The following is a 57,671-nucleotide window of genomic DNA, read 5'->3' as shown; positions in this document are numbered from 1 at the left end:
ATCACTACCAGACCCTCCGCTTCAGCCTTTTTGGCAAAACGGTAGGTGTAATGGTTCACATTTGTGGTCTCCCGTATGAACAAAGCATCAAACTGTACCAGCTTACCGAAATCGTTTTTGGTAATCGCTTCGGTATTGAAACCAAGTTTATCGGCTGCTGCTATAAACTTCTGCAAAGCTTTGGCGTTTGATGGAGGGGTGGGATCATCGGGGCTAACCATTAATGCCAGATCATATTTCTTTCTGCTATATTTTTTCCTGACCACTTTTTTTCCTGAAATATAATAGTAAAGCGCCTCCTGTAGCTTTTTAATGTTTGCTTCATCAAGGTCTTTGAGGTGTAAAGGCTTTAACCCCTGAAGTTGCCATTTATCTTTTCTCATGAAGGTGGCCTGAATGATGGGTATCTGAAAAAGGTTGAACAACAAAACTCCCAACCTGGAAAATTGAGAGTTTTCAACCTGACCAAACATGATGTTGATGATAACTTTACTATCCTGCTGTGTTTTTAAGCTGTTTTGTATCAAAGTGTCGAACTCCTCGGCATCGTCCTTTATCAGCGAGGGAAACCGGAAGTCCTGTAATGTAGATATCTCAGGTAAAACCTTATGCCCCCTGGCCTCTGCCAGCAAAGAAACATAATACCCCAGACTCTGATATTGGTGTGAACGGCAAAGGTTAACGATCTTAAAGGCTTTTGACTCCTGGTATTCAGGTTTACTAAAATACTCTGAAGGAGATACTACCTCTACCCCTTCAAATTTAAGGTTCCATTTTTCCGGAGTTTCTGTTATAATAATTTTCGGCATTACTTTTTAGGGTATATAATTAATAAATTGGCATCATAGGTCATGACGCCCAACATTATTGAGTTTATAAGCTTCTGAAAGCTCACTTTGTAGTATTGCTTTTCACTAATAGGATTTGGATCTAAAGGGTCAGCTATATAAGCCATCCGTTGCTTCTGGTTAAACCCATTGATAATTACAAAATGACCTGTAGCCAATCCGTTGATATCATCGTATCGCACTACAAATTCACCTGTTCCGGTAATGAACTCTCCGGTTTCGCGAGGGCTTTCATACAAGTAAGTTGCGCTAAGTCCTGTTAAGATCGGGATCTTCTTTGTCAGAAAATATTTGATCAGCGCCGGGGTCAATTCTTCAAACTTCAGTTGCCCTCCATTGGCCAAAAACTGCAGATAACCGCTGGTTGCCACTTGTAGTCTGTGGTCGCCCTGCTTCACAGCCAACTGTTGCTTCAACTTAGCCTCAAAGTCGACCTTCTGCTTGAACCAGGAGGGGTCGAAAGTGCTGAGGTTATAGGTATAAATAGTGGTGTTATAGCCTCTTTTTAAAGCATGATTAGCGAGCAACACCGCGATGGTCCCTCCTGAGGAAAGCTGCTTTACCTCGCTGATCACCTGCTTTAGCGGTATATCATCTTTATAGTATTGGTATACGCCATGTAAGCAGGTGGGTCCGCAGGTAACATCGTCAGGTTGCGCCTTAATGTTTAAATCCAGCACCTTTTCTTTGGTTTTTAACAGCATCTTTGCCTAATTTTCAAATCCACTGTTTTGACGCGGTTAGGTTAAAAAGTCACCTTTATTTTTTTGATGATCGATAAAAATATACCGGACGAAGAGCTTGTACTTCTATTGCAGGAAGATTCAAACCTGCGATATTTTTCAGTGCTGACACAGCGACATGAAAAATACATACTAAAGAAGTGCAAGAGTTATGTAAAAGACGAAGATGTTGCCGAAGACCTATGCCAGGAGATACTGATAAAGCTTTTTTTAAAAATAAAAACATTCAAGGGAGAGGCCCGTTTTTCCACGTGGCTCTTTGCTATTATACATAATACATGTATGGACCATTTACGAAGAAATAAGAAAAATGTGCGACAGGTGATCACCGAAAAAATGGCCGATGAAGTATCAGAGATGATCGATGGTGTGGATGACATCCCGGAAGAGCTATCGGTAAAGATCCTGGAGGAGCTTTTGGAAGAAATATCTCCCGATGAAAAAATGATCCTCTTGCTAAAGTACAAGGAGAAACACCCCATAAAGGATATTCAGCTAACGTTGGGTCTTTCGGAAAGTGCCGTAAAAATGCGGTTAAAAAGAGCCAAGGATAAGGTAAATAAGCTGTATCAGAAATACAAATCAGCCAAAAAATAACCTGGGGTCAAATCTGGCTGTAAACCCACATTTAGCAGTGATATTAAGCTAATGCCAGTGTGTAGAATGCAAAGGCTTGCCACGGGGAGGAGTAGAAGCGATCCCCTCTTAATGCACGCCAAGAAAGAGGGGATTGTCGCAATTGGTTACCAATGACAAGATGACATCTTATTGCTCAGTTTGTACTTTTGCGTCTATTTTGACTTTTCATAGCATATGTCTTATTTTTTTGTCTTGGACACAAAAAAGTAACAAAATATCATCGGTCTCAAACAGTGAGGTTTACACAGTGTACGTTTTTACAATGTGCAGATAAAAACAGGGTTTGATCTGGATAAAGCATGCTTGACACAACACTAGAGCACCTTTGTAAGAAAAGTGTCGATTACCTCTACAAAGATGAGGATGATAATGATCCATTCCAGCTTACTACTCTCCTTTTGATGATATAGCTCCATATACGTGTCCAGGTTAGCCTCTACAATGTTAAATGTATTTTCGATGGACCTATACCTGGGGCCAAGGTCGAAATGCCTGGAAAGTGTGGTATGCACTTTGTCAAGGTATTCATTATTCCATGTTACCGGAGGCGCATCAAATATATATAGGTTCTCGGCAATCTTGTTTTTGGTGTTCAGCGCCTTACCTATAAATCTTAAAATGTTCTTTCTGCTAATCTTCAGTTTTCCCTGTTCCTCCATTTGGCTGGTAAATTGTCTTACATGGGCAAGCAGGTCCTGAGACACTTCGTCATAATATATCAGTGCTACGCTTTGCGCCAGGTTGAGCATGATGATCTTAATAGTTTCCTCATTGATCAGTTTTAGTGACAGGCTGTTGAACTGAATATTAATTTCATCAGAATCACTTCTTATCAGCCCGAAGGTATCATGGAACAACGATGCTTTTCTGGTACCGGGAAAAAGCTGCTTGAGTACCGAATCAATTTCTTGTACAGAGAGGTGGTAAAAAACGATAACCCCATAGTTGAAGATAAAGACATACTTCCCCGGAAACGGCTCAAAAAAGATATCGCTCTTACTTTCAGATATTATTTTATAGCAATTTTTTTCCCTACATTGTCGAATGTCAATATTATCTTTTAAATGCCATGCCTGTATCACCAACTCTTTGCGGTCCATTGTTGTTTTAATGGTATCTATCATAAACTTTTGACGAAAGATGAGCCATAAGGTCACTTGATCTTAACTACTACTGACCGTGACTTTTGTTAATTTTTTCGTCTAATTAAAAAATAATGCTATGAAAAAGGTAAGATTAATGTCCGCCCCCTCAGCTCCTGCCGATGCTGAAAGCTATGAGCCGCTGGAGACTGCTGTGATCAGCGAAATAAAAAAGACCAGTGTTACAAAGACCAGGAAAAAAAGGAAAGGCGATCGCAAAGCAAAATGAAAACGTCATTGATTGCAGTATTTTGCTTTTGCTCCACTATCATTTTCGCTCAGCCAAATGTGCCACAGCGGGTTGTGAGCAACTTCAACGCCAAATTTCCTGCGGCTCAGAGCTTACGGTGGTCAGCAGAGAGCGAATCAAAGAACTATATTGCCAGCTTTTATATGCAGGATCTGGAAAAGCGGGCATGTTTTGATGATAAGGGCATTTGGCTATATACTTCCACCATGCTGGATGATAGGGAATTGCCCGAAAATGTTGCTGATGAGATCAGTAACAACTATATAAATGCTATTGTTCTTTTCAGCGAATATCGGATTACACACAAAGGCGATAAAGTTTACATTATAAAAATACAGACAGAAAATGACGATTTCCTTCTGGATGAAGAAGAACAAGATGATGCTGTAGAGAATGAAAGAGGCCCTGCCTACCTGCTTACTTTTGATCCGGAAGGAAAGCTGATAACAGTAAAAGAAGTAATTAATATACCCTAAGTATAAAGTATATATTGAAGATTTTAACTTCCTACCTCACTTTGTAATTCTTCTATAGCACGCTTGTGCAGTATTTCTGACCGGTTGATCAGATCAAGGAATTTTTGTTCGTCAATATTTTGATGATGGCAGTCTATCTCCAAGGTTTCCATATTTTTATGCAGTGCAGAGGCCCCCACCACAGAGCATGACGATTTCATTTTATGGCAGACGCTCTGCAGGCTTTTCCAGTCTTTTTGTTCAAAGTATGTCTTGATCTCATCAATCACTTTCGGAGTTTCTTTGATGAAAATATTGATGATGTTATTGACCATTGCAGAGTTCTTTCCGGAAAGAGCATGAAGATGCCCCAGGTTTATCACCGGCCCTTCATCCACAGGCTCCTCTTGTTGGTCTTGTTTCTCCTGAGGAGTCGTCTTCTGCTCCACGGTTTCCCCTTCCAGGTGCTCCTCATTATTCCTCACCAGTGTCGCTACCTTTCGCGCCAGCTCCTCTACCTGAAATGGCTTGGAAATATAGTCGTCCATGCCCGCATCCAGGCATTTTTGCACCTCTGATTTTAATGCATGGGCAGTAATAGCCATGATAGGAATTTGAGACAGCGGTGGATCAAAATCATTTCGGATCTTAAGTGTCGCCTGATATCCATCCATTTCAGGCATCTGAATATCCATTAACACAATGTCGTACTTATTTTCCCTTAGCTTTTCAAGTGCTACTATCCCATTTTCTGCGATATCGAGAGCCCAACCGAGATCTTCAAAAATAAACTTGGCCAGTTCCTGATTGATCTCATTATCCTCGGCCATAAGCACTTTAACGCCTTTCAGATTACCGATCTCTTCGAAGCCACTCGTATCTTCCTGCTCAATGACCTTTTCAGGACATTGGCTTATTTCAAATGGCAGATCAATAGTAAAGGTAGCTCCCTCTCCCAGTTGACTCTGAACGGATATCTCTCCTTGCTGTAGTTCTACAATTGTTTTTACAATGGTCAACCCAAGCCCTGTACCACCATACTTTCTGGTGGTATCACTGCTGGCCTGAGTAAAGCTATCAAAGATGGATTCAAGCTTGTCTGATGGAATACCAATACCTGTATCCTGCACTGAGAATCGGATAAGCGCTTTGTCGCTGTCTTTTTTAAGTTTCTCCACCTTTAGCTTCACATGTCCTTTTTCAGTAAATTTTATAGCATTATTAATGAGGTTTACCAATACCTGGTTTAAACGAACCGGATCCCCAACCAAATGATGTGGAACATCTTTACCTATCTCATGAAGTAGTTTGATATCCTTCTCCACAACTTTGTGTTTGAAAAGATGCAGCACATTACTGACAACTTGTGGCAGAATAAAATCAACATTCTCAAGTTCAAATTTCCCGGATTCAATCTTGGAAAAATCCAGGATATCGTTGATGATCACCAGCAGATTTTCCCCGGAGTTATGAATTGCATTAATGTATTTGCGCTGTTCAGGAGTAAATGCGTCTTTTTCTTTTAGCAGCAAATTGGCAAAACCAATAATAGCGTTCATAGGGGTTCTGATCTCATGGCTCATGTTTGCCAGAAACTGCTCCTTTACGCGTCCAGACTCCTCGGCCATTTTTTTAGCTTCTATCAACTCCTGCTCTACCTGCTTGCGCTTATTAATGTCTTGCGTAGTACCTACAAATTTATCATAGCTACCATCTACATCATATTGCATGTAAGAGTGGACGTTGACGTATTTAATGGAATTGTCAGGCATCACGGCCCGAAGATCGAGATTGAAGATATGACCACCATCCATACACATCTTGATTTCAGCTTCTATTTTTGGCCTGTCATCCGGATGGAATAAGTCGGTAAAGTGTTTTACACTCGGAAGGAACGAATCCGTATCTACCTCGAAAATGCGATACATCTCCTCTGACCAATAAGTTTCATCGGTTTTAAAGCTATACTCCCAGTTTCCGATCTTTGCTATCCTCTGAGCCTCCGAAAGCCGAACCTCACTTACCTTTCTTGCTCGTTCTGCTATTTCCTTTTCGCGCTCAATTTCCCTTACTACCGTGGCTGTCTGGATGAGTTTTTTGACATTCATAGGGTTGATCTGATCCTTCACCACATAGTCAGAAGCTCCGGATTTCATCATTTCCACCGCTACTTTCTCATCTCCCTGCGAGGTGATAATAATAATAGGTACTTTAACTCCACTTCTCCGTAAGCGCTTCAACAATGTCAGGCCATCGGTACCGGGTAGAAGATAATCGAGGAAGACACAATCGAATTCTTCCTCCCTGAGCCGGGTCAATGCTTCTTCTGCCTCCGAACATTCTGTAAGAGAAAATTCAAGGTCAGCCTTTTTCAAAGCCCGCTTTAAGGTGATTCTATCCACCTCATCGTCATCTATTACCAGTACCTTTATTTCGCTATCCATTTTTTTTTAAAGCTGTTCACACAGTGTCCAATAATGATTTAATATAGATACAGCCTGCACGAATCGTTCGAAAGAAAGTGGCTTAAGGATATAGCCTGCTACGTTTAAATTATATGCTGCGAATTTGTCACTTTCCTCATCAGATGTGGTCATCACAAAAACGCTAAGGGTCCTCAATTCAGGATCTTCCCGCACTTCCTGTAAAAATTCCAACCCACCCATTTTCGGCATATTAAGGTCAAGTAAAATAACCTTAGGTAAAGGATTAAGCCTCTCTTTTCCACCTGTACCTCTAAGCATTTCCAGAGCCTCCAGACCATTTCTGGCTATGTGTAGTGGGTTGGAGATATGGTTTTTCTTAAAGGCTCTCTGCACATTTTTAATATCCACCTCATCGTCCTCTACCAAAAGAATATGTAAGTACTTTTCACTCATGGTTTTATTTTATTTCATTATTAACTACTGCTTTTGGCAACCTGAAGATAAACCTGGTGCCTTTTCCCTCAGCCGAATCTACTTTAATTGATCCTCCTCTGTCTTCAATGATCTTCTTCACGATGGTCAGGCCAATTCCGGTGCTTTCCACATTATCCCTGGCCTGTAAAGTCTGAAATATTACAAATATTTTTTCGTGATATTCAGGAGCTATACCCGGACCATCATCAGCCACAAAAAATTCGTGCCATTCAGGTAACTCTTTATACCCTATGTCGATCCGGCCCTCGGGTTTATCGTGATATTTTACAGCATTGCTTACCAGATTGGAGAACAACTGCTCCAGGTTTACGCGGGGAAACATGATAACAGGTAATTTGTCGGAGATCTTCACATTAAATTTTTCAGGCACCATCAGCGAGTCTACCAGATCCTTTACCAGTTTATGGGTATCAATTTCTTCATATACAATGTCGCCACGGCTCACCCTGGAGTAGGCCAAAATGCCGTTGATAAGGCTCTCCATCCGATGTACCCTTATGCGTAAAAGCTTTAGATTATCCTTCACATCATCATTTTCCACCTCCTCAAGATCTTCTTCTATCCATTCTGAAAGATTAGTGATGGCACGGAGAGGCGCCTTGAGATCATGAGAAATTATGTAGGCAAACTGGTTAAGCTCCCTGTTGATCTTCTCAAGCTCTTTGGCATTTTTCTTGAGTTTTTGCTTCGATATCTTGTTGTCCGTTACATCCAGTGCCAGGCCGATATATTCCTTCTTTTCCGGTTGCCCTTCAAATACATAATTTTCAAAATACCGGTTTTGTGTAGCACTGGCAAAATGTAGGTATTCGTTTTTATCTTTTTGTGCAGATATTTTCTCTACCAGGCTGGAAAGTCCTTCGGCAATGCTCAGTTTTATGATTTTACTTTTCTTGAAATCCGTTTTTAGCTTTGGGGCGCCTAGTAAGATATCCAGTTTTTTATTTCCATAGTATTTATAGATTACCACCGGCATTTTGGAGGTAATGGCATTCAGGATACTGGTTTTTTCCTTTATTTCTATTTCACTGGTTTTCTTTTCGGTGATATCCGTGGAAATCCCGAAAGTACCAATTAGTTCATTGGCCTGATTGTAAAGTGGCATTTTGGTGGACGCCACCCAGGTAATATGCCCATCCGGCCAGGTTTCTTTCTCTTCCTGGTTGAGCATCGGCCGGCCGGTTTGCATGATCCGCCTTTCATCATCAAAAGCTTGCTCGGCATGCTCATCTGTAAAAAGATCAAAGTCTGATTTTCCAATGATATCTTCTCTCGAGAGCCCGAATTTCTTTTCAAAAGCTTTATTAATTTTTAAGAATCGGCTTAACCTGTCTTTAAAATAAATACTGCCGGGAAAATGCTCCATTAATGCATTCAACAAAACAATGTCATCAGCGCTATGCGGTAACTCTACCAGTTGCCCATGTTGACAGGCGGGCTCTCCGTCTGCTGCGGGTATGAGGCTGGCATGGTAGTTAACCAAAACATATGCATCCCTTATTCTGAAACGCACCTTCATCTCCAGCTTCGCCTCCTCCCCATTTACTAAACTTTGTTCCCTTTCCTGGTACAATATCAGATCATCTGGGTGTATAAAGTCATGAAGGTTCTTATATAGCAGTTCCCCTTCTTCAAACTTCAATAAACGGCAGAACAGGATATTAGCCTGCAGAATCTCGCCTGCAGATGAGAGCAAAACCATCCCGGTAGGCGCATGATCAAATATCGATTTAAAATTCAGCGAATGTGTCTGTTTGCCTCTTGTCGTTTCCTTCATTTAAAAAAATAGACCAGGACGTCAGGTTCCTGAGTGAGTTTAAAATTTTCAATAAACCGGCTACGAATTCTATTGATCAGCTCACACTTCTGGTGCACATTACTACATGAACAACAAAAATAAAGCCCAGGTTAAGATTAGTTAGTTATGCGAAATAATATACGAGTTATTTTTTCAATCACAAAAAGATCTACAACTACGTTAGTTTAAAAAATTAAGGGCTGGTCCCCTTTGCCATTATCGGTTAACAGCCTAAGCTACTGAAAAATTCCTGGCATGCATAATACTTCTGAGTTAAAATATCGAAAAAGGTACAGGCAAGCACTAGTACCTCAAAGATACCAAGGCCACCCGTTGTTCGTAGTCTACCGCAGGGACTACGAACTCCTCAATAGCCACCGGTGTCTGTGACACGGCATTAGGTAGCAAATCTCTATTATTTCAAATATTCATTGCTTATCTTCATCAAATGTCTAGTGGCTATAAAATAAGAAACCAGTCGGGTATTCATTTTCTTTCTTTTGCAGTAGTTGAATGGGTTGACGTCTTTACCCGAAGAGCCTATTGTGAGATTATTGTTGATCGCTTAAATCATTGTATACAGAAAAAAGGTCTGGTTGTATATGCATGGGTGATTATGAGCAATCATTTGCATTTAATTGTATCAGCCAAAGATGATAACCTTTCCGATGTACTCCGTGATTTTAAGAAGTTTACTGCCCGAGAGATCATAAAGTCAATCAATAACGATAATATCGGAAGTCGAAAGAATTGGATGTTATGGCTTTTCCGTTCGGCAGGCGCAAAGAACAAAAGAAATAAAGATTATCAATTTACCGATAGTAATCGGTACAGGCTGGCGCCAGGATAACCATCCAGAGGAATTAGAAACTAATAATTTTAAGGATCAAAAGTTAGATTATATTCATACGAACTCAGTTCAGACTGGTATAGTAGATGACCCGGAGCATTACAGGTGGTCAAGCGCGAGGGACTATGCCGGTATGAAAGGGCTGGTTGAGATTGAGATGTTGTAAATAAAAGTAGCTTTAATTTCACCGTGTCACAGACCACTCATGGCCATTTAAAATCCTTAGTCGCCCTGCGGTAAGACTAAGGATAACGGAGCCTGCTTTACTAAGCCTGTGAGGATTAGTAAAGCTTTTCGGCTATGAAAGGCAAGCTTTACCAAACTCTTAAAGTTTAGTAAAGCACGAAAATTAGAATAACAAAAATGACTACGTAGTGGTCTAACACGTGAAGTCTTTGCCGCAAAGACACCAATGCGCAAGAAAGCACAACACTTTGTGCCTTGGTGCCTTCGTGGCAAATCCATCACACCTTACTCAAACCGAACTTCTTGAGCACAAAATTGATGGACCCAACACCCAGATAGCCGCCAATAAGGCTGATAATAAACACACTGAAGACATTGAGCAGAATATCAGGGGCAAAATCGACTATGCCGAAAACGATAATGGCCCAATACAGCACCATCCCAGTGAAAAATCCGGTGAATATTTTCCATTTTTTCGCTTTATCGCCTTCATGGAAATAGGAGATGAACCCTCCCACCAGGCCACCTACTATGCTGGCTATGATAATAAGTACCGGCCAGGTAACGGTTATCGTATTGTTATTCGCATACAAGTTACTGGACACCGCCCTTACCTTGGCCGTACCGATAAAACTTTTGGGTGCAAACTCTGCCTTATCTTCAAATTTATTAGGCTGAATGGTGATCAACTGCGGACTGATCTCTCCTCCACCCTGACTGATCTCCAGGCTCACCTCCCACGGCGTTTTCACTGTTAGAGCCGCACTATCTTCATCAAGAAGCCTGACCAATATCTTTGATTTCTCCAGAAAATTGATCGAAGGCGGGCTGCTGACGCACTGGATATATGTGACCGGTGGCACAAATTTTACCTTTACATCGTTGACTACTTCTATATCAGGGTTGGCGACAACCTGAAGTGTTACATCCTCCTGGTCTTTGCTTACGAGTTTCACAATACCAGGCTCGTCCCCTTTCACTACCAGTTGGGGAGGGTAGACCCTGCCATAGCTGGGGATAATATTGAGCCTTACACCCTCGGGATACCAACCCTCGCGGTCGAAAAGAAAGAAGCTGACCTCAGCACTGTCTTTACCATTGGCCTTAAAGCTGCGGCTCTGGCTGTAAGCTTCGATATAAACATTATTGTCAGGCTGATAATTAGCCAGCCACACTCTGAAGCTCCGCGGTTTGGGTACAAACATGCCATAGCGTGGCATCACCTTAATGAACAAGGAGCCGGAATACAGCTCTGGATGCACAGCCAAAAGTTCAAGTACGCCTTCTTCCTGTAAGACAATTGTGGTTTCTCTTAGAGACTGCCCCCTATCAAAATGAACGGTCTCCAATGGATCTCCCTTCTTTCTACTGTTAAACAACTGAATTTCCAATGCTTTGGGCGCTCCCGCGTACTCGTTGTTATCATTATAAAGGCCAATACTTACCGGCACAGTGTCGCCCTGCTGGTAAACTCTCTTCTTCATGTTCAATTGCAGCACTATTTTGGTGGGTATTCGCTTCCTTATCTTCATTAGAGAATCCTGCCTTACCTGAACTTTCACCGGCAGCTCAATATTTCTTGGCCTCATCTTTTGGCTCACCTGCTGCTGAACCAGCTCCTGGTTGTCAACATCGGCTATAATATGAAAAGCAAGGTTGGACGTGCCGCTGGCTCGGTCGGCAGACTTACTTGTCATGATCAGTTGGTTATGGTTATAATTCATCACCACCGGCATACGCACTTCCTTTTCAGAAACTGAGGTATCATCATATTCAAACCGGCCTACCAGAGTGTGTGTAGTACCCTCCTTTTCATCAGCAGCTTCTTCAACACGCTCTATCTTGAATTTTGATGGTATCGTTTTCCGGGCAACCGATTGGTTATTCTGATACTGAAGTGTATCAATCTTTTGAGGATTGAGGTTGATGTAACCGCTTGAAAGCCTTCCATTAATGAAATTAAACTCCCCTTCTTCAACTCCAATAATTCCGTAGCTTAAAGAATCTTCGCCATACCAGATGCCTTCACTGGCCTGTTTGTCTATCACGACCTGTAGATTCTCCTCAGCAGCCTTTTCCTGAGCACACCCTGTTTGCAAGAGCAGGAGTATAGCTACACCCCCACTAAAAAAGTTGGTTTTCATGGCTGATTAGTTGGTTTTAAACTCAATTTAATCAATTATAGCCATTTCTTAAAGTCAAAAGAAGACACAAAATTACATCCGCTATTCGATAAATAAATTGCCGCAGGTATGCACTTCATTAATTCATAATATATCTTGATTTTCTCAATTTTTTATTAGAACTTTACTTCCATTAACCTTAAATCACCAATGAAGCTCACCTTTTCTATTCTCCTATTCATAGTAGCAATTGCTACCGTTCACGCACAGGATAAGATCTATAAAAAAGACAAGACCATTATCGATTGTAAGATCACAGAAATTGGTATTAATGAAATCAAATATAAAATACCCGATAAAGAACTCGATGACTCTCCCGTGATCGCTATTGCTGTTACTGATGTGGTGAGAGTTCTACTCAGCAGTGGTCGGGAAATAGAGTTTAAAGATCCACTGACAGACCCCATCTCCTATGTGGATGACAGGAAACAGGCATTAAAGTTTCATTTTTTATCACCACTTGCAGAGCACCTGGGCTTTTCCTATGAAAAAAGTATCAGGCCGGGCAGAAGTTTTGAAACTGGCCTGGGCATAATAGGTGCCGGATTTAACTCCGACAGTTATGTAAAGAGTAGTGGCGCTTATATATCTTCCGGTTATAAATTTATGAAAACACCGGATTTCTACGCACAAAGGATGAAATACGCTCATATCCTGAAAGGCAGCTATGTGAAGCCACAGGTTTTGCTTTCCATCTATCACAATGAGATGAAGGATGTGGGATACCCACAGCAAAACATAGAACAGGACATCGTGGCTGGAGCTTTGATCATCAACCTTGGCAAGCAGATTATCTATGACAATTTTTTCCTGATCGACTATTCCGTGGGACTTGGTTATGGATTCAGCAATCAAAAAGAACGCAGAGGGTTTAATGATTATGACAGGTTCCGGGTCTACCACTACGGCTTTATTGTTGGTGAAAGGAATTCACCTATAGCTGCCACTGCCAAGTTAAAGATTGGAATACTGATCAAGTAATTTGTTAACTGGCCGTTTTATTAACGAACTCCACTTCGGGTAAAATAGTTTTGAGGCGCACCAGGTCGCTGGTATCGCCCAGCACCTCATCGATGAGACCGTACTCTTTGGCTTCCAAAGAATTCATATACCGGTCGCGGATGAAGAACTCTTCTATTTCCCGCCACGAGTGGCCGGAGTGTTTGCCTATCAGGTGGAATAGTTGCGCCTGAATTCGCTCCTGCTCCCGGGTAGCAATCCGTACGTCTTCAGTGTAACCTTTGGCTCCACCACCTGTGGGATGCATATGTATTGTTGCGTGTGGCAAGGCATATCGCTTACCTTTATGGCCGGCTACCAGTAATGCTGTACCCATGCTGGCAGAGAAACCGACCGACACTGTAGAAACAGGTGCTGTGATCATTTGCATAGCATCATAAATGGCCAAACCGGCATATACATTTCCTCCCGGGCTGTTGATATACAAATTGATCTGCTCCTTTGAATTTTGGCTGTTTAGATATAGCAGTTGAGCAACTATGACATTGGCCACCTGATCATCAATAGCACTGCCCAAGAAGATAATACGCTCCTTGAGCAAAAGGCTGTATATATCAAAAGCTCGTTCACCACGGCCGTTATTATCCAGCACCATAGGTATTATTCCACTTGCAGTAATCATTCTTTAATCTTTTTGGTTGAAAAATAATTTCAGTACTCTCTTTCGAAATGTTGAGTACCGGGGCTCGATAAACAGTTTGTCATGAATGGCCTGAATCTCCTCTTTTAATGCATTTCGTCCACACTGGTGAATGAGGTGGTAAACCTTTTTCTGGAGCTGCACCTTCTCTGCCAACTCACTGTTCAGCAACAGTTGCGCTTCAAATAATGTAACATCTTCTCCTTTCATATTCCGGAAAAGATAATCTTCAATAACCTTTATCTCATTCAAGGAAGTCCTCATAAACCAATGATTTTTCTTTTACCTGATCTCGTAACTTTTCGAGGCACTTATACTTCTGTACAGTAGCCGACCTCGTGCTTGTGTAGCCGTATTCCCGGGAGATCTCTTCCAGAGATTGCCTGTCGTAGTAGAATGCTTTGAGCATGCTCATGCATTTTTCACCAGCCACTTTCAGAAAGCGAAGCAATTTATTTTCAGCAGGAAAGGCATCTTTAATGTCTGGCAACCTGTCTTCATACCCGTCTAAAGAAGTCCTTTGTATTTGGCTTTGTCTAATCCAAAGGTGGCGGGCTATGCCGAGCAAATAAGCTTTACTACCTTTTTCAATAGGAGTACCTTCAAGCACTACCTTTTCATAGTAGATGACCAACGCATCGTGAAATACATCTTTCGCCTGCTCAAAAGTGCCTTGGGATCGGCTGATATAAGTTGCAACAAGTGGAAAGGCTCCTTTATAAAGCTCTGTCAGGAAAATTTCCCGGTCTTCAACAGTTTTTGTATGGTTTAAGGTGTCCAACATAAGGCTCGTATTTGTTATTAAAGTGTCAAAAACAGGTATAGTATCACCCGAATTCTGTGACTTTTTTTTATAAAACGATATTAAGACGCGAGCAGTGGTCATTTACCAATTAAATTAATAATTACTTAGTGTCTCTAAGAAAACGCCAATGTTCCGCGTTACGCTCGTTCCAAAAATGCTCCTACCTCAGTACGCTCCGCTTTTTGGAACTTCATTTTTTTAAAGCCACTTAGGGTTTTCCTAGCAGCACTACTTAAACCTTTATTTATGTAATTGTTTGCTTTTCTTTTGTATTTATATACTTTTGATGCATAATGTTGTTTAAGGTTGTATAAGCATTTACATGGATAACTACTTAACCATCAGCGAAGCCGCCAAGCTTCTTGGAGTAAGCCCCGAAACCCTGAGACGTTGGGACAAATCGGGAAAATTCAGGAGTGTCCGGCACCCAATAAATAACTACAGAGTATATCCGGAGAACAATTTACTTTCAATCGTTGAAGAGCTTCAACTTGAATTAAGGTATAGTTCTCCTAAGAGAGAAACCAATTTTACTCCATACTTTGAGACCGTACATGGTAAATTATACCAGGCAGATGCATTAAAATTTTTACAATCTTTAGAGAACAACTCCATTGACTTAATTTTTGCAGATCCTCCGTATAATATTAAAAAGGCTCAATGGGATACATTTTCTTCTCAAAAAGAATATGTGGATTGGAGTATGGAGTGGATTAAAGAGGCACAGAGGGTCTTGACAAAAAGAGGTTCTCTATATATATGTGGATTTTCTGAAATCCTGGCTGATATAAAATGGTCAGCAACAAGTCTATTCAAGGGTTGCAAGTGGTTAATATGGTTTTACAGGAATAAAGGCAATCTGGGTAATGATTGGGGAAGATCGCATGAAAGTATCTTACACTTCAGAAAAAGCAGAGATTATATCTTTAACATTGACGAGGTCCGAATTCCCTATAATGAGCATACTTTAAAATACCCAAAACGAAAGCAGGCTGAATCTTCACAGTTTTCAAATGGCAACAGAAAAAAGGACTATGAATGGGAGCCGAATCCTTTGGGAGCAAAACCGAAAGATGTTTTTGAAATTCCTACCATATCCAATGGTTCATGGGAAAGGTATGACCATGCAACCCAAAAACCGGTTGAACTACTAAGAAGAGTTATTCTTTCTTCCTCGAATCATGACAGTATAATTCTTGATCCATTTGGTGGATCGGGCACTACTTACGCTGTAGCAGAGGCTTATAGCAGAAAATGGCTTGGAACAGAACTTGAAGAAGATTATTGTAAGACCATAAAAACTCGTGTAACCGATTTACAACACATTGAAAGGATATTTTCAGGTAAAGATGAAAAAGAGTCTCAGGCCAGAAGAGATAAATTAAGGGGTCAGTAATTCCCACAAATCTTTTGTCAACAACTCCGAAAAAGGTTTCATATGCCTTTTATAGGGTGATTTAAAAGCATTTGGGGGAGCATCAAAATAGTATACGCCTTCTAATTCTTTCAAAAACTTGGTATACACCATAAATAAACCAGATACGAGTGTATAGCTTATATTATTATTTTCCTTTCTCTGGACATCATTCAGGAATAATCCAATCATTTTAATATTGTGTCCTACAAAATGTTCCATTAATATGCGATCCATGAATATTTTCCCCATTCTATCTTTGGACGTAGTCTTTACGGAAACAATGACTTCTTTTTCATCTACATATTTGTTGGTCGATTTTACATTTGTATATGGAGACAAAATTAAGTCAGTCTCACATTTATAGATCTTCTTTCCCTCGTCAGTTTCATAGGGAATCTGAAGTACAATCTTTTTGTTCGTAACATCCAGGTCAACGAATATAGCCTTAATTAACTCTTCAAATCTGTTACCAACATGTTTCCTCGCACTGTTTGGATTTACAAAAAGGTCTAATCCTACGCCTATAGATTGCTGTATAGTATAAAGAACATTGTTGATTATATTTTTTTCTTCTTTGTTAAAATGAAGCTCTCTATTTTTTAACTTGAGGGTAATCTTTTCATACTCACCGAAGGCATCGGCAAAACTCTCCGGATCTGGTATAAATATATTGTAATTGATTGGTCGCACATGCTTAGTTGTGCTTCCACTTTTAGATACATACAAGCGATATCCATTCTTTTCCTCAAAACTTGTTAAGACATCTGGAAGGTGCTGTAGCACCCGCTTAGCAATTGCCGCAAACTCAATTAAGCTGTTTTTCTTCTGTTTTAAGTCTTCCGCCAGGGGTAGCATATAAAAATTTTGAGGGGAAGATAATAAAAACCATTAACTAATAGAAGGTGCATTGACTCGTTATTGCCAACTCAATACCATTAAACCAGCTCAATCTAAGCCCGCTCAAAAAAAGGCTTCCACTTGCTTTCAGGTGATGGCTTGGTCATTAAGCTCACCACTACCAGCAGTACAATTGACACGATCACTGATGGAATGGCAATATAATCGGTATCCAAAGGAAATACCCAGAAGCTTACTTCAACTGATTCCATCACCTTATTGATCACCGGCATGGCCATGCCACCCAATATCGAGGCCACACCTCCTGCCGGAGTCACACGCTTCCAGAAAAAAGATGCCATCAAAACAGGCGCTATTGAAGCTCCGATCATGGTATAGGAAATAAAGGCCATCTCCAGAATAGTAGTGAACTGAGAGATGAGCACATAGGCCAGTATGCCTAATACAACTATACAAATTCTCTGCACAAGCAGGAATTTCTTCTCCACAGTCTCTCCAAACATGTTTTGTAGCAAGTCCCGTGTAACATTTGTGGAAGCTACAATTAAAAAAGTGTTTCCGGTGGAGAGGATAATGGCTACACCGGCAGCGAAAATCAAAGAGCCGGCATAAACAGGAACCTGTTCGTAACCGATCCTGAGTATGATCTCCTCCGACATAGTACGGTCAATCGATCCATCAGGCAGGAAAAAGCGTGGGTCATGAGCATAAATGGCAAATCCTACTACGGCTAATACGCACATCAACAGTTCGATGATCACAACACCGGTTAGCATACCTACCACAGCTTTTTTAGCTGACCGGGCATCTTTGGCAGAAGAGAACTTTTGGTAGATACTACTCTCGCTTAAAAGCAACAGCAGTGTAGGTAGTATCACTCCCAAAGCCCAGGTGAAGTCTATCCCTTCGGTCATTGACAGGTACTCGGGCCTGGTTTCGCTAATAGTTTGCACCACTTCGCCCCATCCACCATGAGATGAGATAGCCAGAGGAACAGCTATGATCACTGCCAGTGTCATGATGATCCCATTGAAAATGTCGATGCTTACAATAGAGACCATTCCTGCCAGGGCTGTAAAACCTATTACTACTATACATGTAATCAGAGTACCTGTTTCAGGAGAAATTGAACCCTCTGTAAGAATGCTAATAAACCGGCCTCCACCTTTAAATTGATAGCCTGCTATTACCAAATAGGCCACAATAATGGTGATAGTGCCGAGTAAGCGGGCAGTTTTATTGTATCTCGTTTCTAAAAGATCGGTTAGTGTATACTTTGAAATGGCTCTGATACGGGCTGCTATGAAATAAATAACAATGATCCCGATCCATGCGCCCATTGAAAACCAGAGTTCTGAAAAACCGGACCTAAAGGTTAGACCGGCTGTACCAAATAAACTGCCTGATCCGATCCAGGTACAAACCAGGGTGCCTACCAGTAAATAAACCGGCACTCCTCGTCCTGCTACTACAAAATCATCCTGAGTCTTAACCGAACGACTTTTATAAATGATAATACCAGTTAAAAATAAGAGGTAAGCAATGGTAACAATTATGTAGGTCATAGTGTATGTGTTATTCCCATCGCTCAGCATAACCCCCGATGGGAAAGTATCAATGAGTTGAAAATTAGGGCATTATAAACAAAGGCGTGAATATAAACTGCAGAGAGGATATTCTCTATGCACATTTTTACCAATTCCGGTTTTAAATTGTTGAACGGCTTTAAAAATATTTAAAGATATGCGACAAAATAACAACTAATGTGGTTAATTTGTCGTTAGTAAAGAAAAAGAGCAATATGGGAGCCGTACCAATTCTTAAGAAACACACAATTTACGAGTTGCTTAATGGTTTTTTATACAAAGAAGAATTAATACCTACTTCTTTCTTAAAAGCATTCATCGACTCTATCGGGGCCAGTCAAAATACGGCCGCTAAGCTGCTGGGCATAGCTACGCGCACACTACAAAGAGAGCTTAACAGCACTCACCTCAGCAGCGAGTTATCCGACCGGTTTTTACAGCTTATGGATCTGTATAAAGAGGGTCTTGAGGCCTTTTATGATCTCGATACCTTTAAACAGTGGCTTGCCACGGGCAAATCGGCATTCCATGGAAAAAAACCTTTCGAACTCATGCACTCCATTACCGGTATTCAGCAGGTAAAGGAAGAAATTATCCGCACCAAACTAGGTATTTTATCTTAATGCTCATCTACAGGCTTGCGCATCCTAAATACGCCAAAGATATCTCTGGGTACGGCTCTATGATGGTTCCGGGAAGGTGGAATTTTAAAGGACACAGGATACTATACACTGCTGAAAACTCCAGTCTCGCTCTGTTGGAATACCTTGCACATACAGAAGGACTTACGAGAAGGTTGCCCTACCAGCTCATCACTATTGAAACGCCTGAAGACAAAATTCAAACTATTACCTTAAAACAGTTGTTGGTCAAGTGGAAAGAGGACGTGGTAAAAACCCGTGAGATTGGCACCAAATGGCTCACCAGTGGCAACAGCCTGCTGCTAAAGGTACCCTCTGTGATCAATGAAGACAACTCTAATTTCCTGGTAAACCCTGAGCATCCACGATTTCAGGAAGTAAAAGTAATCTCAATGAAAGAAATTACTTTTGACAAAAGGCTTTGGTAAGGAAGTCTTGTTCGCGCCTTAAACCCTTACCTACCTATGATAAAAATCATAATCTGCCTGGAGTAAGGTCATTCTTTGGTAAGGTAAATGATAATAGCTTGAATAAAGTTGATACGGGATCAGATATACCTGTGCTGACATTATTCAACGCTAAAAGACAATGCCATGGAAACATTAAACACATCATCAGAAGCACCCATTCTGATAAAGATTGCAGATAAATTAAAGGAGACGCAACAGGAGGTTGATGAACTGGTGGTACAGTTTGCCTTAGGAAAGGCGGAAGCCAAAGCGAAATTTGAGGAGATAAAAAAGGAGTTTAAACAACGTGTGGATGAATTCAAAAATACAACGCTTGCCAATCAATTAGCGGGGGTATCCACCCACCTAAAGGATAAATTTGAAGACCTGGAGCTACAACTAAGCCTGGGAAGGGTCGAATTCAGAGAGATGTTCGAAGAGCAAAAAAACAAAATAGAACATGCGCTGGAGAGGCTTGCATTGGAATCACGAAAACAGCTACCCCTGGCTGCCGAACGAGAATATTTCGAACATGAAATGGAAAAATTCAAACTCAAGCTAGAAATTCTGCGACTGATTTTTGCCTTGAAAAAGATAGAAATAAAAGAGACTTTCAAAAAAAACATGCTCAATGCTCAAAAAAAGATCAAGCAAGTTGCCGATAAAATAAAAAGTAAGGCGCAACCAGAACCAACAAAGTATGAATATTTTAAAAAAGAGGCTGCCCTTGCTTACAAACATATGAAAAAAGCTATCGATGCCCTTTAAATTTGTAATAACGCAATATTAGCAGATCGGACCCCTCCAGTTATAGCTCATCCTAACTGCGAATAATAACCCGGGGATAAATCATTATCATTCCAGGGAACACCATTCCGTTGGCAATCTTCTTTTATGACAAATATCATGTGTTTGTCTAACGTTTATCACGGGAACATGCCTGCATACTTACCAACTTTGCTTTCGTAAAAGTGAGCTTATGGGCCGTTTTCTCTCCATTGTTGGTAAAAATGTTTTTCTCGCGGAAATGGGGAACATTACCCGTTTTGCAGGAAGATTTTTTGTGGAAGGTTTTAAGCCTCGCTATGAATTTCGTGAATTTATAAGGCAGTGCTATTGGGTTGGTTATAAGTCTTTACCACTTGTAGGTATCACTGCTTTCATCATGGGATTGGTCCTCACTATTCAGTCGCGGCCTACATTGGTAGAATTTGGTGCTGAATCCATGCTCCCTGCCATGGTGTCTATCTCATTGGTACGGGAAATATCCCCGGTAATTACTGCCCTGATCTGTGCTGGTAAGGTGGGGTCGGGTATGGGCGCCGAATTAGGCTCTATGCGCGTAACCGAACAGATAGACGCCATGGAAGTGTCAGGAACCAATCCCTTCAAATACCTGATCGTGACCAGAATATTGGCCACCACTCTCATGCTGCCGGTGCTGTCGAATCTATCCAATGCCGTGGCTTTATATGGAGGCTATTTGGGTGTAAATATACGAGGTACAGTGAGCTGGCACTTATACTGGTCTCAGGTATACGATGCACTGAGCTACGGAGATCTCATACCTTCGATCATCAAAACTTTCTTCTTTGGTTTTGCCATAGGTTTAGTAGGCTGTTACAAAGGCTACTACTCCACCAAAGGAACTGAAGGCGTAGGCCGTTCAGCTAATTCAGCGGTGGTTGTAGCATCACTGCTGGTGTTTATCATTGATTTGATAGCAGTTCAGATCACAGATATTTTAGGCCTGACCTGACAGATCATGAATGCCGAACCTGTTATTGAGATAGTCGATATTAACAAGTCCTTCGGTGACAACCATGTGCTGCGTGATTTCACCATGAACTTGTATAAAGGAGAGAATCTTGTGGTGTTGGGAAAATCCGGATCGGGCAAATCGGTATTGATCAAATGTATTATCGGATTGCTGACTCCCGATAGCGGCTCGATAAAAGTATTTGGTGAAGATATTAGTGAGTATGACCGTAGAGAGCTTGACAGGATGCGGGTAAAAGTAGGATTTCTTTTCCAGAGCAATGCCCTTTATGATTCGATGACTGTCCGTGAAAACCTGGAATTTCCGCTGCGCAGGCACCACATAAAGGGAAAACAGGATGCAGAAGAAGTAGAAGTAATGGTAATGGAAGCACTTGGCAACGTGGGCCTGGAGCATACAGTGGATATGATGCCGGCAGAGCTGTCGGGAGGAATGAGAAAGCGCATAGCGTTGGCGAGGACCCTCATCCTGCGACCGGAGATAATCTTGTACGATGAACCGACCACCGGCCTCGACCCGATAACCGGTCGGGAGATCAGTGAACTGATAGTAGAGGTGCAAAAAAAGTATAATGCCTCTTCCATCATTATTTCTCATGATATCAACTGTATAAGCATTACCTCCAACAGGGTAGTAATGTTGATTGATGGCAGATGCTATGCCGAAGGAACTTATCAAGAGCTATCAGGGTCTGAAGACCCTAAGGTTAGGGAATTCTTTAAGTAAAAGTGGCCTCTAAAAAAATTTATGACCTATGAAAACTAAACCCATTGATAATGTCAAGCTTGGTCTTTTCGTACTGGCAGGATTGGTATTTTTAATTTTTTCACTCTACATGATAGGCCGCAACCGTAATATTTTTGGTTCCACTTTTACTGTTGAAGCCAGTTTCCTTGATGTTAAAGGATTAACACCTGGAAACAACGTTCGTTTTGCCGGCATTGATGTGGGTACTGTTCGTAAGATCATTATAGAAAATGACACTTCGATATTGGTGACAATGGTCATTGATAAAAAGGCACGCCCTTACATCAAGAAGAATTCCATAGCCGCAATAGGTACGGATGGCCTGATGGGCAATCAGCTTGTAAACATCAGCTCCATACCGGGAGACGCCCCACCCATAGAAGAAGGTGCCCGCATCCGCTCGCTAAAGCCTGTGGAAACAGATGAGATGCTGCGAACGCTGAACACTACTAACGAAAACATAGCCATCATCACCACTGACTTGAGAAAGATCACCAAAAAGATCAATAATAGTAACAGCTTATGGCAATTACTATCTGATACGCTTATTGCCAGTGACCTTAAACAGGCGGCTGTCAATATCAGGCGTGCAGGGCAGAGCGCTACTATTGCCGGTAATGAGATCGCTGATCTGGCGCGCCAAATGAGAAAGGGGGAAGGTTTAGCCGGTGCTTTGATTGCCGATACAGCACTGGTTACACGTCTGCGGGAAAGTCTGGATGAGATCCATCAGGCAAGCCTGGGCGCTGCGGAAGCAACAAACGACCTGCAAGAGCTGTTTCAAAAAGTTAAAGAGGGTGAGGGCGCAGCCGGAGCATTAATCTCCGACACATTACTGGTCCATAAACTCAACCAAAGCCTCGAAAATATTGAAGAAGGCACCTCCCGTTTTAATGAGAATATGGAAGCGATGCGTCATAATTTTCTTTTCAGAGGATACTTCAAAAAGCTTGAAAAACAGGAAAAAGCGAACAAAAAAGAAAGGTAGCTATATAGAAAAAACCGATCAGGATATGAAAAAGATACTTTGTCCAACAGATTTCACAGATACTGCGCATAATGCCATTGCGTATGCAGCTAAATTTGCTCAAGCCAATGAAGCGCAGTTGATCATCTTCAATGTACAATCGGTGTTTGATATATCACCGGTAGAGATAATAAAAGGCCATTCGGAGGCAGTTGACTTTGTAAGAAGAAACCTTGAGGCACAAGCGCTCGAAGTTGCCAAAGAGTTTAACATATCCTGCTACGGGGAAGTAGAGGTTTCAAATACCCCTCTTTCGTCTATCATCAGTGACCGGGGAAAAGAATTTGACCTGATAATAATGGGCACAAATGGCACAGATGATTTGTACCAATTTTTCATGGGAAGCAATACCTATAATGTCATTCGCAAGTCCAGCATACCTGTATTGCTTATACCTGCTGATTGCGGCTATTCCGCTGTAGATCTTGTAGTATATGCTTACGACTATGTGCACAAAGGAGTACCCGCATTAAATCAACTCACCTCTCTATTACGCCCTTTCAATAGCAGAGTGTGTGTGCTCCAGGTCCTCGATGGCAACTACACACAAGAAATGGAAGTTGAAGTAAGAGAACAACAAGCGCTCTTAAGAGACCTCTTTGAAGATAAACAGGATGTAATATTTGACCTGATCCATAGCGGAGAACTCAGCGAGAGCATTCACCGGTATGTATTGAGGAATAAGGCTGACATATTGGCCCTCAGTATACATCATTATTCCCTGATGGAAAGTATATTTCATAAGAGCCTCACCAAAAAGATCAGCAGCATCGCCGATTATCCGGTTCTGGTTTTTCATGAATAAATACCAAACCATTGTAATGCTACTGCTTAACCCATTTGTAGGTCCTCCTTTCAGTCCATTCATCATCATTGATATTATATGAAGTACCGACTTCATAACCATCATAAATTTGGACGATATGACCTTCTTTATATGCCGTGCCATCCGGTTGGTTAAGTTTTATCTTCCTTCAGCATATCGACAGTACCTCTGCCAACTGTACCAAAAGAATTGACCTGGATCAGAGTGGGTTTTCCGCTTTCAAAATCCCAATATTGGGAGAAGTACCAATATCTATCGGTTCTTTCACCTTTTTTTATGCTAAATAACTCACCTGACAGGCAGTTTTTCGCAATACACCACTTCCATTCGATACCGTAGGCATCTATAGGCTCATGCTCATGTTTATAGGCAGAGTTGTCGGCAACCCAGACACCCACCTTTCTGTTCATTTCATGCTGATACCACGCGGGTATCTGCGACTGGCTGACTTCTGACAGACACAAAAAAAGCAGTACAACAACAGTAATTTTCATAGCATTCTGCAGATTTTAAAACAGACAATTTCAATATGCAAAAACAATTCTACAGTAATATGTAAAGTCAAGATACAAATAGACTGTCCACCCATGGACAGTCTATTGTTTTATCAGTGGGCACTTGATTGGTTATTTTAGCCCTAAAATCATCACAATACATTGATTATCAATTCATTAGTAATTTGGCATTCTTGTTGAATACCATTTTCAAAACGAAATACCCATTCCATATGCTGAAAAACTATTTCAAAATTGCTTTAAGAAATCTTCGCAAACATAAGTTTTATTCTATAGTCAATATATTTGGGCTCACTGTTGGCCTGACCAGTGTGATCTTTATATTGCTTTACGTAGTAGATGAGTTGGGCTACGACAAATTCCACAAAGACCATGACCGTGTATTCCGGGTGGTCGAAAATCAGTATTACGCTGGTCAACCGGTATTCCCTGTTGCGGTTACTCCAGGTCCGCTGGCACCTTCGCTTAAAGACGAGTATCCGGAAGTAACACACGCTACCAGGGTTCAGTTTACCAATAACCAGTTTGAATACGGAGATCAACATTTTTTGGAAAGGGGTATTTATGTGGATCAGGAATTTCTGGATATCTTTTCCTTTGAACTTGTAAACGGAGATACCAAGCAGGTATTTGAGCCTCTAAATGCGCTGGTGATCAACGAAACGCTGGTTGCAAAGTATTTTCCAGAGCAGGATCCAATTGGAAAAACCATCCGTATTAATGGCAAAGACGACATGATGGTGACAGGTGTTTTCAAAGATGTACCAAAAAATTCTCATCTTCAGTTTGACTATTTAATGTCGACCAAAAAACTGGGGACTACCTGGAAAGAAATGAGTAGTGCCTGGAGCAATAATACCCTTTACACCTATATAAAGATCAGCGAAGATGCCAATATCAAAATACTTAATGAAAAGATAAAAGGACAGATTAAAAAGTACAAGGAAGGTTCTGTCACCGATATCTATCTTCAGCCCTTAACAGATATCCATCTTGGTGAGGTGAGTTTTACAGCCGATATTTCTGGCAAGGGCAACAGGACTTACGTAGAGATATTTTCTATTGTGGCAGCATTCATACTAGTAATTGCCTGCATCAATTTTATGAACCTGTCGACTGCACGGTCAGCCAGAAGAGCCAAGGAGGTAGGACTGCGCAAAACCGTTGGGGCGAGTCGCTTTCAGTTGATCTATCAGTTTCTGGGTGAATCAGTGTTATTATCATTGGTGTCGGTTTTGCTATCCATTCTGCTCGTTGACCTGCTCCTGCCTTCCTTTAACCAGCTCTCAGAAAAAACATTGGAGCTTGACCTGTTGAACCCTGAAAACGGACTAAAGATAACAGCATTAATGGCCGTGGCAGTTATTGGTACAGGTTTGCTGGCTGGCAGCTATCCGGCTATCTTTTTATCTTCTTTTCAGCCTGCTAATGTACTCAAGAGCAAAAACAGCAAAACCGGAGGCAGCTTTTTCAGAAAAGTGTTGGTGGTACTTCAGTTTACTGTTTCTATCGTTTTGATGATAGGCACCATAACAGTTTCTACCCAGCTAAGCTTTATTCAAAGTAAAAATCTAGGTATCAATAAGGAGCAGGTAGTTTATATTTCATCACTCAGTGACAATCATGAAATTTTCCAGCACGAACTGATGCAGCAGGAGGGTATAAAGTCAGTAGGTTTTACTAATCAGCATCCTGCTTATGTAGAAAATTCTACCTCGGGAATTTCCTGGGAGGGGGCCAATCCCGATGAAACGATCCTCATCCATCTTCAGGCAGTAGACCCCGGATACATTACTACAATGCAGATTGAAATGGCCGAGGGTCGAAACTTTTCAGAAGAAATAGCCTCAGACAGCAATGCCGTTATCATTAACCAGCAGGCATTAAAGACAATCGGGTATGAAAAGCCAATAGGTGGGCGCCTGCGTGCCGGAGACAAGCAGTACACCATTGTTGGTGTTGCTAAAGATTTTCACTTCAAGTCGATACATCAACCAATCGAACCCCTGATAATGTTTATGAGTCCACAACAGCTCAGCAGAACTGTAGTGAAAATAGATGGCCGGCAGGTAGGAGATGCTATGGCTAAGATAGAGGGGCAATGGCAAAAACTGAACCCCAAAAAGACTTTTAGAGCCAGCTTTCTAGATGAAGATTTTGATAAACTCTACGCTGCCGAAAAACGGACTGCAACGCTATTTAAGTACTTTGCTACACTGGCTATTATCATTTCCGGTTTGGGACTGTTTGGCCTGGCATCATTCATAGCAGAACAACGTACAAAAGAAATAAGTATAAGAAAAGTATTCGGAGCCCCGGTACGCGGACTTTTTTACCTGGTTTCAAAGGACTTTACCAGGCTGGTGCTGATCTCTTTCATTATTTCAGTGCCGGTCGGCTGGTATCTGATGACCATGTGGCTGAATAGCTTTGCTTATAGGATCAATCTTGGCGTTTCCATCTTTCTTGTGTCAGGTGGGATGGCCCTGGCCATAGCACTTGCCACTGTCAGCTACCAGTCTATTACTGCTGCTATGGCCAACCCTGCAAAAATACTTCGCAATGAGTAGTTGCGGCTAAAATTCAAGTAGGCCCAATCAGACTTGCTCGTCACTTTTCTCAAAACGGCCGGTTTTCCGATCGATGTGGATACGATAGATTATTGGTTTGCGCTCCTTCTCCACAAAGTGAGGGATCATAGTCTGCCGGTGAGGTCGCGCTGTAGCACTGGTAATGAGGGGAGAAAGTTTTGAGTCCATAACTTTCATGGCCTGTTTTTGAGCACTCTGTTCCTGCAATTCTTCAAAGGTACCCCACAGGATAACACTACGCCAATTGGCCATATTTTGGATAGCATCTACCTCAAAACACACCTGCTTATTCTCTCGCATCATCCGAATCTTCATTCCCTCCCTCGAATGAGCATATATATGCTGACCATCAAATGCATAGGTAACCGGCACCACATATATTTCTCCACTGGCATAGCATCCAAGCCTGCCAATGGTCTGGCTGTGCAGTACCTGGTCTATTTGTTCATCGGTCAATACTCCAAGCATACACCATGATTTTACGAGCTCTTTCCATACTCCGATGCCTTGGTATTCACATCGTATACCGCAACATCCAACAAGCTGCTATTGGTCTTTTTCTCCCATGCCAATACTTCTGCCAGCAGGTCTACAGCGTTATCCAGTTCCAGTTGCTCGGCAAAAACCAACGCTGTGCTGTACCCGGCTATTTTATAATGATTAATAGTATGCAGACATGCAGTTAGCATCACATCTTTCATCTCATTGGCCATTGCTGATGCAAGCATTCCCTTGGTGTTCTCTATGAGCTTATCGATGATCTTTGATTTATTGTCCGCAGGTTCCTTCATCAGATAGTTATAAACGCGCTCCAGTTTAACCAGTTTATCCCGGCAGCTTTCTCCATATTGCCTAAGTTCGTTCTTCAATGAGGTAGATTTTACTTTATCCAGGCAGCCGGGAATAGCCTCCCGGAGTTTTTTTTCAGCATCATATAACTCATTCAGTTGATAAGCCAATGCCTCTGTAAGATTTGAAATAGCTGGTTGCATAATTTCCTGCTTTTTGAGGTAAAGTTATGAGCAAATGAACAACCGGATACTGATGAATGTTTGCCCAATCGCATGATTAATGTCATTAGTATCAAAACTCCGGCAGAAATTCGAATTCATGCGCCTGATCAGAGGTAAGCTTGAGGTAAGCAATCGCTCTTAGTAAAGACTTCTTGGCTGAAAGCACCTCTCTTTGTACATTCAGAAGTGTGGAAGTTTCCATTTCTGATAACTGTTTCTTCTTAAGTTGCTCCAGAACCAGCGTATTTTGCCTGTTATAATCCCGAAAAACTCCTTTCATGACGGTGGTAAGCTGCTCAAACAATGTAGGCTTATCGTTCAGAGTCAGCAGATTAACTAATGCGGTATCAAACTCAGTCCAGTTATTCTGTAAGGCTGTGTAATGGTCGTATATAATATCATTGCCCGAGGCTTCAAACTCTTTAAGGTCGTGATGAATATCTTTCATAGACTTGGCAGCATGAATATTGTTGCGAAGAGCTGTAATATACTGATTCATCATACTATACTGACTCGTGTCGAGATCATGGAGTTGCAGATTGGCATAGTATTCCAGTATATCACCTTCGGTGCGCTTTAAACGTTCATAGCGAGAGTCAAATGATTGAGATGCCCTGGTAAATGACCGAATGCTATGGAAAAAATGTTCGGGAGAAGCTTTTAGGTGAATATTCAGTACATATTTAATAAACTCAGTAGTTTTTCTCATCAAATTCTCAGCTTCCTTGTAGAGTGCATCGATAGCAAGTTCGGGAATTACAGGCAGATTGGGACTAATAAAGGATACCTCCTGTTCATTCGTACCTTTAAACATACTTTCCAACCATCTGGCAAAAAGGTTGACAAATGGCACAAACAGTAGGATAGACAGCAGGTTTATAGTAGTTTGGAAAGTCACCAGCGCTATAAGTGGATCGCTGATGTGCATAATGTCTGTGATAAAGAAAATAAGTAGTGGCAGGAGCAAGTACGCTACAATACAGGTGACGACATTGAAGAAAAAATTGCTGGATGCCACCCTTTTCTTATCAGGTGAGCCCTGCAACGCCCCCAGCAAGATCTTAATGGTAGTGCCCAGCCCGGAACCAATAACAACAGCCGCAGCAAAAGTCAGGCTAATAATACCGGCATGAAGTGCTGTAAGCGTGATAGCTACCGTAGCGGAGCTGGACTGTATGAGTATGGTGATGATGAACCCAATAAGTACAAACATCAGTGTCCCATATTGTTCGTACACACTCAGGTCAATATCAGTCACCAATATATCTGCTCCGGCCTTCATAAACCCTAACCCCATGAATAAAAGTCCAAGAGCAAATAACATTCGGGCTCCATTGTAAAATGCCGGTGCTCGGCGAAGGAAAAACATAACTATGGCCGAAACTGCCACCACAGGTAGAGAGTAACTCTCAATATCCAGCTTAAAGCCCACTGTAGCCACTATCCAACTGCTTAATGTAGTACCCACATTAGAGCCCAAAATTATACCCAGAGCATTTCGGAATGACAAAATTCCACTCTCAACAAACGCAAGCACAAGCAGTGATACTACCGAACTACTTTGGAGCAAACCGGTAATGAGTACACCACCTGTGATCGATTTAAAAAGGCTTTGAGTATATTTTCGCAGAAAAAGCTTAAAAGAACGCCCTCCCAGCTTTTTCATCACATGCTCCAGCAGATCCATCCCGTATAGGAAAAGGCCCAGACCAGCTAAAAATCGCCATCCTTCTATCATAGGTCAATACTATCAATAATGTCGGGGATTAAACATGACGATGATCAGTTTTACCCTATGATACGGCTCATATACCGGGTGGATAGCCAATGGCTCGTGTTGGTTCGTGTCTCCCTTCATTGGTTCGTGGCGCACGACCCATCATCATCACTCCGCCTCCACCACCTTTTTCCCCTCTCCAAACCCCATCCAATACGGGTTTTTTCCCACCAGTACAGCACCTAATACTTTATAGGTTGCATCACGATGTGCTCTTCTACTCCTGAATAAAACCAGGTTCCCTGCCAACGACCAGCAAAACCATACCCTGTTCCACCAGTTAAAACGAGGGTACTTCTTCAAAAAATAACCAAGGGCCAGCAACCTTCTGTAGTATGTGGTAGCCCCCTCCAGCCTGTTGTCCGTGCTTTGAAGATGATAGGCCTCAGCAGCGGTCACCACCTCAATGGGTTTTGCTCCCGGGAAATTGATCGCCACACCGTAGTTATCACCAATGCCATGTGCATCCAGCACTTCATCATATGGGGAGTGTAGCAGCCATTCCTTTTTGATAACAGATGCACCCAACCCATAAATAGTGGCTTTGGAAACCGGAGCCTTAAATTCTGTAAGCACCGGCCATCCTGCCTTGGAAATACTATTGCCTCTGCGGTGGTAATACCTTCTTAAAAGGAAGTAAAATGGACGTTGCCAAAATGAAACCGGAATATGATCAATATTACCCCAGATGGAGTGCTGGAAAGCGAATGCAAAAAGCAGCTTACCAAATGAAGTAGGAGGATACTCGTGGCACCACTTTCCATTTTCATACTGCATGATCAACCCAGAAGCTGCTCCTGCTCCACTCTTTTGCAGATGTGCCATCAGGATGGATAGATAACTTTCCCCGATACTGATATCATCATCGCACAGGAAAATGTAAGGCGATGTAGCCTTTAAAATGCCGAGATTGCGCTGGATGCAAACTGAAGGCTGGGATTGCATATAGCGGATTTTCAAAATGGGAAATTGCTCATTCAATAGCTTTCCATCCATCTTTTGATCACTAGAATCAACTATGATCACTTCCTTCAAAGGATAAGTCTGTTTTGAAAGATCTGCGAGCAGGTCGCGCACACTGCCTGGTCTGTTCCTGGTCGGAATGACAACACTTACTTCGGCCTTCATACCTCTGGTGGTTTAGCGTGTAATTGTAAATTGCTCTTGAGCGCCAGGAATACCCCTGTCAACTCTTTACCGATGATATGAAGACTGAGAACCAACATCAAGTCAGAGAATTATAAATAGTGGTAAATTGGTCAACGGTATATTCAATACTATGTGCTTTAGCCCAGGTGTAAGCGCTTTCAACGATAGACTCATATCTTTCCTTATCCTCAAGTATGGACAGCACCTTATTTGCCAGGCCTGCGTGATCACCTGGCTCCACAGCTATGGTTTGCTGCCCGAGATCAGCGATCAAGCCGGTTTTCGTACCACAAACCAGCACCTTACACGCAGCGGCCTCGGCCACCACCACGGCTTGTGATTCATAAAGCGAAGTATGCAGAAGAATATGCGCTTTGGCAAAATGGTGGGGTAACTCTGTATTCCTGACAGGGCCTAAAAATAAAACCTCATGCTCAAGCTGTAGTTCATGACACAACCTTTGAAGTTTTCCGTGCAGATAATCGGCCCCGATAATAATCAATTTACAGTCTACCTCATCCCTGATCAGTCGAAAAGTCCGAAGCAGCGTTTCCTGGTCCTTTACCTCAGTGAGGTTCGCTATATGAAGGAAATGAAAGGGCGCCCTAAATTCCTTCTCAACGGGTACAAACAATGAAGTATCCACTCCCGTAGGAACAACCACTACTTCTTTTTCAAAACCATATTTTCGCAAAGCCTCCACCTGAAACCGAGTAAGGGCTGTTACCTGGTTCGCTGTATAAAGACTTCGGAAAAGCCGTTTTCGTTTTGTCCTTTTATGCAAGTGTCCGTACCCAATGGTTTGTACATCGGCTGTTTCCCCACCACGAAGGCTCACCACTGATGGCCGGTCGAGCCATTTCCCTAAGAGTACAGCAAGCATCCCTGATGCACCACCCCATATACCGTGAAACAGCTCGTAAGGTCGCTTTTTGTGATCCTTTAGTATCATTACCGATAGTTTCAGCATTCTCCAGGGCGTCCACTGACGATGATCCGCCTGAAGAAACCTGACAGCAAAACCATCAGGGGAGAAAGTGTCACTAATGCTCACCATAGAATAAACAGTCACATCAAAGCGCTCGGCAAGCCCCGAGATCAGGTTCATCAACGCGGGAAGCCCCTGGTTATAAAAACCACTTCCCACACCACCCGGAACAACAACTGCAATTCTCTTTTTATTCACTGGCCTTCATAAGTTTAATTGCCTCTTTTAATACCATTTGAGGAGTAAATCTGGTGAGGCAGCGTACATCTCCAAACATACATTCTGCCTGCATGCATCCTCCGCATTCCATATCGGCCGAGCTCAGACATATGGAATGTTCTCCCAAAGGTCTTGAGCGTTCACTTATTGTCACGCTATATAAAGCAATGGTTGCCCTACCCGAAACCCAGGCCATGTGCATGAGACCGGAATCCTCTGACAAAACCAAAGAAACCTTTTGTATAACGGCAAATGCCGTAGCCGGAGAGGTCTTTCCTACTAAATTGATCAGGCTCTCCCCCAATTGCACTTGCAAATAATCGACCTTCTCCCTTATCCTTTCGATACCTAAAGCAAGAAATTGAGTATTAGGGTATTCGTTCAAAAATAACCTTCCAAACTCTACGTAGTAGTCTAAGGGCCAGTTTTTTGAAGGTGTAAAACCGGCAGGATTGAGTACTACAAGCTTATTTCCCTCACGCCATCCCACCTCCTTAAGAAGGGCAACACCTTCAGAAGGGTCTTTTAAGCGAAATTTAAAATCCGGAGAAATGTCTCCAAGTCCTATACTCCTGATCGTATTCTCTGTCCTTACCCCTGCAGGGTTGTATGAATGTTTGTCAAATTCGCTCCATGAGGCAGGAGCAAGCAACTTCCTTATTATCTTACTTATCTTGTTGTTTTGCAGGTCCACCACCACATCATAATTGGTCATTCTTAGCTTCAACGCCAGCATAACAGCATAAAATGCCTGCTTCCTGGTGCTTCTGCCGCCTCTTAAAGTATAGACATTAGAAAACAATGCTATGGAATTAGGAATAGTATCAAGTTCTTCACGTGTGACAAAATCTATCTGCGCCTCAGGAAAGCATCTTTTAAACCCCTGAATATAAGGTAAGGTGATGGCCATATCGCCCATGGCCTGTAACCGAATAAAAAGCACTTTTTTTGGCGCTTCCCGGGCAGTCCATGGACGATATTTGGCGTTTTCATTCATCATATAAAAATAAAATAAAAGATTGGGTTGCAGCATATTACTGGTCCTCCAATGAAGTTAACAACTCCGGTACGGTAAAAAGGAGAAAAGCGTTGGCTATACTTATCTGAAGCTATATCTTCCAAAGGCTCTGAAACTAACAAAATCAGTTTTGGAGGTCAAAAAAACATCATTTCCTGCAAACGAATGCGGAAATTTTTTCATATTAATTGTTTGCTTGATAATTATTAACTACTACTTTTACCTCGTCAAAACGAATTTAATTGTAGTGCACCAACAAAATAGCATATTTTCTTCTGCTTCAACCAACCCCACCACAGGGTTGACAGGCACTACCATTACGTTTATTACAACCCCGTAGGGGGTTACTATCTACATACCACCGTAAGGGGCGCGTGCTCCGATTTTTCTTAGAAAAGTTTTATAAATCCAATTTTCACTTCATAATTGATTTGATCTATGCAGGTCTTAAAATTTGGAGGCACTTCTGTAGCTTCCGCAAAAAACATCGCCTTAGTAAAAGATGTAATCTTCGAAAAAAAATCCGATCAACCACTTCTGGCTGTCGTGTCAGCCCTGGGGGGCGTTACTACACAACTGGTCAACTGTAGCGCAATGGCAGCTACCGGGGATGCAGAGTATCTGAAAGAACTGACACAGATCGAGCAAAAGCACATCAAAACAGTACAGGAGCTGATATCACTCAAAAATCAGAGCAAAACCATGGGTAAGGTGAAGATACTCCTCAACGAGCTGGAAGATATCTGCCGTGGGGTTTTTCTCATCCATGAGCTTACCTCCAAAACGAGTGATAAGATATTAAGCTTTGGCGAAAGGCTGTCTTCTACCATCATCGCAGACTATTTTAACGACCTGGGGCACTCCGCCTTCCTGGCTGACCCTCGTGAATTTATCACAACAGATAATAACTATGGCCGTGCAGAAGTAGATTTTAAAGCAACAAATGAAAAGATCAAAGCCCTTTTCAAAAGTTTGAAGGAGAAACTGGTGATCTGCCCTGGTTTTATTGCTGCGTCAAAGGAAGGAGAGATCACCACCCTGGGACGGGGAGGCTCGGATTATACCGCTGCCATTCTGGCGGCCGCACTCAATTCTTCTGAGCTGGAGATCTGGACTGATGTAAGTGGTATGATGACGGCAGACCCGCGGCTTGTATCTTCAGCGTATGCTATCAAGGAGATCTCTTATGAGGAAGCCATGGAACTGTCACACTTCGGAGCCAAGGTGATCTACCCCCCGACCATACAGCCGGTTTTGGAGAAAAAGATACCGATCCGAATAAAAAACACCTTTAAAAAGGACGATGACGGCACCTTGATCACCGAGGCTTCAGCGAGCAACGGGCATTTGATCAAAGGCTTGTCGAGTATACAGAATATCGCACTGTTCAACCTGTCAGGCAGTGGTATGGTGGGAATACCTAACTTCTCACACAGGTTGTTCCGGGCGCTATCTGCTGCCCGGGTAAATGTGGTGCTGATCACCCAGGCCTCATCTGAGCACACTATCTGTGTGGGTATTGATGCCAAAGATGTGGCTACCTCACAAAAAGCCATTGAAAGTGAGTTTGCCTATGAGCTGGAGTCACACAAGATAGATCCTGTGCAGATCGAAAGGGATCTGTCTATCATCGCACTGGTAGGCTCTAACATGAAAGCTAAAGTAGGTGTAAGCGGTCAAATGTTTAGTGTTCTCGGACAGAACGGGGTAAATATCAAGGCTATAGCCCAGGGGTCATCAGAGAAGAACATCTCGGTGGTGATTCGTGAGAAAGAGGTAAAAAAGGCGCTCAATAGCTTGCATGAAAGCTTTTTCCTTTCTGAAAAGAAACGCATGAACCTCTTCCTGATCGGTGTGGGAAATGTCGGGTCTGCTTTTGTAGAGCAGTTGAAGAAACAAAAGGCCTATCTATCGCAACATCATCACCTGGATGTAAGGGTGGTAGCCCTGGCCAACAGCCGGAAGATGTTGTTTGCAGAAGAAGGGATCGCGCTGAAAAACTGGAAGGAGCAACTGGAGGAAAAAGGAGAAAAAATGAAGATGGAAGCGTTTCTGACTCAAATGGAAGAACTCAACCTGCGAAACAGTATTTTTATTGACAATACAGCCAATGCTGATATCGCAGATCTCTACAAACGGGTGTTGGAAAAGAGTATTTCGGTAGTGACACCCAACAAAATTGCCTGTACACGATCACAGCAGGAGTACATGGACTTGAAAAAAATAGCATTGCAATACAAGGCGAAGTTCCTTTTCGAAACCAATGTAGGTGCAGGATTACCCGTGATCAACACACTGAACGACCTGATAAAAAGTGGCGATGAGGTATTGAAAATAGAGGCAGTGCTTTCGGGTAGTCTCAATTTTATTTTCAACAATTTCAACCGTGATAAGAAGTTTGTTGATATTGTGCGGCAAGCCCAAAAAGAAGGGTATACGGAACCGGACCCACGAATTGACCTAAGTGGGGCTGATGTTAAGAGAAAGATCCTGATCCTGATCCGGGAGAGTGGTTTGGCGATGGAAATGGAAGACATTCCTTCTCAGGCTTTCATCCCGGCAGAATGTATGAATGCACCCAGTGTAGACGAGTTCTTTTCCGGACTGGAAAAATATGAAGACGAGTTTCAAAAACTGCTTACCAAGGCGGAAAAGAGCGAAACAAAGATAAAATATGTAGCTTCTTTCAACAAAGGGAAGGCTGAAACCGGACTGCGGTTTGTTGAGAAATCACACCCATTCTACAACCTGGAGGGAAAAGACAATATAGTGCTGTTTACCACCAAACGATATCCTGAGCAGCCTTTGGTGATAAAAGGAGCCGGTGCGGGCGCGGAGGTAACCGCCTCAGGAATTTTTGCAGATGTAATGAGAATCGCCAACACTAACTGATCCTTTAATCATGAACAAAAGCATAAAAGTATTCGCCCCGGCCACAGTGGCCAATGTAGGCCCCGGTTTTGATGTGTTGGGCTTCGCACTCAACGATATTGGTGATGAACTGGAAGTATCAATGACATCAGATGATAAAATCAGGATCAATAAGATCGAAGGGTATGAAGACCTGCCTACCGACCCCGGACAAAACGTTGTGGGCATAGCCATCAGGGCTTTGTTGCAAGAGCTGAACTTAGATCAGGGCTTTGAGATCACCATTAAAAAGCGGGTGATGCCGGGAAGCGGGCTGGGCTCCAGCGCGTCAAGCTCTGCTGCCGCGGTATATGCTGCAAACGTGCTTTTGGGCAATCCTTTCAGTAAAAGAGAGTTGGTAAAATTTGCCATGGAAGGCGAAAGAGCGAGCTCAGGAAAGGCTCATGCTGATAACGTGGCTCCTTCCCTGCTGGGAGGATTTACACTGGTAAGAAGCTATGGCCCGCTGGATGTGGTGAGCCTTCAATACCCGAAAAATATGTTTGCAACGGTTGTACACCCTCAAATAGAGGTAAAAACGGCTGATTCGAAACGTATCCTGAAAAAGGAAGTGAGCCTGGAGGTCGCCATCAGCCAGTGGGGCAATGTAGCCGGATTGGTAGCAGGGCTGGCCAGTGGAGATTTCGACCTCATCGGCAGGTCGCTGGAAGACCATATTATAGAACCGGTACGTTCAGTATTGATCCCCGGGTATGCCGGAGCCAAACATCAGGCTATGGCTTCAGGAGCTTTAGGGTGCAGTATTTCCGGCTCCGGACCGTCCATTTTCGCTCTGAGTGAAGGAAAGACCACTGCTAAAAAGATCGCAAAAGCCTTTGAAGGATACTATTCTGAACTCAATATTGACCATAGGGTGTATATCTCGGATATTAATCCCGAGGGTGCTAAGGTAGTGAAGGTGAGTGATTCGGTGACCGGAGGAAGTCGGAAGACCGAAGTAAGAAGCCGGAAGGTTCAGTAAGAACAGAACTAATCGCACCAGTTCCCGGCCTTGTGCCGGGACCCCGAATATCAGAGCTCTGTCCAAGGTACGCCTTCTGACTTCACCATGGAAATCCGAAGAAATTTCTTTGCCATTTTCTAGAACAGTAACTCTGCCTACTTTGGGAAGAATTTCTTTGCTAAAGGGTCCCGGCACAGGGCCTGGAACTGGTGGGGGGATTAGTGCAAGGGAAACGCCACTGGGATGGCCGGCACTAGTGCGATCGTTTATTAGAATGAAAAATAAGAATGATAAAAAAAATGAAATACTACAGTACTAATCACAAGGCAGAACGCGTCAGCTTTAGAGAAGCTGTGATCAAGGGTTTGCCTGAGGATAATGGTTTATATATGCCGGAGATGATCACTCCCCTGCCTCCTTCTTTTTTTGAAAAGCTGCCGGACACAAGCCTGGCTGAAATTGGCTACAATGTGGCACAGCCTTTTGTGGGCGATGACATCCCTGAGCAAGAGATGCTGGCTATTATCGAAGATACACTCAATTTTGATATCCCTGTTGTAAAAGTAGAAGAGGGTATCTATGCACTCGAGTTGTTCCATGGTCCTACCCTGGCCTTCAAAGATGTTGGGGCTCGGTTTCTGGCCCGCTGCCTGAGCTATTTTTCCAAAAACGAACAGCAAAAGGTAACGGTACTGGTAGCTACCTCCGGTGATACAGGCAGTGCAGTGGCGCATGGTTTCCTTGGTGTTCCTAACGTAGATGTGGTGATCCTTTATCCAAAGGGCAAGGTCAGCACACTGCAGGAGCAGCAACTCACCACACTAGGTCAGAACATCACCGCCCTGGAGATCAACGGTACCTTTGATGATTGCCAGCGAATGGTAAAATCAGCTTTTCTCGATAAGTCACTCAACGAAAGTGTACGGTTGACCTCTGCCAACTCCATCAACATGGCGCGACTGCTGCCACAATCTTTTTATTACTTCTGGGCTAAGGCACAACTGCCCGGTCGTGACCTGGTATTTTCCGTGCCAAGCGGCAACTATGGCAACCTTACTGCCGGTCTGCTCGCAAAAAGATTGGGCCTCGACATCAGGGCCTTTGTTGCTTCGTCCAACATCAACGATGTGGTGCCCAATTATCTGGCTACCGGTGATTTTAAACCTACTGCTTCACGGCAGACCATTTCAAATGCAATGGATGTGGGCAGTCCAAGCAACTTCTACCGTATGCTGGACCTGTATAATGATGAATGGAAAAGCATCATCAGTGACATCAAAGGCTACAGTTTCAATGACGACCAGACTCGCGCTGCCATGAAAGAGGTCTATGACCGCACAGGTTACGTCCTTGACCCTCACGGAGCTGTGGGCTACCTGGGGCTGAAAAATTACCTGAAAGAAAACGATGCCACCGGCATTTTTCTCGAAACCGCCCACCCAGCTAAATTCAAAGATGTTGTCGATGAGGTTGTAGGAAATGTAGAGGTGCCCGAACGGCTGGCCAAATACATGCACGAAGAGAGAAAGAGCGTTGAAATGGGCAGTAATTTTGAAGAGTTGAAGGAGTATTTGATGGTAAGTTTGGAAAAAAGATGATCAGGCAAACCGGTAGTCAAATAGTCAAAACAAACGCACCGGTTAAAAGCGGGAACCCGGCACACGGCTTGCCACGTGGCCGGGAACTAGTGCAAATCAGCGGTTGCCTGCTGCTTCTGCCAATTGCCTACCCAACCCTGGTCACTTCGGCATGATCTGAGCTACAAAAGTCTGCCTCATGATCTTGCCGTCTTCCACCACAAAAGTATCTGTACCTAGCGGCACAGTGAATGTAGGTGTTTCTGCATTCCAGATAATGTAGGCTACTTCTTTTTCCACTTTTTGCACATCTATTTCAAAGAGGGTCTCATCTGCCGGGAAGGCTGGCAGTAGCTTTTCATAGTAGATCTGTATCTGATCCCGCCCTTTGAAGGTGCCATCCGGAGTAATGAGGATGGAAGATTCAGTATAGTCTACCATGATCTTAGCGACATCACGTAGGGCGAAGCCTGTCAGGTGATGCTCGAGCACCTGAGCGGTGATCTCTACATCAATAAGTGGTCCGCAGGGAGGATCTTCACCCCCCGGAGGAGGGAAATCATCGCTTTCACAAGCACTAAACAGGAGTCCGAAGACAACAAGGAGATAGGTTAAAACTTTCATAACTGTTGGTTTTTTTAGTGATAGTACAAACTCCTAATTAATTCTGTTAGTGGAAAATCATATTGCGAGTAAAAGGTACCTGAATAATATAAGTTGCTGCTGATGAATAGGTATGAATTATATTGAAGTCGATTTATGGCCTAACGGGTTTTGAGGAAATAGCATTTCCATAGACATACCATGTGGCTTTATCAGATTAGTTGACTAGCTAGTGTCTATAAGAAAACTCTATGTAGTTTTAAGAAAAACGTTCCCGCCAAAGGGCCATAGCCGTTAACTTAACAGTAAATATAGTCCCAGAGGAGATACGCGGGTAACTTAAAGAAACTATGACTTTTAGAAAATACATGTTTCACACCTCACCCATCAAAAGCCTGTGCTTTTACTGCAGTCTGTACATCCCTCTCCTTGAGGAGAGGGCGGTTCTTCCGTGCTTATATTTCAGCCTGTTCAAGTGCTTAAGTTAACGGCTATGGCCAAAGGGCGGGATGAAGTTCCAAGAAGCGGAGCGTACTGAGGTACGAGAGCATTTTTGGAATGAGCGTAACGCGGACATTGGCGTTTTCTTAGAGCCACTAGCTAAATTCATTATACTCCGAATTGTCTCAAATGATGGTCGCTATGCTTGTAGGCAAAAATTCCGATCTGATCTTTGTTCATTTTTCCGAAAAAATCGTGGATAAAATTTGGGTTTGAATAATGAGCATACGCAGCTATGAGTTCCATCCACTTCTTTTTTTGAAGATAGATATCTCCATGGCTTTGCTTTGTTGTAAATCCTGCACCGGCCGGCATATTTCGTTTCAGTGGCTTATCACTTAAAGAACTTTTTAAAGCCATTTTTCCAAATATTTTGCCCAACCATGATTGTTCATACACCGGATTATTTACACCCAGCATCCATTCGTCCCATATGGTGCAGTGTTTTAACATCTGGTAGAGATTCATTTTTCCCCATTGTGCCATGCTGGTTTCATCGAGAGAATTAATCCTGGCAATCAATTCATCCCTTGTCGATTGGTCAAATACTGTTTTCATATGTGCTCTGTTCTTTGTCCTCAGCTTCGGTTTCCCGGATTTGTATAATTGTAGCCAGTGGCCGCCATTTCCAATTCCCGGTGGAAACAGGCTTAAATAACTATACAAAAATATGACCTCTATCCCGGATCAGGAGGGTGTAAACGCGACCTTAAAAAGGGTTGAGCGCGACAAAATTTATACTATACTTTCAAAGTTAGGGAGCTTAACCTGGCACAAACTCAAAAGACTACTTTACCTCAAAAAACGCATCATATGTCTCATTCATGACAAACTGCCAACGGCTGGCTTACGTATTATCATGTTATCAAACACAAAGAGTCATGAAGAAATTTATTTATTCATTTTCAATTATTTTACTTTTATCTGCCCTGGCACCAGCCGAGGCGGAAAACCTGGACCCTTTTTTTGAGCAGACAGATGCTTTTTTAAAAAAATATGTGAAAGATGGCCGCGTAGCCTATAAGGAGATCAACAGCAATTTTTCAGGAATAGAAAGCCTGTATAAGACGATCAATGCTGCTGACCTGTCATCTGCAAGTGATCTGGAGAAGAAAGCCTTTTATATCAATGCCTATAACCTCATTGTGATCTATCAGGTGTCAAAATATTACCCATTAAAGTCGGCTTTAGATCAGAGCGGCTTTTTCGATAAGGTAAAGCACACGGTAGCAGGTGAATCAATGACCCTGAACGCCCTGGAGATAAAAAAGCTTATCCTCACATACAAAGACCCCAGGATACACTTTACCCTGGCCTGTGCAGCAGTTAGCTGCCCACCCCTCGCCAGCTTTGGTTATGATCCGAAGCAACTCGACCGGCAGCTTCAGGAAAGAACCACCCTGGCCCTCAATGATCCCGAATGGCTGAAGATAAGAACCGATCAAAATAAGGTTTACCTCTCCAAGATATTCGACTGGTACAAGAAAGACTTCACTATGAGTGGAGAGAGCTCCGTGCTCGATTTCATCAATAAGTACCGCACCAAGAAAATACCCGGCACGTTTAAGGTCGATTATTACGAGTATAACTGGAGCTTGAATGAGAGTTAAATTTTAACCGCAGAGACCACGGAGAAGTACACAGAGCTAGCAGAGTAGCTCTCCGTGTTCTCTGTGATTCCTCTGATTTCTCTGTGGTTCACCCAGCTATTTATCAGAATTGGCCTTTTACATTTTAAAGTTGATTACCGATCACCCAATACCCGATTGCAAACCACTACACCACCTCCACTATCTCATTATTCAAATAGCTCACCAGGTCTTCCAGTGTATTGGTAGCTACCACACCTTCACTTTCTATTTCCCAGCTAATGGTATTTTCGGAGGTAAGGATGTGGATTCTGTAATCAGCTTCATCGCTTACCTCATAACCATTTCTTTCCAGCGCATTCTTGGTCCATAGGTATTCATGACCGGAGCCTTTGAGGGCTACTTTCTTGCCAAGGCTTTTCTTTTCGAGCTGGCCGGTTTTCAGGTCGAAGCCTTTGAGTTCGAAAACGCGGTCGATGGCACCATTGAGTACGAGGTCTTCCGGGAAACCCGAAACTACCGGGACATTGAACCCGGCCAGCCAGAGCTTGTCAGCAGCCTGCAGCGCCAGGTCCAGTTCATGGGTGGCCATCAGAACGGCCTTTCCTGTCTGCCGGGTGAGATTTTTCAGCAGGTTAATAATGGCCACACGATTGTTAAGGTCCAGGTGGGCCGTGGGTTCATCCAGAATGAGGATGGATGTGTCCTGGCACAAGGCGCGGGCAATCATCACCTTCTGCATCTGGCCATCACTGAGCTCATATATCTTCTTATGGGCATAGGCTCCCACTTCAGAAAGTGCTATGGACTGTTCTATTTTTATCAGGTCATCGTCTTTGAATTTTACACTCCAGTTGAGGTAAGGGTATCGTCCGAGGCCTATAAGCTCACGTGCCGTCATATTACCCGCATTAATCCGGTCGGTGAGTACCAGGCTGATCTTGGTCGCCAGCTCGGCCGCAGAGAAGTTTTTCAAAGGCTTTTCTTCTATTTCAACCGTTCCGGACAAAGGTTGCTGCACACCGGCAATGGTTCTTAGTAGCGTAGACTTTCCAACGCCATTGGGGCCCATAAAGCACACCAACTCACCGTGTTTAAGGTCCAGATTGAGGCCTCGAAGGACAACCAGGTTTTCTCTTTTCAGTTGATACCCCACGTGAAGGCCTTTTACAGCCAGTGCTATGTCATTGTTTTCAACTTCCGTCATCAGGAGAACGAGTGTTTAATAGTACCTTTTCTCAATATTATCCAGATCACGACAGGTGCACCGATCAATGAGGTGATGGCATTGATTGGCAGCACATGGTCGCTATATGGTATTTGTGCGACTACATCGCATACCAGCATCACGATAATTCCTGTCAGAGCTACAGCCGGGATCATTATTTTATGGTCAGACGTATTGACCAGCAGCCTGGTCAGGTGAGGCACCGCCAGTCCTATAAAAGCGATGGGCCCACAAAATGCAGTTACGCTTCCTGCCAGCAAACTGGTACTGATAATGATCCACAGCCGCGACTTTTTTACATTAACACCCATGCTGCGGGCATAGTTTTCACTTAAGAGCAATGTATTTAAGGATTTTACCAGTGTAACGGCAATGAAAAGTCCTGCCAGTACTAAGGCCAATAGAATATAAACCTCATTCCAGTTGAGTCCGCCCAAGCTGCCAAACGTCCAGAATAAGTATAGCTGTATTTCTTCACCAGTGCTGAAGAACTGCAGGATGCTCACTATGGCTCCTGTCAGACTTCCGAACATCAATCCTATGATCAGCAGGGTCATGCTATCCCGTACTCTTACAGATACCGCCACAACCAGCACCAGTACCAGTGATGAGCCTGCTGTAGCAGCCAATACGACTAACCAGTTGCCCAATCCTGAAATTGCCAGCCCACTGGTAATGGAAACCCCCGCCAACAGCAGTAAAGCCACTCCCAAGCTCGCTCCCGAACTGATACCCAGCACAAAAGGCCCTGCCAGCGGATTCCGAAACAGTGTTTGCATTTGTAGTCCACTCACCGCCAATCCCGCCCCCACAAGTACGGCAGTCAACGCCTTGGGAAGCCTGAAAGTAGTGATGATATTGGTCCAGCTACCCTTGCTTGTCTCACCACCAATCAGCACCTGGAATATTTCGTCTAAAGGAATATGGACACTACCCAAAGAGATGTTGACCAAAAACAGGATCAGAATAACGGCCGGTAGTAAGAGCGTTAGCTTTATGGTGTAGTTTTTATTCATTCTTGTTTTAAACCGCAGAGACCACGGAGGCTTCGCGGAGGGCGCAGAGGCTTTTGTTATTTTTCCTACTCTGCTCCCTCTGTTTTTTACTCTGCTTCCTCTGTGGTTAAGCCATCTTATTTATGATATTTATCTATAACTCTACGGACGCCATTCGTGAGTTTCACAACGTTAAAATTAATAAGCAAACCAATCCTTGCATTGCTAAGCTTTAAATAAGTCAGTACTTGCGCCAAATGTACATCATTTAAAGCCTCGACTGATTTGATCTCTACAATTATGCGCTTTTCAACAAAAAGATCAATTCTGTAACCACATTCTAATTTAATTTCTTCATAAATCAGTGGCAATGGCTTCTCCTTTTCAGTAATCAGACCACTTTTTACCAGTTCATAATAAAGACATTCCTGATAAGCCGACTCCAAAAGCCCAGGTCCAAGCTCCCGATGCACCTTGATCGCTGCTCCAATTACAGCTTCCGTTATCTCGTTATCTTTCATCTTTTTCCAGGTTCTCTGTGTCTCTCTCTTGCCTCTCCGCGCCCTCTGCGGTTAAAACTACTCAACCTTTCTATGAAAATACAACTCTTCATCCTCCAGCAGCTCCGGATGAAAGATCTTGATCAGGTCTTCGAGGATCAAATCGGGGCGCAGGTAGCCGAGCTCAAGAAATTCATTACCGCCTGTGGGGCCCATACGGGCATTGTAGCTATAGACGTTGCCATTTTGGAAGGCCTCGAAATCAGTATATCGCTTGTCAGCTTGCTTTATTTCTTCCAAAGAATTGTAAGACGCAACCCCTACCCAAAAGTCTGCATTGTGAGCTTTTTCATAAACACTCTCAAAGCTGTATTCAAGGTATCCGGTGGAGTTATCTTCACTCCATAAATATTTCGCCCCGGCATCCTTAAACAGTTTCGCCATATTGTTCTGTCCACCAGGCAAAAACCAGGCGTCACCGTATACTACTCCACTATATACTGTGGGCCTTGAGCTAATAGTGTCTGTGGCATTTTTTAACTTCAGATAATTATATTTTATTTCGTTGAAAACGGAGTCAGCCATTTTTTCTTTGTTAAAGAACAAAGCCATAAACTTGATCCATTCCGCCCGGCCCAAGGGGTGCTCTTCTATGTATTCCGCATTGATCACCACAGGAATTCCCGCCTGTTGAAGTTTTCTGAATTGCCCGTAATCACCTGTGATAGAGTAACCCATCACCATTTCAGCATCCAGCTCAATTACCTTTTCGATGTTCATTTTACTATCGATACCCAACTCCGTCACTTTGCCGGCATCTATCAATTTGCGGGCATTGGAGGAGCTGATGTATTGAGTGGATGGAAATCCGATAAGCTTTTCCGTTTCATTGAGGTAATCCAAAAGAGGAATGTGTGAGGTAGATGTACAGATGATGGTTTCCAGGGGGATAGAGATCACCTGAACGCTTACGTCATGTTCGGGAATATCTTGCCCTTTTTGCACAAGCAGGTACTTAAAACCTTCTTTGGCCTCCTGGTATGGGCGCGGTATTTCCACCCACTTATAACCATTTTCATACTTCACGTTAAAGCCTGTGGCATAGTCTATTTTCGTTGAAAGATCAGTAGGTGCCGACTGCGGAGTATTCTTTTCCTGTTGTTTTTCAGCAGAGTTACACCCCAAAAAAGCCATGACTATAATTGATAAGAGATAAGGTATTTTCATAGTGAATTTCAAGTGTGGTTAGGTACTATTTGTTGGTATATTGAGCAACAATATTAAACAATTTGCATAGAGCTTCTGAAATCTTTTCTAACTTTGACCCTGATTATTGGTTCATGGTGATAGTTCAGATTATCATGATGAAAAGGGAATCCGGTGGTTTCACTATAGATTGGAAGATTCCGGAGCTGTCCCCGCAACTGTAATCCCGGAAGCTGTTTTGGAACAGCTTCAGTATGCTTTGATCATCTTTTACCACTGTCCTGTATGGATGGGAAGGTCCTCAAAGTCGGGAAAGCCAGGAGACCTGCCAATGATAGTTTTAATCTGAGCTTTCGGGTGAAAGGTGATGAGTAATGAATGAACCGTTAGGCTTCACTGAAATTATTCTTTTTTTTCTACCAAAAGCTCATAGTTTTTTACATCAACATTAAATAACTATGAGAAAAAAAATGATGGCAGCCGTACTCACAGTGGCAGCCTCTTCTGTGTATGCACAGGAAATGCAAGACACACTTCAACTTCAGGAAGTGGTGGTAACAGGGACCAAATTTGAAGTTCCCATAGAGAAATCCGGTAAAACGATCTACAAAATTTCGCAGCAGGAAATTGAGCGCAATGCCGGTAAATCGGTGGCTGATCTGCTTAACCAGGTACCTGGAATGGAAATGAATGGTGCTTACGGGCCTGCCGGTTCAAATATTAGCTACTCCATGCGTGGCGGACGTAGTAAACACACATTAATACTGATTGACGGTGTGCCACTTAACGATCCGGCCGCCATTACAGCCTCATACGACCTGCGATTTCTATCTCTGGAGCAGGTGGAATCCATCGAAATATTGAATGGCGGCTTAAGCACCCTGTATGGAACCGGTGCAGCGGCAGGTGTGATCAATATTCGCCTGAAAAGCGCTTCGGAAGACGTACTGGCCGGGTCGGTGGACATCAACGGAGGTTCTTACGGCACCTTGGCGCAAAACCTGAACTTAAATGGCAGCTCGCAGGGATTTTCTTATCTGTTATCAGCCGGTAACACAAAATCCGAGGGCTTTTCGGCTGCACAAGAGGGCACACCGGTGGATGAATTTGATAATGATGGATTTAGCAGGCAGAATATCTTGGCTAAACTGGGGTATGAGTTCAATGATAAGTTTGAAGTAACATTCGGTAGTGCTTTCAACCAATATGCTGCGGAATATGATGATGGAGCTTTCTTCGATGCCGATAACGAGTTGGAGAGTTATGAGTTAAGGTTTACTGTGAAGCCAACATTTAAGTATGGAAAAGGAAGTGTTTCTTTAAACACGGTCTACAACATCAACAATACTAATTATCAGAGCAGCTATCCAACGGAATACGAGGGAAGAAACTGGCAGGTGGACCTAATTAATGAACATCAGTTTACTAGTGGGATAAAGGGATTGTTTGGCATCAACCTGCAACGTCCAAGGTATGCACAAGAAGGAGTTTCGGAGTTTGACGACAATGAATTTACTATCGTAGACCCTTACGCGTCTTTGCTTTATGAATCAAATTTTGGATTGAATGTTCATGTCGGTACGCGGTTAAATCACCATAGTGAGTACGGCAATCACCTGATCTACAATATCAACCCATCCTATTTGATTGACCTCAACGGTAATATGCAGTTGAAGTTCAGAGGGTCGGTTTCTACGGCTTTTATTACTCCTTCGCTATATCAACTATATTCGGTTTATGGAAATACTGACCTTAAGCCCGAGGAAAGCACCAATTATGATGCTGGCCTGTCTTTTTATCTTGGCAAGCAGGTATCCATAAACGCTACCTACTACGTTCGCGATGAGGAGCAACCTATCGGCTTTGTTTCAATATTTGACGAAGACGGAAACTATGTGGGCGGGCAATACCAAAACATTCAAGCTGAAAGGAAAGTGAAAGGGGTTGAATTTCAGGCAGATTGGGCTATTATTAAATCTTTAGGTATGAACGTTTACTATTCAAAAATAGACCAGGAAAATTCTTCTGAATTCTACAGAATACCAGCAAGTAAGTGGGGAGCGGGCATCAACTGGCAGCCACTCAGGAGTGGAAACCTTTCGCTAACCTACAAGCATACCGGTGAGCGTACAGATCTGGATTTCATTACCTATAGTGAAGTGGTGCTCGAAAGTTATGATGTCATGGATGTTTATGCCGATTATACGCTGCTTGATAGACTTAAGGTTTATGGCGCTGTAAATAATATCTTTGATGAGCAATTTGTAAATACTGTTGGGTTTAATACCCGTGGTAGAAATTATAATATAGGTATAAGCTATAAGTTTTAATTCATGGATAATCTTGATCAAAGAATAGCTGATTCGCGTACTTCTATCTTTAAAGCCGTTTTCCCCAATACCACCAACCACTATGATACTTTATTTGGGGGTACAGCTTTGCAATTGATGGATGAAGTGGCATTTATCACGGCTACCCGCTTTTCCAGGAAGCGGGTAGTTACCGTATCCTCGGAGCGGGTGGATTTCAATCACCCTATACCTGCAGGCACTTTCGTGGAGTTGCAGGGTGAGGTGATCAAGGTGGGAAATACCAGTCTGAAAGTACGGGTAGAGATATTCATTGAGCAGATGTACTCCGAAGAACGTCAGAAAGCCATTGAAGGTGAATTTACCTTTGTAGCCATCGACAAAGATAAAAATCCGGTGAGCGTATTGTAAATGAGCAAGCAGAAGGACGATAACGGACCAATGTTTTACATCGAAAACGGCCTGTATGTTTTTACCGAGGCTTATCATTTGAAAAGAGGTTACTGCTGTAAGAGCGGTTGTCGCCATTGTCCGTATGGTTTTAAAAAAGAAAAATCATGATCATCTTTATTACCGGAGGTGAAAGGTCCGGAAAGAGTAGTTATGCACAGTCGCTGGCGCTAAAGTTTTCTCAAAGGCCTGTTTATCTGGCTACTTCAAAGGTCTGGGATGATGATTTTGCGGAACGGGTGAAACGCCATCGGAATGAGCGGGATGAGCGCTGGACGACCATCGAGGAGCAGTTTGCCTTGTCAGAAGTTTTGCCTCCTGTAAATACGGTAGTTATTGATTGTGTAACACTTTGGCTGACTAATTTCTATTCAAAGCTAAAGGGAGACAGGGATATGGTAGTAGATGCTGCCAAAAAGGAGTTTGACAGGATGAGCAGCTATAATGGTAATCTTATTATTATTTCCAACGAACTTGGAATGGGGCTGCATGCCAGTACGAAGACCGGGCGCGATTTTGTTGAAGCACAGGGTTGGGTTAACCAATATATTGCTAACCAGGCCGATGAGGTATATTTTATGATTTCCGGCCTGCCCATGAAAGTAAAATAATATTTCAAATGATTGATATAAACATCCGCCCCTGTGATAATAGTTTACTTGAGGCGCTACAACATAAAATTAATAGCAAAACCAAACCTGCCGGTGCATTGGGTATGTTGGAGAGTATAGCTTTGCAGGTAGGACTCATCCAAAACACACTGACCCCTGCACTTTTAAGTCCGAATATGGTTGTTTTTGCGGCAGATCATGGCATTGCAAATGAGGGAGTGAGTGCGTACCCGCAGGAAGTGACGGGACAGATGGTGCTCAACTTTTTGAGCGGAGGGGCCGCTATAAATGTGTTTTGCCGTCAGCATGGCATCGAATTGGCCGTGGTAGATGCAGGGGTAACAAGTGAACTGCCAGCGCATCCGCTTTTGATCGATAAAAAGATGGGGGCAGGAACAGACAATTTTCTTTTTGGCCCGGCTATGACCCAAAAGCAATGTGAACAAGCCTTGATGGCAGGTATGAAGATTGTGGAAGAGATCGCTGACAAAGGCTGCAACATCATCGGCTTTGGCGAAATGGGTATTGGAAATACTTCCGCAGCCAGTATGTTAACCCACATTTTATGTGATATTCCGCTGCTGCATTGCGTAGGAAAAGGTACCGGACTTGATGATGATCAGAGAAGAAAAAAATTGAGTGTGCTAGAACAGGCATCTCAGTTTCACCGATTGACACCAGACGCAGATCCAATCCAGGTGCTTAGCACCTTTGGAGGCTTTGAAATAGCCATGATGACCGGTGCCATGTTAAAAGCGGCTCAGAAACGAATAATCATCCTGGTGGATGGGTTTATTGCTTCGGCTGCCTTTCTCGCAGCGCATGCTTTGCAGCCTACGATTCTGGCATACAGCTTTTTTACTCATTTATCAGAAGAGCAGGGCCACATCAAGGCAATGGAATTTCTCCGGGTAAGGCCAATTTTACAACTCAACATGAGATTAGGAGAAGGTACCGGAGCCGCCATAGCGTATCCGATCATCCAGTCGGCTGTAAATTTTTTAAACGAAATGGCCTCCTTCGAAGAAGCACGCGTTTCCACAAAATTTAATTGAAAATCTGATGTTTTCAAACTTCCGACTCCCGACTCCCGACTTCAGACTTCAAACTTCTAAAGTATCAAATCTTATATCTCATCTAAATAAATGAAATACGACATCAGGCTATTCTTCACAGCTTTAATGTTCTACACCAGAATACCATGTCCCAAGTGGGTGGATCACTCTGCTGAATACCTGGATCAATGCACGAAATATTTTCCACTGATTGGGTGGTTGATGGGAGCTGCGACCGCAGGAGTATTATGGTTGGGCATGATCATATTTCCGGTGTCGATAAGTGTTGTTTTGTCTATGATCGCAGGCATTCTTTTCACAGGAGCTTTCCATGAAGATGGCTTTGCCGATGTTTGTGATGGTTTTGGAGGCGGCTGGACCAAAGCAAATATCCTGGAGATCATGAAAGACAGCCTGATTGGCGCCTATGGGGTGGTAGGCCTGGTATTGATCTTGTTGCTCAAATATGCTGCCCTTACATTTATTGCTGGCGAGCTATCGGTATGGTTTTTATTCTGGACCATCATTTCTGCTCATACCATGAGCAGGATAGCAGCCGTGACTATGATCTATTATGGAAATTATGCAAGGGAAGACGCCTCAAGTAAAGTAAGGCCCGTAGCAAAGAAGTTGTCACCGGGTAATTTTCTTGTTGCACTCTTTATCGGTTTAGCACCCTTGGCGGCTTTTAATAATTTCTGGTATCTGTTGAGCGTTATTCCGGTAGGTATCACGGTAGTCTGGCTGTGGAGGTATTACAAGAAGTGGATTGGCGGCTATACCGGAGATTGCCTTGGCGCTACGCAACAAGTAGCGGAAGTGGTTGTTTATCTTTCAATAATAGTGTTATGGAAGTTTATCTGATCCGACATACCACGCCCGAGATCGATAAAGGAGTTTGTTACGGGCAAACCGACCTGGAATTAAAGAAAAGCTATACTGAGGAATTTGAGGCTATTGTAAAGCAGATCCCAAAAAAATTTGACGCTTTCTATTCCAGTCCACTGAAACGTTGCGCCTTACTGGCCAGTCATCTGAGCCCCCTTTTTATTATGGACGATCGTCTGAAAGAATATAACTTCGGTAGTTGGGAGATGAAGAGGTGGGATGATATCCCCCGGGCAGATATCGATCCGTGGATGAGTGACTTCGTACATTACCCAGCGCCGGAAGGTGAGAGCATGCTGGACATGAGTAAAAGGGTAAAAAGTTTTTTTTCAGAACTGGCGCAAAAGAACTACAATCGGGTGGCAGTAATCACGCATAGTGTAGTGATGCGGATAACACTCTGCCTTGTTGAAGACAGGCCGTTGAATATGGCTTTTGAGAGGAATCTGAATTATGGTGAAGTAATCAGATTGAAGCTGAACAGGAACACTTTTAGTGGTGAATGACTAGTCATTGGGAAATGAGGGTTAATACAAATGGAGTGGATGAAGTAAATGATAACTGGTGGTCGGTGTGGCGTGCTTTCATCGGATGAGAGTCGCTCGGTCTTCAGGCTTCGGACTTCGAGCTTTTCCATCTCAATACTCAATACTAATATCTCAATACTAATATATATGAACAAAAAGAAGATCAGCATAAGTTGGAGTGGCGGTAAGGACTCTGCTTATGCTTTATATCAGCTACTACAATCAAGGGAATACGAAATTGACAGTTTACACACCGTATTTGATGCTGACTTGAAGCGCGTAGGGCTGCATGGCGTGCCTGAACATTTGATTGAAGCCCAGGCACAGGCAATTGGCTTTCCCTTAAGAAAAATCTACTTGTCAAAGGACAATTCTCATGATACATATGAACGGACGATTAGAGAATTCTGTCTGAAGTTGAAAGCTCAGGGAATTGATCATGTGATGTATGGCGATATTTTTCTTGAAGACCTGAAAGCCTACAGAGACCTGCAACTGGGCACAGTGGATATGGAAGGCGTATACCCGATATGGAAGCTAAATACCCGGGAACTAATGCTAAATTTCATAAATGATGGCTTCAAAACGTGTGTTTGCGCGGCCAATACAACTATGTTTGATAAAAGCCAGGCCGGCAAAACGATAGATGACAACTGGTTAAACCATTTACCTGAAAATGTTGATCCGTGCGGAGAGAATGGCGAATTTCACACCTTTGTATATGACGGGCCTTTATTTAAACAACCTGTCAAGTTTACATTGGGTGATGTGGTGGAGAAGACTTACGAATATAAGAAAACTGAGGATGATGGAACTGAGGTGGAGATGAAGTCTTCTTTTTGGTTTCAGGATATTAGGTGAGGCATCTTGAACTTAAAAAGTGATCAGATGACTCGAAGTCATCTGATCACTTACTAATGTCACAAACCTCAACTATCTCCATTCTTCTGTTTTGCCAGGTCCATCAACTCTCTCGCAGCCGCCTGCGGTGTAATCTGTCCCATGCCTACTTTCCTTTCGAAATCTGCTATCTTCTCTGCTACTTGTGGTGCGTTGTAAAAGTTCTGCTTGAGCAGGTAGCCAATGGTTTCGTGCATCCAATTAATGCTTTGGTGCTTTCGTATGGATTCCAGCTCGTTCCCGATATGTTGATAATAGTCTTCTATCATTTTCCAGATATCCTCGAGTCCTTCATTGGTAATGGCCGAACAGGTCAGCACTTGTGGGGTCCAGCCGGTGTTTGTTGGCGGGAACAAATGAAGTGCATTTTGGTATTCCACTTTAGCTTTTTTTGAAGCTTTGATATTATCCTGATCGGCTTTGGTAATGGCTATGGCATCTGCCATTTCCATAATACCTTTTTTTATCCCCTGAAGTTCATCACCCGCACCGGCCAGCATGAGTAGAAGAAAAAAATCCACCATACCTTTCACGGCTACTTCAGACTGGCCTACTCCAACTGTTTCAATAAATATGATCTCATAGCCGGCTGCTTCACACAAAAGCATGGTTTCTCTTGTTTTATTGGCAACGCCTCCTAATGAGGACCCCGTAGCGGAGGGACGTATATAGGCATTAGGGTGGTGGGAAAGTTGTTCCATACGTGTTTTATCCCCCAAAATACTTCCCCTGCTTCGTTGACTACTCGGATCAACGGCAAGTACTGCCAGTTTGTGCCCATTTTCAACCAGGTACATGCCCATCGCTTCGATAAAGGTACTCTTGCCAACACCGGGCACGCCTGTAATTCCCATACGTTTTGACACTCCGGTATTGGGCAACACTTGCTTAAGAACTTCCTCAGCCAAAAACTGATCTGTGTCAAGGCTGCTTTCAATTATTGTAATGGCCCGGCTTAAGACAACAGTATTCCCCTGCAATATACCTTCTACATACTCATTGATACTCAGTCTTTTCCTTTTTATAGCCATATGTTCTTTTGTTGAGGCATTAAATTTAATTATATTACCTTAAACTGCCCGAATTTTATATTTTTACTAGTGATTCGGTAATCTTTTTCTTTTTACTACACTAATCTTAAAGTCTATGAATAAGAAGTTTTGGCTCGACTGTGTGTTCGGCACCATATTTATCTTTGGTATGATGTGGATGTTCTTTAACGTTAGTCAGTTTGGAATATTTGATGCTTTTGACCCCATTGGGGAGGCTTTGGATGATATGGAAATGACTGATGTAGCTTTTTCTCAACTAAGAAAAGACCCGGTGCCGGATACCAATATTGTGTTGGTTAATTTTGGAGAAATATCCAGAGCCAAAATCGCTGAACAGGTGGCTATCATTAATAAATATGACCCTGCCGTTATTGGATTTGATAGTTTTTTCGATTTTCTAAGTCCCGACACCTTGGGTGATCTGGCGTTAAGTAATGCCTTGGCTGAAGTGAAGAATTTGGTAATGGTAACTAAGCTTCTTCAAACAGATTCCATTATTATGCTTGGCGAGGGATTGGATATATACGATTCACTTGAGATCTCTCATCCCATCTTTGTGAAGAATGCACACCTGGCCTTTGCGAATTTAGATACCGAAGCCGCAAACCAGGAGGATTTCAAAACCTGCCGTGCCTTCCCGACCATGCGTATGGTAAACGAAGAGCAGCATGTAGCTTTTGCTGTTAAAATGGCGGAGCTATATGACTCAGAAAAGGCCCAGAACCTACTGGAGCGGGATAATCCTTTTGAAATTATTAATTATAGAGGCAACCTGGTTGACTTCTTTGGCCGTACCGGATATCCGAATATGTTTTACGCATTGGATGTGGATGATGTATTTAACGAAAACTTTGTACCCGAAATGATCAAGGGGAAAATCGTAATTTTTGGGTTTTTGGGAAAGGATTTCTTTGACACCTCATGGGACGATAAATTTTTCACCCCCTTGAACAAGGATTATGCAGGAAAAGCAAACCCGGATATGTACGGAGCAGTAGTTCATGCTAATATCATCTCTATGATCTTAAAGGAAGATTATGTCAATGAGCTTAATGATAAAGAAGGATTTGGGATATTGTTGGCTATAATTATTTGCTTCTTGAATATAACCCTATTTTCCTACATATATCACGTTCTTCCTCCATGGTATGATGGCATTACCAAGATTATTCAGTTGATAGAGATCATGTTAATTATATTTTTAATGGTAATTGTTTTCAGCGAATACAGTTTTAAACTAAATTTGGTGATTACTTTGGCTGCCATTGCGCTGGCAGGAGACGGTTTGGAAGTATATTATGGGGTGGTCAAAAATCTTTTTAATAAAGAAAGTCGTAAACTGCTGTTTACCATCAGGCATAAAAGAGTATAAAAGAGTATGTTATATAAAAAATCGTATTGAGTATAAGAATTATTAAATAAGATGCGTAAACCATGAAAAGTATTTCAACAATTTTAACTCTTTCGCTTATCTTCCTTACCGGAATAGCCTTTGGACAAGGTTATACTTTCAAAGTACTTGCGAATAAAGGAACCAACAAAATTAAAGCAGGAGCAGATTGGGAGCCCCTTAAAACCGGAGCTTCGCTTCAGGATAATGATGAATTGGTCATTTCTGAAAATGCATACCTCGGCCTTGTTCATGCCAGCGGCAAAACGCTTGAGCTCAAAGCTGCAGGTAATCATAAAGTTTCTGATCTTGCCGCCAAAGTCAATACAGGCGGATCAAGTGTAGCCAGTAAATACGCTGACTTTGTACTGAGCAAAATGTCTGCTGAAGGCAAAAAGAACAGATTAAGCGCCACAGGAGCGGTACATAGAGGCTCAAATGATGCTATACATGTATTCATGCCAAGCTCAGTGGGTGTTTTTAGCGATAAGGCCATCATCAGATGGGATTCCGTTGATGGAGAAAATGTATACGTTGTTACACTGAAAAATATGTTTGATGATGTGTTGGTATCCATTGAAACTAACGAACCCAACATTGAACTTGATTTGACCAACGAGAAATTGTCTAAGGAAAATGTTGTTCTTCTTTCAGTTACTTCTAAAGGAGATGAAGAGGTAAAGTCGGGCACTTACGCAATCAAAAGATTGCCAGAAGCAGATGCTACTAAGGTAAAAGAAACCTTAAATGCACTGATGTCAGACGTTGACCAAGCTACAGCACTCAATAAGTACATACTGGCTGGCTTCTATGAAGAAAATAATCTTTTGATAGATGCCCTCACCAGCTACGAAGAGGCAATTAAACTGGCCCCGGAAGTAGATAGCTACAGAGAAGCTTATGTAGAATTCCTCTTAAGAAATAGACTGGGAGAGTAAAACAAAAATATGAATAGAAAAAAAGCTGCCCTCGAGCAGCTTTTTTTTTTAAACCAACTAACCTATTTTACCTCAATAATGCTTTTTGTTTCTTTCTTCTCGATCAGTGGAAGTTTTACCTTCAGTATGCCTTCTACATAAGTGGCTGTGATCTTTTCCTGGTTGATATCATCGGTCAGCTTAAAGGCCCGGCTAAATTTGCCATAATTAGATTCACGCTTTTGAAGTTTGGTCTTTGCCTCATCTGAGAGCACCCTTTCCCCCCTGATAGTGAGAGAGTTTTGGTCCACGTCAATTTTAAAATCTTCCTTGCTCATGCCCGGCGCCACCAATTGTAGCTCAACATGATCTTTTTCCTTTAAAATGTCTACAGCAGGGGTAAAGTCGATGTCCTTTCTTGCAGGAGCATCTCGTAACACGCTTTCAATAAAATCTCCGAAAGTTCCGGGTACGAAATTGTTTAATGGATTGTATCTTACTAGTGTCATGGCTATATATTTTTACTTTTAATAATCTACTCGAAAAGAATTTCTTCAAAATTGTACCAAGGCGAAAAAGCGAAGTTTTTAATGACGTTTTGTCATTAAAGTCATAGATTATTGAATAATTACTGACAATAAGTCAGTATTAGATATAAAATTTTATGACAATAGAGCCTTCTTTTTTATATATTGGTGGCCATTAAAATTGTGTCCACTGATATATGAATACGCAGCTTCGAAATTTTCTTAAAACCCTGGGTCCGGGAATCGTGTTTGCCGGTATGTGCATCGGGGTATCACACCTGGTGCAATCTACCCGTGCTGGTGCCGATTATGGATTTACCCTTTTAATTGCTGTAATAGCAGCCAATCTCTTCAAATATCCCTTTTTTGAATTTTCGTCCCGGTATACAGGCGCTACAGGGCGCAGCATCATCGATGGTTATGCCAAGGTAGGCAAATGGATACTCTGGATATACGGCATCATTACCATAATAACAATGTTTATTGTAACAGCCGCTGTTTCCTTTGTAGCAGCCGGACTCCTTAGCAATTTGATGGGACTGGATCTTACTACTAACTGGTGGGCGGCTATGATTTTGGGTGTATGTGTGATCATTCTCGCGAGTGGTAAGTACGGGGCGCTGGATGGATTACTGAAAGCAGTTAGTGTAGTGTTGTTACTATCTACCATTACAGCAGTGGTAGCGGCTTTCATCAAGGGACGACCAGCTCCGGTCGATCAATTTATACCTAAGGAGCTAATGAATGCCGAAGGCCTTATATTTCTGATAGCTCTGATGGGCTGGATGCCCACTGCTGTTGATATGTCGACCTGGACGGGTCTTTGGGCAGAGGCCAGAATTAAACAGACCGGATACAAGCCTACACTAAAGGAAACTTTGCTGGACTTCAATATCGGATATGTGATCACGGCTATCCTGGCAGTAGTTTTCTTGTCGCTGGGAGCATTAGTCATGTACGGGAGCGGCATAGAGTTGTCGAATAGCGCCTCTGCCTTTGCAGGTCAATTGATAGGTATGTATACAGGCGCAATCGGTCCATGGAGCTATTTTGTAATAGCAATAGCCGCTTTCAGCACCATGTTCAGCACAACTATTACGGTGCTGGACGGATACGGCAGATCTATGGAAAGAATTGTTCAGGTTCTTTTTGAAGGGAAGAAAAAGGCTTTATATTTCTTTTGGGTAATAATCATTGCGGTAGGTGCATTTCTTGTTATCTCTCAATTCCTGAATAACCTGAAGAGCCTTGTAGATTTAGCAACTGTTGTCTCTTTCATTATTGCACCTTTGGCAGCATTTTTGAATTATAAAGTTATATTCTCTAAGGATATAACGGGAGAGTTCGTGCCTCCAAAATGGCTGAAATGGCTGGCTGTTGCAGGGTTGATATTCCTGATCGGCTTTACACTCATATATTTTTACATACTTGCGGGCAAGTGATCTAAGGAGAGTAAAAAACTTAAAAATTTTAGAAATTATTTTTTGCAAAATAGAAATCGAAGTTCTAATATTGCACACCCAAATGAGGGAAACAAAAATATTCCCCCTTAGCTCAGCTGGTTAGAGCGGCTGACTGTTAATCAGTAGGTCCTTGGTTCGAGCCCAAGAGGGGGAGCAAAAAAGCTCAGCGTTTAGCTGGGCTTTTTTCGTTTATGGCTTGAGCGAGAAGTTTATCCCGATGCAGCGGTAGCGGATATCGGGAAGCCCAAGAGGGGGAGCAAAAAGCTCAGCGTTTAGCTGGGCTTTTTTTCGTTTATGGCTTGGGCGAGAAGTTTATCCCGATGCAGCGGTAGCGGATATCGGGAAGCCCAAGAGGGGGAGCAAAAAAGCTCAGCGTTTAGCTGGGCTTTTTTCGTTTATGGCTTGGGCGAGAAGTTTATCCCGATGCA

At 42.7% G+C, this 57,671-nt stretch carries 56 protein-coding genes, 1 tRNA gene and 1 riboswitch (1 of these 58 running past the window's edge); of the genes, 30 read left to right on the top strand and 27 right to left on the bottom strand.

What is annotated here, in order from left to right:
* A protein-coding gene (locus C900_RS16695) for a RimK family protein (RefSeq protein WP_009581261.1) crosses the window boundary here: on the bottom strand, positions 1-809 show its 5' portion. It extends 637 nt beyond the left edge of the window; the window shows 809 of its 1,446 coding nt (coding positions 1-809); it begins with the start codon at positions 807-809; its stop codon lies beyond the left edge, outside the window.
* On the bottom strand, positions 809-1,552 hold the full coding sequence (locus tag C900_RS16690) for a hypothetical protein (protein ID WP_009581260.1): 744 nt from the start codon (positions 1,550-1,552) through the stop codon (positions 809-811). Before C900_RS16690 ends, C900_RS16695 begins: the two co-directional genes overlap by 1 nt.
* Before the next feature lie 66 nt (positions 1,553-1,618).
* On the opposite strand from C900_RS16690, the gene C900_RS16685 reads away from it, so the two are divergent.
* Positions 1,619-2,188, top strand: coding sequence for an RNA polymerase sigma factor (locus tag C900_RS16685; protein WP_009581259.1), 570 nt, complete (start codon positions 1,619-1,621; stop codon positions 2,186-2,188).
* A gap of 356 nt (positions 2,189-2,544) precedes the next feature.
* Here the strand turns inward: C900_RS16685 and C900_RS28575 are convergent, their stop codons facing one another.
* Positions 2,545-3,354, bottom strand: coding sequence for an RMD1 family protein (locus C900_RS28575; RefSeq protein ID WP_009581258.1), 810 nt, complete (start codon positions 3,352-3,354; stop codon positions 2,545-2,547).
* Positions 3,355-3,451: 97 nt separating this feature from the next.
* Here C900_RS28575 and C900_RS29965 point away from each other — a divergent pair, with 97 nt between their 5' ends.
* On the top strand, positions 3,452-3,601 hold the full coding sequence (locus C900_RS29965; protein WP_009581256.1) for a hypothetical protein: 150 nt from the start codon (positions 3,452-3,454) through the stop codon (positions 3,599-3,601).
* On the top strand, positions 3,598-4,098 hold the full coding sequence (locus C900_RS16675) for a PepSY-like domain-containing protein (RefSeq protein ID WP_009581255.1): 501 nt from the start codon (positions 3,598-3,600) through the stop codon (positions 4,096-4,098). The genes C900_RS29965 and C900_RS16675 overlap by 4 nt, the downstream gene beginning before the upstream one ends.
* Positions 4,099-4,121: 23 nt before the next feature.
* On the opposite strand, the gene C900_RS16670 is transcribed toward C900_RS16675, so the two are convergent.
* From C900_RS16670 to C900_RS28570, 3 genes are read right to left on the bottom strand one after another with little or no spacing between them, the layout of a single operon-like run.
* Positions 4,122-6,521: a hybrid sensor histidine kinase/response regulator gene (locus tag C900_RS16670; RefSeq protein ID WP_009581254.1), complete on the bottom strand. Its 2,400-nt coding sequence runs from the start codon at positions 6,519-6,521 to the stop codon at positions 4,122-4,124.
* A gap of 6 nt (positions 6,522-6,527) precedes the next feature.
* Complete coding sequence (locus C900_RS16665) at positions 6,528-6,956, bottom strand: response regulator (protein ID WP_009581253.1); 429 nt, start codon at positions 6,954-6,956, stop codon at positions 6,528-6,530.
* 4 nt (positions 6,957-6,960) lie between these two features.
* Positions 6,961-8,775 carry a PAS domain-containing sensor histidine kinase gene (locus C900_RS28570; RefSeq protein WP_009581252.1) on the bottom strand — a complete coding sequence of 605 codons (1,815 nt, stop codon included), beginning with the start codon at positions 8,773-8,775 and terminating at the stop codon, positions 6,961-6,963.
* A 469-nt stretch (positions 8,776-9,244) separates the two neighbouring features.
* Between C900_RS28570 and C900_RS16655 the strand changes: the two genes are divergently transcribed.
* Positions 9,245-9,646: a transposase gene (locus C900_RS16655; protein ID WP_245558448.1), complete on the top strand. Its 402-nt coding sequence runs from the start codon at positions 9,245-9,247 to the stop codon at positions 9,644-9,646.
* A gap of 464 nt (positions 9,647-10,110) precedes the next feature.
* Here C900_RS16655 and C900_RS16650 read toward each other — a convergent pair whose 3' ends face one another.
* A complete protein-coding gene (locus tag C900_RS16650) occupies positions 10,111-11,976 on the bottom strand; it encodes a TIGR04086 family membrane protein (RefSeq protein ID WP_009581249.1) in 1,866 nt (621 codons plus the stop codon).
* A gap of 189 nt (positions 11,977-12,165) precedes the next feature.
* Here C900_RS16650 and C900_RS16645 point away from each other — a divergent pair, with 189 nt between their 5' ends.
* Positions 12,166-12,996, top strand: coding sequence for a hypothetical protein (locus tag C900_RS16645; RefSeq protein WP_009581248.1), 831 nt, complete (start codon positions 12,166-12,168; stop codon positions 12,994-12,996).
* Between the two features lie 4 nt (positions 12,997-13,000).
* On the opposite strand, the gene C900_RS16640 is transcribed toward C900_RS16645, so the two are convergent.
* The 3 genes from C900_RS16640 to C900_RS16630 are packed head-to-tail and all read right to left on the bottom strand — an operon-like array spanning position 13,001 to position 14,459.
* On the bottom strand, positions 13,001-13,657 hold the full coding sequence (locus C900_RS16640) for a ClpP family protease (protein ID WP_009581247.1): 657 nt from the start codon (positions 13,655-13,657) through the stop codon (positions 13,001-13,003).
* Positions 13,658-13,660: 3 nt separating this feature from the next.
* Positions 13,661-13,939 (bottom strand): hypothetical protein, encoded by a 279-nt coding sequence (locus C900_RS16635; RefSeq protein WP_040496961.1) that lies wholly within the window; start codon positions 13,937-13,939, stop codon positions 13,661-13,663.
* Entirely contained in the window at positions 13,920-14,459 is a 540-nt protein-coding gene (locus tag C900_RS16630; RefSeq protein WP_009581245.1) for an RNA polymerase sigma factor, read from the bottom strand. Before C900_RS16630 ends, C900_RS16635 begins: the two co-directional genes overlap by 20 nt.
* Positions 14,460-14,802: 343 nt before the next feature.
* On the opposite strand from C900_RS16630, the gene C900_RS16620 reads away from it, so the two are divergent.
* A complete protein-coding gene (locus C900_RS16620) occupies positions 14,803-15,876 on the top strand; it encodes a DNA methyltransferase (protein WP_009581244.1) in 1,074 nt (357 codons plus the stop codon).
* Here the strand turns inward: C900_RS16620 and C900_RS16615 are convergent.
* Entirely contained in the window at positions 15,862-16,752 is an 891-nt protein-coding gene (locus C900_RS16615; RefSeq protein ID WP_009581243.1) for a hypothetical protein, read from the bottom strand. The genes C900_RS16620 and C900_RS16615 overlap by 15 nt on opposite strands.
* A gap of 95 nt (positions 16,753-16,847) precedes the next feature.
* Positions 16,848-18,320: a sodium:solute symporter family protein gene (locus C900_RS16610; protein ID WP_009581242.1), complete on the bottom strand. Its 1,473-nt coding sequence runs from the start codon at positions 18,318-18,320 to the stop codon at positions 16,848-16,850.
* A 236-nt stretch (positions 18,321-18,556) separates the two neighbouring features.
* On the opposite strand from C900_RS16610, the gene C900_RS28565 reads away from it, so the two are divergent.
* The 7 genes from C900_RS28565 to C900_RS16575 all read left to right on the top strand — a co-directional run bounded on the left by C900_RS28565 (position 18,557) and on the right by C900_RS16575 (position 23,790).
* Positions 18,557-18,964: an antitoxin Xre-like helix-turn-helix domain-containing protein gene (locus C900_RS28565; protein ID WP_009581241.1), complete on the top strand. Its 408-nt coding sequence runs from the start codon at positions 18,557-18,559 to the stop codon at positions 18,962-18,964.
* Complete coding sequence (locus C900_RS16600) at positions 18,964-19,410, top strand: RES family NAD+ phosphorylase (protein ID WP_040496959.1); 447 nt, start codon at positions 18,964-18,966, stop codon at positions 19,408-19,410. Before C900_RS28565 ends, C900_RS16600 begins: the two co-directional genes overlap by 1 nt.
* 165 nt (positions 19,411-19,575) lie before the next feature.
* A complete protein-coding gene (locus C900_RS16595; RefSeq protein ID WP_009581239.1) occupies positions 19,576-20,199 on the top strand; it encodes a hypothetical protein in 624 nt (207 codons plus the stop codon).
* 211 nt (positions 20,200-20,410) lie between these two features.
* Positions 20,411-21,190, top strand: a complete 780-nt coding sequence (locus tag C900_RS16590; protein ID WP_009581238.1) for an MlaE family ABC transporter permease — start codon at positions 20,411-20,413, stop codon at positions 21,188-21,190.
* Between the two features lie 6 nt (positions 21,191-21,196).
* Complete coding sequence (locus tag C900_RS16585; protein ID WP_009581237.1) at positions 21,197-21,937, top strand: ABC transporter ATP-binding protein; 741 nt, start codon at positions 21,197-21,199, stop codon at positions 21,935-21,937.
* A gap of 28 nt (positions 21,938-21,965) precedes the next feature.
* Positions 21,966-22,946: an MlaD family protein gene (locus tag C900_RS16580; protein ID WP_009581236.1), complete on the top strand. Its 981-nt coding sequence runs from the start codon at positions 21,966-21,968 to the stop codon at positions 22,944-22,946.
* 25 nt (positions 22,947-22,971) lie between these two features.
* Positions 22,972-23,790, top strand: coding sequence for a universal stress protein (locus C900_RS16575; protein WP_009581235.1), 819 nt, complete (start codon positions 22,972-22,974; stop codon positions 23,788-23,790).
* 152 nt (positions 23,791-23,942) lie between these two features.
* On the opposite strand, the gene C900_RS16570 is transcribed toward C900_RS16575, so the two are convergent.
* Positions 23,943-24,305: a hypothetical protein gene (locus tag C900_RS16570; protein ID WP_009581234.1), complete on the bottom strand. Its 363-nt coding sequence runs from the start codon at positions 24,303-24,305 to the stop codon at positions 23,943-23,945.
* A 233-nt stretch (positions 24,306-24,538) separates the two neighbouring features.
* Here C900_RS16570 and C900_RS16565 point away from each other — a divergent pair, with 233 nt between their 5' ends.
* On the top strand, positions 24,539-26,896 hold the full coding sequence (locus C900_RS16565) for an ABC transporter permease (RefSeq protein WP_009581233.1): 2,358 nt from the start codon (positions 24,539-24,541) through the stop codon (positions 26,894-26,896).
* Positions 26,897-26,923: 27 nt separating this feature from the next.
* On the opposite strand, the gene C900_RS16560 is transcribed toward C900_RS16565, so the two are convergent.
* The 6 genes from C900_RS16560 to C900_RS16535 form a co-directional block, all read right to left on the bottom strand.
* Positions 26,924-27,385, bottom strand: a complete 462-nt coding sequence (locus C900_RS16560) for a pyridoxamine 5'-phosphate oxidase family protein (RefSeq protein WP_009581232.1) — start codon at positions 27,383-27,385, stop codon at positions 26,924-26,926.
* Between the two features lie 11 nt (positions 27,386-27,396).
* Entirely contained in the window at positions 27,397-27,909 is a 513-nt protein-coding gene (locus C900_RS28560) for a YciE/YciF ferroxidase family protein (RefSeq protein WP_009581231.1), read from the bottom strand.
* Positions 27,910-28,000: 91 nt separating this feature from the next.
* Entirely contained in the window at positions 28,001-29,668 is a 1,668-nt protein-coding gene (locus C900_RS16550) for a Na/Pi cotransporter family protein (protein WP_009581230.1), read from the bottom strand.
* A 147-nt stretch (positions 29,669-29,815) separates the two neighbouring features.
* Positions 29,816-30,835 (bottom strand): glycosyltransferase family 2 protein, encoded by a 1,020-nt coding sequence (locus C900_RS16545; protein ID WP_009581228.1) that lies wholly within the window; start codon positions 30,833-30,835, stop codon positions 29,816-29,818.
* Between the two features lie 97 nt (positions 30,836-30,932).
* Positions 30,933-32,042 (bottom strand): glycosyltransferase family 4 protein, encoded by a 1,110-nt coding sequence (locus C900_RS16540; protein WP_009581227.1) that lies wholly within the window; start codon positions 32,040-32,042, stop codon positions 30,933-30,935.
* A complete protein-coding gene (locus tag C900_RS16535; RefSeq protein ID WP_157494058.1) occupies positions 32,035-33,063 on the bottom strand; it encodes a glycosyltransferase family 9 protein in 1,029 nt (342 codons plus the stop codon). The genes C900_RS16540 and C900_RS16535 overlap by 8 nt, the downstream gene beginning before the upstream one ends.
* 456 nt (positions 33,064-33,519) lie before the next feature.
* Here C900_RS16535 and thrA point away from each other — a divergent pair, with 456 nt between their 5' ends.
* The 3 genes from thrA to thrC all read left to right on the top strand — a co-directional run bounded on the left by thrA (position 33,520) and on the right by thrC (position 38,553).
* The gene (thrA, locus tag C900_RS16530; RefSeq protein WP_009581224.1) at positions 33,520-35,973 is read left to right on the top strand and encodes a bifunctional aspartate kinase/homoserine dehydrogenase I; all 2,454 of its coding nucleotides are present in this window, start codon (positions 33,520-33,522) and stop codon (positions 35,971-35,973) included.
* A gap of 10 nt (positions 35,974-35,983) precedes the next feature.
* Complete coding sequence (locus C900_RS16525) at positions 35,984-36,973, top strand: homoserine kinase (protein ID WP_009581223.1); 990 nt, start codon at positions 35,984-35,986, stop codon at positions 36,971-36,973.
* A 281-nt stretch (positions 36,974-37,254) separates the two neighbouring features.
* A complete protein-coding gene (gene thrC, locus C900_RS16520) occupies positions 37,255-38,553 on the top strand; it encodes a threonine synthase (protein WP_009581222.1) in 1,299 nt (432 codons plus the stop codon).
* Between the two features lie 141 nt (positions 38,554-38,694).
* On the opposite strand, the gene C900_RS16515 is transcribed toward thrC, so the two are convergent.
* Positions 38,695-39,156, bottom strand: a complete 462-nt coding sequence (locus tag C900_RS16515; RefSeq protein ID WP_009581220.1) for a nuclear transport factor 2 family protein — start codon at positions 39,154-39,156, stop codon at positions 38,695-38,697.
* Between the two features lie 588 nt (positions 39,157-39,744).
* Complete coding sequence (locus C900_RS16510; RefSeq protein WP_009581219.1) at positions 39,745-40,194, bottom strand: DUF1569 domain-containing protein; 450 nt, start codon at positions 40,192-40,194, stop codon at positions 39,745-39,747.
* A 323-nt stretch (positions 40,195-40,517) separates the two neighbouring features.
* On the opposite strand from C900_RS16510, the gene C900_RS16505 reads away from it, so the two are divergent.
* Positions 40,518-41,246 (top strand): DUF547 domain-containing protein, encoded by a 729-nt coding sequence (locus tag C900_RS16505; RefSeq protein WP_009581218.1) that lies wholly within the window; start codon positions 40,518-40,520, stop codon positions 41,244-41,246.
* 166 nt (positions 41,247-41,412) lie between these two features.
* Here C900_RS16505 and C900_RS16500 read toward each other — a convergent pair whose 3' ends face one another.
* The 4 genes from C900_RS16500 to C900_RS16485 all read right to left on the bottom strand — a co-directional run bounded on the left by C900_RS16500 (position 41,413) and on the right by C900_RS16485 (position 45,175).
* Positions 41,413-42,432: an ABC transporter ATP-binding protein gene (locus C900_RS16500; RefSeq protein WP_009581217.1), complete on the bottom strand. Its 1,020-nt coding sequence runs from the start codon at positions 42,430-42,432 to the stop codon at positions 41,413-41,415.
* The gene (locus C900_RS16495) at positions 42,432-43,469 is read right to left on the bottom strand and encodes an iron ABC transporter permease (protein ID WP_009581216.1); all 1,038 of its coding nucleotides are present in this window, start codon (positions 43,467-43,469) and stop codon (positions 42,432-42,434) included. The genes C900_RS16500 and C900_RS16495 overlap by 1 nt, the downstream gene beginning before the upstream one ends.
* Positions 43,470-43,585: 116 nt before the next feature.
* Positions 43,586-43,969: a GxxExxY protein gene (locus C900_RS16490; protein WP_009581215.1), complete on the bottom strand. Its 384-nt coding sequence runs from the start codon at positions 43,967-43,969 to the stop codon at positions 43,586-43,588.
* 57 nt (positions 43,970-44,026) lie between these two features.
* A complete protein-coding gene (locus C900_RS16485) occupies positions 44,027-45,175 on the bottom strand; it encodes an ABC transporter substrate-binding protein (RefSeq protein WP_040496956.1) in 1,149 nt (382 codons plus the stop codon).
* Positions 45,176-45,265: 90 nt separating this feature from the next.
* Positions 45,266-45,501: riboswitch (cobalamin riboswitch) on the top strand.
* A 111-nt stretch (positions 45,502-45,612) separates the two neighbouring features.
* On the opposite strand from C900_RS16485, the gene C900_RS16475 reads away from it, so the two are divergent.
* From C900_RS16475 to C900_RS16445, 8 genes are all read left to right on the top strand, one after another.
* Positions 45,613-47,484, top strand: coding sequence for a TonB-dependent receptor plug domain-containing protein (locus C900_RS16475; protein WP_009581212.1), 1,872 nt, complete (start codon positions 45,613-45,615; stop codon positions 47,482-47,484).
* Positions 47,485-47,487: 3 nt separating this feature from the next.
* Positions 47,488-47,874, top strand: coding sequence for an acyl-CoA thioesterase (locus tag C900_RS16470; RefSeq protein ID WP_009581211.1), 387 nt, complete (start codon positions 47,488-47,490; stop codon positions 47,872-47,874).
* Positions 47,875-48,024, top strand: coding sequence for a C1orf53 family protein (locus C900_RS30260; protein ID WP_185113977.1), 150 nt, complete (start codon positions 47,875-47,877; stop codon positions 48,022-48,024).
* Positions 48,021-48,524: a bifunctional adenosylcobinamide kinase/adenosylcobinamide-phosphate guanylyltransferase gene (locus C900_RS16465; protein ID WP_009581209.1), complete on the top strand. Its 504-nt coding sequence runs from the start codon at positions 48,021-48,023 to the stop codon at positions 48,522-48,524. Before C900_RS30260 ends, C900_RS16465 begins: the two co-directional genes overlap by 4 nt.
* An 8-nt stretch (positions 48,525-48,532) precedes the next feature.
* A complete protein-coding gene (gene cobT, locus C900_RS16460) occupies positions 48,533-49,579 on the top strand; it encodes a nicotinate-nucleotide--dimethylbenzimidazole phosphoribosyltransferase (RefSeq protein WP_009581208.1) in 1,047 nt (348 codons plus the stop codon).
* 90 nt (positions 49,580-49,669) lie between these two features.
* A complete protein-coding gene (locus C900_RS16455) occupies positions 49,670-50,443 on the top strand; it encodes an adenosylcobinamide-GDP ribazoletransferase (RefSeq protein WP_009581207.1) in 774 nt (257 codons plus the stop codon).
* Complete coding sequence (gene cobC, locus C900_RS16450) at positions 50,428-50,973, top strand: alpha-ribazole phosphatase (RefSeq protein ID WP_009581206.1); 546 nt, start codon at positions 50,428-50,430, stop codon at positions 50,971-50,973. Before C900_RS16455 ends, cobC begins: the two co-directional genes overlap by 16 nt.
* Positions 50,974-51,141: 168 nt before the next feature.
* Positions 51,142-51,855 carry a Dph6-related ATP pyrophosphatase gene (locus tag C900_RS16445; protein WP_009581205.1) on the top strand — a complete coding sequence of 238 codons (714 nt, stop codon included), beginning with the start codon at positions 51,142-51,144 and terminating at the stop codon, positions 51,853-51,855.
* Between the two features lie 68 nt (positions 51,856-51,923).
* On the opposite strand, the gene meaB is transcribed toward C900_RS16445, so the two are convergent.
* Complete coding sequence (meaB, locus tag C900_RS16440) at positions 51,924-52,925, bottom strand: methylmalonyl Co-A mutase-associated GTPase MeaB (protein ID WP_009581204.1); 1,002 nt, start codon at positions 52,923-52,925, stop codon at positions 51,924-51,926.
* A gap of 115 nt (positions 52,926-53,040) precedes the next feature.
* On the opposite strand from meaB, the gene C900_RS16435 reads away from it, so the two are divergent.
* Together C900_RS16435 and C900_RS16430 are read left to right on the top strand one after the other, a co-directional pair.
* Positions 53,041-54,318, top strand: coding sequence for a CHASE2 domain-containing protein (locus tag C900_RS16435; protein ID WP_040496955.1), 1,278 nt, complete (start codon positions 53,041-53,043; stop codon positions 54,316-54,318).
* A 62-nt stretch (positions 54,319-54,380) separates the two neighbouring features.
* Complete coding sequence (locus tag C900_RS16430) at positions 54,381-55,274, top strand: hypothetical protein (RefSeq protein ID WP_009581202.1); 894 nt, start codon at positions 54,381-54,383, stop codon at positions 55,272-55,274.
* A 62-nt stretch (positions 55,275-55,336) separates the two neighbouring features.
* Here C900_RS16430 and C900_RS16425 read toward each other — a convergent pair whose 3' ends face one another.
* Positions 55,337-55,762 carry an Hsp20/alpha crystallin family protein gene (locus tag C900_RS16425; RefSeq protein WP_009581201.1) on the bottom strand — a complete coding sequence of 142 codons (426 nt, stop codon included), beginning with the start codon at positions 55,760-55,762 and terminating at the stop codon, positions 55,337-55,339.
* A gap of 215 nt (positions 55,763-55,977) precedes the next feature.
* Here C900_RS16425 and C900_RS16420 point away from each other — a divergent pair, with 215 nt between their 5' ends.
* A complete protein-coding gene (locus C900_RS16420) occupies positions 55,978-57,222 on the top strand; it encodes an Nramp family divalent metal transporter (protein WP_009581200.1) in 1,245 nt (414 codons plus the stop codon).
* A gap of 101 nt (positions 57,223-57,323) precedes the next feature.
* A tRNA-Asn gene (locus C900_RS16415) sits at positions 57,324-57,397 on the top strand.
* The last annotated feature ends 274 nt before the right edge of the window (positions 57,398-57,671 follow it).

The sequence above is a fragment of the Fulvivirga imtechensis AK7 genome, from assembly GCF_000331535.1.
In the GTDB taxonomy this organism is placed as follows: domain Bacteria; phylum Bacteroidota; class Bacteroidia; order Cytophagales; family Cyclobacteriaceae; genus Fulvivirga; species Fulvivirga imtechensis.
Note: the sequence above shows the minus strand (reverse complement) of the source record. Positions and strands in the feature narration are given on the sequence as shown.

Bases quoted from the DNA above. Each gene is read 5' to 3' on its own strand.
- C900_RS16690 (WP_009581260.1), bottom strand. From the start codon at position 1,552: ATGCTGTTAAAAACCAAAGAAAAGGTGCTGGATTTAAACATTAAGGCG.
- C900_RS16685 (WP_009581259.1), top strand. From the start codon at position 1,619: ATGATCGATAAAAATATACCGGACGAAGAGCTTGTACTTCTATTGCAG.
- C900_RS28575 (WP_009581258.1), bottom strand. From the start codon at position 3,354: ATGATAGATACCATTAAAACAACAATGGACCGCAAAGAGTTGGTGATA.
- C900_RS29965 (WP_009581256.1), top strand. From the start codon at position 3,452: ATGAAAAAGGTAAGATTAATGTCCGCCCCCTCAGCTCCTGCCGATGCT.
- C900_RS16675 (WP_009581255.1), top strand. From the start codon at position 3,598: ATGAAAACGTCATTGATTGCAGTATTTTGCTTTTGCTCCACTATCATT.
- C900_RS16670 (WP_009581254.1), bottom strand. From the start codon at position 6,521: ATGGATAGCGAAATAAAGGTACTGGTAATAGATGACGATGAGGTGGAT.
- C900_RS16665 (WP_009581253.1), bottom strand. From the start codon at position 6,956: ATGAGTGAAAAGTACTTACATATTCTTTTGGTAGAGGACGATGAGGTG.
- C900_RS28570 (WP_009581252.1), bottom strand. From the start codon at position 8,775: ATGAAGGAAACGACAAGAGGCAAACAGACACATTCGCTGAATTTTAAA.
- C900_RS16655 (WP_245558448.1), top strand. From the start codon at position 9,245: ATGTCTAGTGGCTATAAAATAAGAAACCAGTCGGGTATTCATTTTCTT.
- C900_RS16650 (WP_009581249.1), bottom strand. From the start codon at position 11,976: ATGAAAACCAACTTTTTTAGTGGGGGTGTAGCTATACTCCTGCTCTTG.
- C900_RS16645 (WP_009581248.1), top strand. From the start codon at position 12,166: ATGAAGCTCACCTTTTCTATTCTCCTATTCATAGTAGCAATTGCTACC.
- C900_RS16640 (WP_009581247.1), bottom strand. From the start codon at position 13,657: ATGATTACTGCAAGTGGAATAATACCTATGGTGCTGGATAATAACGGC.
- C900_RS16635 (WP_040496961.1), bottom strand. From the start codon at position 13,939: ATGAGGACTTCCTTGAATGAGATAAAGGTTATTGAAGATTATCTTTTC.
- C900_RS16630 (WP_009581245.1), bottom strand. From the start codon at position 14,459: ATGTTGGACACCTTAAACCATACAAAAACTGTTGAAGACCGGGAAATT.
- C900_RS16620 (WP_009581244.1), top strand. From the start codon at position 14,803: ATGGATAACTACTTAACCATCAGCGAAGCCGCCAAGCTTCTTGGAGTA.
- C900_RS16615 (WP_009581243.1), bottom strand. From the start codon at position 16,752: ATGCTACCCCTGGCGGAAGACTTAAAACAGAAGAAAAACAGCTTAATT.
- C900_RS16610 (WP_009581242.1), bottom strand. From the start codon at position 18,320: ATGACCTACATAATTGTTACCATTGCTTACCTCTTATTTTTAACTGGT.
- C900_RS28565 (WP_009581241.1), top strand. From the start codon at position 18,557: ATGGGAGCCGTACCAATTCTTAAGAAACACACAATTTACGAGTTGCTT.
- C900_RS16600 (WP_040496959.1), top strand. From the start codon at position 18,964: ATGCTCATCTACAGGCTTGCGCATCCTAAATACGCCAAAGATATCTCT.
- C900_RS16595 (WP_009581239.1), top strand. From the start codon at position 19,576: ATGGAAACATTAAACACATCATCAGAAGCACCCATTCTGATAAAGATT.
- C900_RS16590 (WP_009581238.1), top strand. From the start codon at position 20,411: ATGGGCCGTTTTCTCTCCATTGTTGGTAAAAATGTTTTTCTCGCGGAA.
- C900_RS16585 (WP_009581237.1), top strand. From the start codon at position 21,197: ATGAATGCCGAACCTGTTATTGAGATAGTCGATATTAACAAGTCCTTC.
- C900_RS16580 (WP_009581236.1), top strand. From the start codon at position 21,966: ATGAAAACTAAACCCATTGATAATGTCAAGCTTGGTCTTTTCGTACTG.
- C900_RS16575 (WP_009581235.1), top strand. From the start codon at position 22,972: ATGAAAAAGATACTTTGTCCAACAGATTTCACAGATACTGCGCATAAT.
- C900_RS16570 (WP_009581234.1), bottom strand. From the start codon at position 24,305: ATGAAAATTACTGTTGTTGTACTGCTTTTTTTGTGTCTGTCAGAAGTC.
- C900_RS16565 (WP_009581233.1), top strand. From the start codon at position 24,539: ATGCTGAAAAACTATTTCAAAATTGCTTTAAGAAATCTTCGCAAACAT.
- C900_RS16560 (WP_009581232.1), bottom strand. From the start codon at position 27,385: ATGCTTGGAGTATTGACCGATGAACAAATAGACCAGGTACTGCACAGC.
- C900_RS28560 (WP_009581231.1), bottom strand. From the start codon at position 27,909: ATGCAACCAGCTATTTCAAATCTTACAGAGGCATTGGCTTATCAACTG.
- C900_RS16550 (WP_009581230.1), bottom strand. From the start codon at position 29,668: ATGATAGAAGGATGGCGATTTTTAGCTGGTCTGGGCCTTTTCCTATAC.
- C900_RS16545 (WP_009581228.1), bottom strand. From the start codon at position 30,835: ATGAAGGCCGAAGTAAGTGTTGTCATTCCGACCAGGAACAGACCAGGC.
- C900_RS16535 (WP_157494058.1), bottom strand. From the start codon at position 33,063: ATGATGAATGAAAACGCCAAATATCGTCCATGGACTGCCCGGGAAGCG.
- thrA (WP_009581224.1), top strand. From the start codon at position 33,520: ATGCAGGTCTTAAAATTTGGAGGCACTTCTGTAGCTTCCGCAAAAAAC.
- C900_RS16525 (WP_009581223.1), top strand. From the start codon at position 35,984: ATGAACAAAAGCATAAAAGTATTCGCCCCGGCCACAGTGGCCAATGTA.
- thrC (WP_009581222.1), top strand. From the start codon at position 37,255: ATGAAATACTACAGTACTAATCACAAGGCAGAACGCGTCAGCTTTAGA.
- C900_RS16515 (WP_009581220.1), bottom strand. From the start codon at position 39,156: ATGAAAGTTTTAACCTATCTCCTTGTTGTCTTCGGACTCCTGTTTAGT.
- C900_RS16510 (WP_009581219.1), bottom strand. From the start codon at position 40,194: ATGAAAACAGTATTTGACCAATCGACAAGGGATGAATTGATTGCCAGG.
- C900_RS16505 (WP_009581218.1), top strand. From the start codon at position 40,518: ATGAAGAAATTTATTTATTCATTTTCAATTATTTTACTTTTATCTGCC.
- C900_RS16500 (WP_009581217.1), bottom strand. From the start codon at position 42,432: ATGACGGAAGTTGAAAACAATGACATAGCACTGGCTGTAAAAGGCCTT.
- C900_RS16495 (WP_009581216.1), bottom strand. From the start codon at position 43,469: ATGAATAAAAACTACACCATAAAGCTAACGCTCTTACTACCGGCCGTT.
- C900_RS16490 (WP_009581215.1), bottom strand. From the start codon at position 43,969: ATGAAAGATAACGAGATAACGGAAGCTGTAATTGGAGCAGCGATCAAG.
- C900_RS16485 (WP_040496956.1), bottom strand. From the start codon at position 45,175: ATGAAAATACCTTATCTCTTATCAATTATAGTCATGGCTTTTTTGGGG.
- C900_RS16475 (WP_009581212.1), top strand. From the start codon at position 45,613: ATGAGAAAAAAAATGATGGCAGCCGTACTCACAGTGGCAGCCTCTTCT.
- C900_RS16470 (WP_009581211.1), top strand. From the start codon at position 47,488: ATGGATAATCTTGATCAAAGAATAGCTGATTCGCGTACTTCTATCTTT.
- C900_RS30260 (WP_185113977.1), top strand. From the start codon at position 47,875: ATGAGCAAGCAGAAGGACGATAACGGACCAATGTTTTACATCGAAAAC.
- C900_RS16465 (WP_009581209.1), top strand. From the start codon at position 48,021: ATGATCATCTTTATTACCGGAGGTGAAAGGTCCGGAAAGAGTAGTTAT.
- cobT (WP_009581208.1), top strand. From the start codon at position 48,533: ATGATTGATATAAACATCCGCCCCTGTGATAATAGTTTACTTGAGGCG.
- C900_RS16455 (WP_009581207.1), top strand. From the start codon at position 49,670: ATGAAATACGACATCAGGCTATTCTTCACAGCTTTAATGTTCTACACC.
- cobC (WP_009581206.1), top strand. From the start codon at position 50,428: ATGGAAGTTTATCTGATCCGACATACCACGCCCGAGATCGATAAAGGA.
- C900_RS16445 (WP_009581205.1), top strand. From the start codon at position 51,142: ATGAACAAAAAGAAGATCAGCATAAGTTGGAGTGGCGGTAAGGACTCT.
- meaB (WP_009581204.1), bottom strand. From the start codon at position 52,925: ATGGCTATAAAAAGGAAAAGACTGAGTATCAATGAGTATGTAGAAGGT.
- C900_RS16435 (WP_040496955.1), top strand. From the start codon at position 53,041: ATGAATAAGAAGTTTTGGCTCGACTGTGTGTTCGGCACCATATTTATC.
- C900_RS16430 (WP_009581202.1), top strand. From the start codon at position 54,381: ATGAAAAGTATTTCAACAATTTTAACTCTTTCGCTTATCTTCCTTACC.
- C900_RS16425 (WP_009581201.1), bottom strand. From the start codon at position 55,762: ATGACACTAGTAAGATACAATCCATTAAACAATTTCGTACCCGGAACT.
- C900_RS16420 (WP_009581200.1), top strand. From the start codon at position 55,978: ATGAATACGCAGCTTCGAAATTTTCTTAAAACCCTGGGTCCGGGAATC.